Source organism: Ectopseudomonas composti, assembly GCF_001567565.1.
GTDB lineage: Bacteria > Pseudomonadota > Gammaproteobacteria > Pseudomonadales > Pseudomonadaceae > Aquipseudomonas > Aquipseudomonas composti_A.
The window spans coordinates 1-55,907 of the sequence record NZ_LSSW01000021.1 but is presented as its reverse complement, the minus strand read 5'-3'; the positions used below and the strand labels follow the sequence as shown (position 1 = coordinate 55,907).

Genomic DNA, 55,907 nt, shown 5'->3' with positions numbered 1-55,907 from the left:
GCCGTGCGCAAGAAGTACCACCAGTTCGAGAGCGAGTTCACCGGCGTGGATACCCGCGTGCAGGTCAACCAGGTGCCGGGCGGGATGATTTCCAACCTGGCCAACCAGCTCAAGGAACAGGGCGCGCTGAACCGCATGAACGAAGTGCTGGAAGAGATTCCGCGCGTGCGTGCCGACCTCGGCTTCCCGCCGCTGGTGACCCCGACTTCGCAGATCGTCGGCACCCAGGCGTTCTTCAACGTGCTGGCCGGCGAGCGCTACAAGACCATCACCAACGAGGTGAAGCTGTACCTGCAAGGCCGCTACGGCAAGGCGCCGGGCAAGGTCGACGAGCAACTGCGCAAGCAGGCCATCGGCAGCGAGGAAGTCATCGACGTGCGCCCGGCCGACCTGCTCAAGCCTGAGCTGGCGCGCCTGCGTGAAGAGATCGGCAGCCTGGCCAAGTCCGAAGAGGACGTACTGACCTTCGCCATGTTCCCCGATATCGGGCGCAAGTTCCTCGAAGAGCGCGCCGCTGGCACCCTCAAGCCGGAAGAGCTGCTGCCCATGCCCAATGGTCAGGGCGCGGCGGCACCGGTGGGTGGCGAAGGTGTACCGACCGAGTTCGTGGTCGACGTGCATGGCGAAAGCTACCGCGTGGACATCACCGGTGTCGGTGTCAAGGGCGACGGCAAGCGCCACTTCTACCTGTCCATCGACGGCATGCCGGAAGAAGTGGTGTTCGAACCGCTCAACGATTTCGTGGCGGGTGCTGGCGGCAAGCGCAAGCAGGCCGGTGCGCCGGGCGACGTGTCCACCACCATGCCGGGCAACATCGTCGATGTACTGGTCAAGGAAGGTGACACGGTCAAGGCCGGTCAGGCGGTACTTATCACTGAAGCAATGAAGATGGAAACCGAAGTGCAGGCGCCGATTGCCGGCAAGGTCAAGGCCGTTCACGTGGCCAAGGGCGACCGCGTCAATCCGGGCGAAGTACTGGTGGAAATCGAAGGTTAACCTCTATGGAGCCCGGCCTGTTGGATGGGCAAGTTTGACGGGGGTGTAACCCGGGCTCCTTTTTTATTCGCAGGCGTTTCGCATGAGGCGCCTCAGGGTTTGAGACCCAGGAGTCGCAAGGCTCCTTTTTTTCCTGCAGTTCTCTGGCCATGCCCCAGGTGCGCAAGCACAGCGCGGGCGATCAGCACCGCTGGCGCGGGGCATGGTCTTTTCCTTCAGCCGGCCGGAGCCTTGACTCCGGCCGGCGCGTTTCAGGTCTGTGGGAAGCGTGAGCGCGGCGTAGCCATTGGAATCTTGTCGCCATCGAGCGGCAGGAAGCTGCCCAGCTCGGCGTCGTAGGCCTTGATCTGGCTGGTTTCGATGTCATACACCCAGCCATGGATGAACAACTGACCGCGCGCCAGCTTGGCTGCCACCGATGGGTGGGTGCACAGGTGGTTGAGCTGCGCTACCACGTTCTCTTCGGTGAGCACGGCCAGGGTTTCCTTGTCGTCGCTGCAGTTGCAGTTCTCTGCCACCACGCTGCGGGCCACCTCGGCATGGCGCAACCAGGCTTTTACCGTGGGCATGGTTTCCAGCGACGCCGGGTTGAGTACGGCCTTCATCGCGCCGCAATCGGAGTGGCCGCAGACGACGATGTGTTGCACACCGAGGGCCATCACCGCGTATTCGATGGCGGTGGAAACGCCGCCCATCATCTGCCCGTAGGCTGGCACCACGTTACCGACGTTGCGGTTGACGAACAGGTCGCCAGGCGAGCTCTGGGTGATCAGTTCCGGCACCACGCGCGAGTCGGCGCAGGTGATGAACATGGCGCGTGGGTTCTGGGCGGTGGCGAGCTTCTTGAACAGCTCTTCCTGCTGCGGGAACACCTCGGTACGAAAGCGTTTGAAGCCGTCGACGATGCTGTGCAGCGCCTGTTCGGCAGTTTCGTTGCCCTCATGGGTCTGAAGCGGAATCACCTGGTGTTTGTAAGGCATGCCCTGAACCTCTTTGTTATCGAAAATACGCAGCTAAAACGACTGCCGCTGCGCTGCGCGAGTCACACCGCAAGTTTCTCCTGCGCCAGACGGTGCGACAACCGGCAGATTCTCTCAATTGAGGCACGATGTTAGCGGCCGGGCGCGCCGCCGAACGTCAGCCGCGATGGTGGCTGCGGAAGAAGTCGATCAGGCCCTGGGTGGACGCGTCCTCGGTGCCGCTGGTCGCGCTGCCGACCATGCGCGAATAGACGCCCTTGCCCAGTTCCTTGCCCAGTTCCACGCCCCACTGGTCGAAGGCGTTTATGCCCCAGATCACGCTCTGCACGAAGACCTTGTGCTCGTAGAGGGCGATCAGCGCGCCCAGGCGGCCGGGGCTGACCCGCTCCAGCACCAGGGTATTGCTCGGGCGGTTGCCGGGCACCACCTTGTGCGGCGCCAGGCGCTGCACTTCGTCTTCGCTCAGGCCCTGGGCGCGCAGCTCGGCTTCGGCCTCCGCGCGGCTCTTGCCGAGCATCAGCGCCTGGCTTTGCGACAGGCAGTTGGCGAACAGCCACTGGTGGTGGTCGGCCACCGGGTTGTAGCTGCTCACCGGGACGATGAAGTCTGCCGGGATCAGCTGCGTGCCCTGGTGCAGCAACTGGTGGTAGGCGTGCTGGCCGTTGCAGCCGACACCGCCCCAGATCACCGGCCCGCTGGCGATCTGCAGGGCGCTGCCATCCTGGCGTACGCGCTTGCCGTTGGACTCCATGTCCAGTTGCTGCAGGTGCTTGGTGATGTTTCGCAGGTAATGGTCGTACGGCAGGATGGCGTGGCTCTGCGCGCCCCAGAAATTGCCGTACCAGACGCCGAGCAGGGCCAGCAGCACCGGCATGTTGCGTTCGAACGGCGCCTGCTGGAAGTGCCGGTCCATGCGGTAGGCGCCGGTGAGCAGCTCCTTGAAGTTGGAGATACCAATGGACATGGCGATCGGCAGGCCGATGGCCGACCACAGCGAATAGCGCCCACCGACCCAGTCCCACATCGGCAGGATGTTTTCCTCGCGAATGCCGAAGGCGCACGCCGCTTCGACGTTGCTCGATACCGCCATGAAGTGCCGGTGCAGCTCGTCTTCGCTGCCACCCTGGGCCAGGTACCAGCCGCGCGCGGCCTGGGCGTTCTTCAGGGTTTCCAGGGTGCCGAAGGTTTTCGACGAGACGATGAACAGGGTGGTTTCGGCGCACAGCTTGGCGGCCAGCTCCTGGAACGAGCTGCCATCGATATTGGCCAGATAGTGGCAGCGCACGCCGCGCTGGGCGAAGGGCAGCAGCGCCTCGGAGACCAGTTGCGGGCCGAGAAAGGAGCCGCCGATGCCGATGTTGACCACGTCGGTGATCGGCTTGTCGCTATAGCCGCGCCACAGGCCATGGTGCACCCGGCCGACCAGCTCGCTCATGCGCTGCAGCGCGTGGTGTACCTCTGGCATCACGTCCACGCCGTCGACCAGCACGCGGTCGCCCAGGGGCCGGCGCAGCGCCGTGTGCAACGCCGGGCGGCGTTCCGAGGCGTTGACCTTAGCACCCTCGAACAGCGCTGCGATGGCCTGCGCCAGGCCGACGTCGCTGGCCAGGTCGACCAGCAGGCTGCGCGTGCGCTGGTCGATCAGGTTCTTCGAATAGTCGAGGAACAGGCCGCAGTCATCCAGGGAAAAACGGCTGAAACGCTGTGGGTCGTCGGCGAATGCCTGGCGCAGGCTGAAGCCGTCCAGCGCCTGACGATGTTCGCTCAGCGCCTGCCAGCTGGGCAGTTTGGTGACGTCCTGGGTGGGCGGGGTGTAAGGCATGGGGCAACCCTCTTCAGCGCGCTGCCAGGTGATGGCGATCCAGCTCATGCAGATAGGGCAGGTCAGGGCCGACCCGCGAGCAGGTCAGCGCAGCCGCCTCGATGGCCAGGCGCAGCATGTCGTTGACCTGCTCGCGGCTCAGCGTCGCCATTGCCTCGGGGGCGTCCAGATCGTGGCGGGCCAGGTAACTGAGCAGCGCGGCCTGGAAGGTATCGCCGGCGCCGACGGTGTCACGGGTGTACACCTCCACCGCCGGTGCCGACCAGTGCCCGTGGCGGCTGTGGACGCTGGCGCCCTTGCTGCCGTGGGTGAGAAACACCAGTTGGCAACGTTGGTTGAGCCAGCTTGCCGCGACCTGCTGCGGCTCGCGCTCGGGGTACAGCAGCTGCAGATCCTCTTCGCTGACCTTGATCAGATGCGCATAGCCGGCGAAGGCTTCGACCCGTTCGCGCCACAGCGCGACATCCGGCGCCGGGCCGAGGCGTACGTTGGGGTCGAGGCTGATCAGGCGTCTCTGATGTTCGCGCTGCACCAGCGCCAGCAGCGTGCTGGCCACCGGCTCCACCACCAGGGAAAAGGAGCCGACATGCACGCCACGCACCTGTGCATCCAGTGTCGGCAGGTGCTCGGCCTGCAGCAGGCGGTCGGCGCAGCCCTCGCCACGGAAGGAATACTGTGGCGAGCCGGCGGCATCCACGCCGACCATCGCCAGGGTGGTCGGCGCCTCGCTGGCGATCAGGTAGGCATCGCTCACGCCTTCGTCGTGCAGTACCTGACGCAGGCGCTGGCCGAGGTGGTCCGAGGAAATCCCGGTGAACAGCGCCGAGTTGGCGCCCATGCGGCGCAAGCCCAGCGCCACGTTGAACGGCGAGCCACCGGCGATGGCCTTGAACACCAGCTCATTGCCACGTGCGCCATCACCCTGGATGAACACGTCGAACAGCGCTTCGCCACAGACCAGGTACATGTTCCTCTCCCTAATGAATCAAGGCGTGATCACGCCGGTTTGCTATTGGCCAGCAGGCTGACCTGCTCGCGGTAGCGTTGATAGACCTGTTCGTACTGCGCCGTGCGTGCCGGGTCCGGCTGGGTTTGCGTGCCGACATCGAGGTGCACGCAACGCTCGCACAGTGCGGCCAGCTGCGCCTGGTGATCCGCTCCGGGCGTCTGGCACCAGGCCGCCTGGATCGCGGCGCCCAGCGCGGCGGCTTCGGTGTGCTGCGGGCAGACCAGCGGCGTGCCCATGATGTCGGCGATCACCTGGCGCCACACCGGGCTCTTCGCCGCGCCGCCGATCAGGCGGATGGTCTGGCTCTGCAGGCCGCTGGCGCGCAGCAGGTCGAGACCGTAGCGCAAGCCGAAGCTGGTGCCCTCGACTACCGCCCGGCACAGGTTGGCGCGGGTCAGGTTGTCGCTGTCCATGCCCAGCAGGCTGGCGCGCGAACTGGGCAGCGCCGGCACCCGCTCGCCGTTGAAGAACGGCAGCATCAGCAGGCCCTCGGCGCCGATCGGCGACTGCTCGACCAGCGCGCCGAAGGCCTGGATGTCCAGCTCCAGCAGTTGCTGGATCAGTCCGGTGGCGCTGGTCAGGTTCATGGTGCAGATCAACGGCAGCCAGCCACCGCTTGATGAGCAGAAGGTCGCCACCTGCGGGTGCGGGCTGATCATCGGCTGCTCGCTGTAGGCGTACAGCGTGCCGGAGGTGCCCAGGCTCATGGTGATCGCCCCGGGGCGGATGTTGCCGGTGCCGATGGCGCCCATCATGTTGTCGCCGCCGCCGCTGGCCACCACGGCCTGCGGGTTCAGGCCCAGTTGCCGGGCGATCTGCGGGCGGATGTGGCCCACTGGCTGGTGCGCCTCCAGCAGGTGCGGCAGCGCGCGCTGCAGGCGCCCGCTGGGGTCGATGAAATCCAGCAGCGCGCCGTCCCAGCGGCGTGTGCGCACGTCGAAATAGCCCGTGCCGGAGGCGTCGCCGTACTCGCTGCAAGCGCGCCCGGTGAGCCAGTAGTTGAGGTAGTCGTGCGGCAACAGGATATGCGCGATGCGCTCGAACAGCTCGGGGTGCTGCTCACGCGTCCACAGCAGCTTGGACACCGTGTAACCGGGGGCGATGGCCACGCCCAGGCGCTGCAGCGAACCGGCTTCGCCGCCGAGATGATCGAGCAGGCGCTGGTTCTCCGGTGTTGACTCGGTATCGCACCAGAGCTTGGCCGGGCGCAGCACTGCGCCCTGCTCGTCGAGCAGGACCAGCCCATGCTGCTGGCCGGAGACGCCGATGCCAAGAATCTGCTCGCCGCGAACGCCAGCGGCCGCCAGCGCCTGGCGTGTGGCCTGCTCGAAGGCTTCCAGCCACTGCTGCGGCTGCTGCTCGCGGCGGCCGTTGGCCGCGCTTTGCAGCGTATGGCTGGCGCTGCCGGCGCCGAGCACCTGGCCGCTGTCGGCGTCGAGTACCAGGGCCTTGGTGCCCTGGGTGCCGCAATCGATACCGAGGTACATGCTCAGAGCTCCCGCATGCGCGCGATCAGCAGCGCTTCCAGGGCGAGCTGATCGGCATGGAACTGGCGAATACCCTCGGCGAGTTTCTCCGTGGCCATGGGGTCTTCGTTCATCTGCCAGCGAAACTGCGCTTCGTCGAGCGCGCTCGGCGCTGGCTCGCGACGGCCGTCATCGGCCAGTGCCCGCTGTAGCTCCGCACTGGATTGTTCCAGTTCGGCGAGCAGGGCAGGGCTGATGGTCAGGCGGTCGCAGCCGGCCAGGGCGAGCACTTCACCGATGTTGCGAAAGCTCGCCGCCATCACCACGGTGGCGTAGTCATGCTGCTTGAAGAAGCGATAGACCTGGCGCACCGACAATACGCCGGGATCGTTCTCGGCGTCGAAGCTGGCGTCCGGGCTGTGCCGCTGGTGCCAGTCGAGAATGCGCCCGACGAAGGGCGATACCAGATAGATGCCGGCCTCGGCGCAGGCACGGGCCTGGGCCAGGTTGAAGATCAGCGTGAGGTTGCAGCGAATACCTTCGCGCTCCAGTTGCCGCGCCGCCTGGATACCTTCCCAGGTGGCGGCGATCTTCACCAGGACGCGGTCGCCGGGGATGCCCAGTTGCAGGTAGCGCTGATGCAGCGCGCGCGCCCGTGCCACGGTGGCGGCGCTATCGAAGGACAGCGCCGCCGGCACTTCGGTGGAGACCTTGCCCCGGATGGTCGCGAGAATCTCCACGCCCATGCTGACCACCAGCCGGTCGCAGGCTTCGGCGATGATCGTCGGGGTCGCGGTGGCGCTGGCCATTGCCTGGCGCAGCGCGTTGTCCACCTGCTGGCGGTATTGTCCGGCTCGCAGCGCCTTGAGGATGATCGACGGGTTGGTGGTGGCATCCTCGGGCCGGAAGCGCTCGATGGCGGCGCGGTCGCCCGTATCGGCGACCACCACGCTGTACTGCCTGAGTTGGGCGAGCAGGCTGGGCATGTGCATCTCCGGGGCTCAGGCGTGCAGCAGGTTGTGCAGGGTCTGGCTGACACCGTGCTCGCGCAGGCTGGCCAGGCAGCGTTCGAAGGCGGCGACGAACTCGGCCGAACGCCGCGGGGCGCTGCCGAAGATCGTCTCCTCGCCGAGTATCCGCGCGGTGATCTGCGCATCGTCGGCCACCAGTGCCTGGCAGTGCGCGGCACGCGGGTCGGGAATCTTGTAGCGAGCGCCGCTCTCGTCCACGCCCTTGAGGTACAGCGCCCAGGCCGCGACCACCAGCGCCACGCGATCCAGCGGCTTGCCGTCTTCGATCAGGCGATGCAGGGTCGGCACGATGAACTTGGGAAACTTCGACGAGCCGTCGGAGCAGACGCGCTCCAGCTGGTCGGCGATGGCCTGGTTGGAGAAGCGCTCGATCAGCGTGTCCTTGTAGGTGCTCAGGTCGATACCCGGCACCGGTGCCAGCTGCGGCGTGACGTCGAGGTCCATGAACGCGCGCACGTACTGGCGCAGCAGCGGGTCGTTCATGGTCTCGTGGACGAAGCGATAGCCCTTGAGAAAGCCCAGGTAGGTCAGCGCCAGGTGGCTGCCGTTGAGCAGCTTGATCTTCATCTCTTCGTAGGGCGTGACGTCGTCGGTGAACTGCACGCCGACCTCCTGCCAGGCCGGCCGGCCGCTGACGAACTTGTCTTCCAGCACCCATTGCACGAAGGGCTCGCAGACCACCGGCCAAGCGTCTTCGACGCCGTGCTGCTCAGCCAGTTGCTGGCGGTGGGCGGCGCTGGTCATCGGCGTGATGCGGTCGACCATGGCGTTGGGGAAGCTGACGTGCTGGTCGATCCAGCTGGCCAGCTCAGGGTCGGCCAGCCGGGCGAAGGCCAGCAGCGCCTTGCGCGTGACATCGCCGTTGTGCGGCAGGTTATCGCAGGACATCAGGGTGAAGGCTGGCGTGCCGGCGGCGCGACGTTTGGCCAGGGCGGCGCAGAGAAAGCCGAACACGCTTTGCGGCGACTCGGGGTGGCGCAGGTCGTGGGCGATGGCCGGCAGCTCGGCGAGAAATTCTCCCGTGCTGTCGTCGATGCAGTAGCCGCCTTCGGTGATGGTCAGCGAGACGATGCGAATCGCCGGATCGGCCAGTTTGTCGATCAGCGCCTGCGGCGACTCCTCGGCCAGCAGCATGTCGCTGATCGCGCCGATCACCCGCACGGGCAGGTTCGGTGTGTCGCCCAGTTCGACCAGGGTGTAGAGGTAATCCTGGCTGGCCAGGGCGTCGCGCATGGCGCGGTCCTCGGCGCGTACGCCGACCCCGCAGATGCCCCAGTCGAGCGCCAGGCCCTGGTTCATCAGGGCGTCGGTATAGACCGCCTGGTGGGCGCGATGAAAGCCGCCGACACCGATATGGGCGATGCCGGTGCGGATCGTGTCCGCGGAGTAGCTGGGCAGCGCGACAGCGCCGCCAAGCCGGGAAAGCTGCTGGCGATTGAGTTTCATCTGGAACATCCCGTGGTGGAGCGGCGTCAGGCGGCCTGCTGCAGTGGTTTGGCGACGGCCTGGCCATCGGCGTCGAAGAGGTGGCAGTGCGCCGGGTCGAAATCCAGCGACAGGGCCGCGCCGTAACGCGGCGCGAAGTCGCCGCGCACGCGCACCGTGAGCATCTCGCCCGAGCTGCAACGCACGTGGCAGAAGGTGTCGCTGCCCAGGCGCTCGCTGACATCGGCGCTCACCTGCAGGCGCCCGGCGCCGGCGTTGACCACGTTGAGATGCTCCGGGCGCACGCCCAGGGTCACGCTGCTGCCGACGCCGAGGCCGGCGGCGGACAATGGCAGTTGCAGCTGCGTGCCGCATTCCAGTTGCACACTGCAGCTGTCGGCCTCGACCTTGCTCAGGGTGCCGCGCAAGAAGCCCATCTTCGGCGTACCGAGAAAGCCGGCGACGAACAGGTTGGCCGGGTGGTGATACAGCTCCAGTGGCGAGCCGACCTGCTCGACGCGCCCGCCATTGAGCACCACCACCTTGTCGGCCAGGGTCATGGCTTCGACCTGGTCGTGGGTCACGTAGATCATGGTGGCCTGCAGGTCCTTGTGCAGGCGCGCCAGCTCCAGACGGGTCTGCACGCGCAGGGCGGCATCGAGGTTGGACAACGGCTCGTCGAACAGGAAGATCTTCGGGTTACGCACGATGGCGCGGCCAATGGCCACGCGCTGGCGCTGACCACCGGAGAGCTGCTTGGGCTTGCGTTCGAGCAGCGCGTCGAGTTGCAGGATGCGCGCGGCGTTGGCCACCTTGGTCTCGATCTCCTGCTTGCCCACCCGCGCCAGGTCGAGGGCGAACGACAGGTTCTTGCGCACGGTCATGTGCGGGTACAGCGCGTAGGTCTGGAACACCATGGCCAGGTCACGCTTGGCCGGCGCCATGTCGGTGATGTCCTGGCCGTCGAGCTCGATATGGCCGCTGCTGACTTCCTCGAGGCCGGCGATCAGCCGCAGCAGGGTGGACTTGCCACAGCCCGAGGGGCCGACGAAGACCACGAATTCGCGGTCGCGGATGTCCAGGTCGACGCCCTTGATGATCGCCGTGCCGTCGAAGCCTTTTTGCAGATTGCGGATCTTCAGATCAGCCATGTTGAAGGTCTCCCGTTATTTCACCGCGCCGAAGGACAGGCCGCGTACAAGTTGTTTTTGGCTGATCCAGCCGAAGATCAGGATGGGCGCGCAGGCCAGGGTCGAAACGGCGGAAAGCTTGGCCCAGAACAGGCCCTCGGGGCTGGAGTAGGAGGCCACCAGGGCGGTCAGCGGGGCGGCGGCGGAACTGGTCAGGTTGAGCGACCAGAACGCCTCGTTCCAGCACAGGATCAGCGACAGCAACATGGTCGAGGCCAGGCCGCCACGGGCGATCGGCAGCAGCACGCGGACGATCTCCTGCCAGGTGGTGGCGCCGTCCAGACGCGCCGCTTCGAGGATGTCCACGGGGATGTCCTTGAAGTAGGTGTAAACCATCCACACGATGATCGGCAGGTTGATCAGGGTGTAGATGATGATCAGCGCCAGGCGCGAATCGAGCAGGCCGAACTGCTTGGCCAGCAGATAGATCGGCACCAGCACGCCGACCGGCGGCAGCATCTTGGTCGACAGCATCCACAGCAGCGTGGCCTTGGTGCGCTTGGTCTCGAAGAAGGCCATGGAGTAGGCCGCCGGCACCGCCAGGAGCATGCACAGCAGCGTCGCGGAGACGGAGATCAGCACCGAGTTCCAGGCGAAGGCGAAGTAGTCGCTGCGCTCGTTGATGTGCAGGTAGTTCTCCAGGGTCGGGGTGAAGATGAACTGCGGCGGCGTGGCGAAGGCGTCGATCTCGGTTTTCAGGCTGGTCAGCACCATCCAGAAAATCGGGAAGAAGATCAGCGCGGCGATGGCCCAGGCCAGGGCACCGACCAGCACGCTTTGCAGGCGACGGGATTGCTTGAGGGTCAGCATGCTTCGCTCCTACTGCCGGTCGGTCAGGTTCTTGCCGATCATGCGGATCAGCACGATGGCGGCGATGTTGGCGATGACCACCGCGATCAGCCCGCCCGCAGACGCCATGCCGACGTCGAACTGCAGCAGGGCCTGGTTGTAGATCAGGTAGGCGAGGTTGGTCGACTCGTAGCCGGGGCCACCACTGGTGGTGGTGTAGATCTCGGCGAACACCGAGAGCAGGAAGATGGTCTCGATCATCACCACCACCGCAATCGGCCGCGCCAGGTGCGGCAGGGTCAGGTGCCAGAAAATGGCGATGGGGCCGGCGCCGTCGAGGCGCGCGGCTTCCTTCTGCTCCTGATCCAGCGACTGCATGGCGGTCATCAGGATCAGGATGGCGAACGGCAGCCACTGCCAGGACACGATCATGATGATCGAGAACAGCGGATAGTGCGCCAGCCAGTCCACCGGCTGGGCGCCGAAGAATTGCCAGATGGCGGCGAGAATCCCCGATACCGGGTGGAAGATCAGGTTCTTCCACAGCAGCGCGCTGACCGTGGGCATGATGAAGAACGGCGAGATCAGCAGCACCCGCACGATGCCGCGGCCGAAGAACTCGCTGGCCTCCAGCAGGGCGGAGATCAGCACGCCGAGCACCACGCTGATCAGCAGCACGCTGCCCACCAGCAGCACGGTATTGCCCGCGCCGGAGAGGAAGGCGGCATCGGTGACGAAGTACTCGAAGTTCTCCAGGCCGACGAAATCGTTCTCGCCGGGATACAGCAGGTTGTAGCGGATCAGCGAGAAATAGACGGTCATGCCCAGCGGCACGATCATCCAGATCAGCAGCAGAAGCACCGACGGGCTGACCAGGAACCAGCCGGGCGCCAGACGCCGTGGCTTGCGCCCGCCAAGCGTGCTGACCTGCGTTGCGGGTGAGTCGATGGCCGGAGAGTTCATCATGCCTCCGAGGGCGGTGTCGTGGTGACAGAGACGCGGTGTGTAGGCGTAGGGTGAACAGCGCTCTTTTTGTCCGCCTATGGCGACATCGAGCGGTGGACAAGCTTCGCGTTGTCCACCCTGCAGATGGCTACTTCGGATACCCGGCGCGTTTCATTTCCCGTGCGGTGCTCTGCTGCGCAGCCTGCAGGGCTTGCTCCGGCTGCATCTGCCCGGTCAGCGCGGCGGCGAACAGCTTGCCGACACTGGTGCCGATGGCCTGGAACTCGGGAATGGTCACCAGTTGGATTCCCACGTAGGGCACGGGCTTGGCGCTGGGGTTGGCCGGATCGGCCTTCTTCAGCGAATCCAGGGTGACCTTGGCGAACGGCGCGGCCTGCATGTAGGCATCGCTGTAGGTCGAGTTACGAGTGCCTGGCGGCACGTTGGCCACGCCATCGGTGTCGGCCACCAGCTTGGCGTAGGCCTGCGAGGTGGCCCAGGCGCTGAAGGTCTTGGCGGCGTCCTTGGACTTGGAACTGGTGGGAATCGCCAGCGCCCAGGAATACAGCCAGGAGGCGCCCTTGTCGGTGACCTGGGTCGGCGCGAAGGTGAAGCCCACTGCGTCGGCGACCTTGCTCTGGGACTTGTCGGTAACGAACGAGCCGGCCACGCTGGCATCGACCCACAGCGCGCACTTGCCGCTGTTGAACAGCGCCAGGTTCTCGTTGAAGCCGTTGCTGGAGGCGCCGGGCGGGCCGTACTTGTTCATGTTGTCGACGTAGAAGTTCAGCGCGTTCTTCCACTCGCTGCCGGTGAATTCCGGTTGCCACTGTTCGTCGAACCAGCGCGCACCGTAGGCATTGGCCAGGGTGGTGATCAGCGCCATGTTCTCGCCCCAGCCGGCCTTGCCGCGCAGGCACAGGCCGTAGACGCCCTTGTCCGGCTGATGCAGCTTGCTGGCGAATTCGGCCATCTGCTCCCAGGTCGGTTGTTCGGGCATCGTCAGGCCGGCCTGCTCGAACAGGTCCTTGCGGTAATAGGTGATCGAGGCTTCGGCATAGAACGGCAGGGCGTACAGCGTGCCCTTGGCGGACAGGCCTTCGCGTACCGAGGGGAAGACGTCGTCGAGGTCGTAGTCGGCGGGCAGGTCGGTCATCGGCTCCAGCCAGCCTTTCTCGCCCCACAGCGCTGCTTCGTACATGCCGATGGTGAGCACGTCGAACTGGCCGCCCTGGGTGGCGATATCGGTGGTCAGGCGCTGGCGCAGCACGTTCTCCTCGAGCACCACCCACTTGAGTTTGATGTCCGGGTTCTGCTGTTCGAAGGTTTTCGACAGCCGCTGCATGCGGATCATGTCGCTGTTGTTGACCGTGGCGATGGTCAGGGTTTCGGCTCCCTGGGCGACTACGGTGAGGGACAGGCAAGAGGCTGCAACGAGTGCTTTGATCGAGTTGTTCATGCTTGTGAACTCCTCTCCCGCGCCGGCACGGCTACGGAAGAACGTTATTGTTTTTGTTTCGCTCGGGCCGGATTACACCCCCGCAGGCCCGCGCGGACAAATCCTTGAGTGCACAGTGATCGATACTTTTTTGCACTGTCAGGGCAAATGAAAACCAGCCTCGCTATCGAGGAATCTGCCTGGAATCAGGGTTGAGGAGGGTATTGCTGCAGAGCGGCATGGCCGATTCAGTACAGGTTTTGTTCGGTCAGGCGCTGCACCGCGAGCTTGCGATAGCCCGAGGGCGTCATGCCCTTGAGCTGCTGGAAGCGGCGGTTGAAGTTGGAAATGTTGCTGAAGCCGGACTCGAAGCATACGTCGGTCACCGGCTTGTCGCTCTTGCTCAGCAGCTCGCAGGATTTGCTCACGCGCAGGCGATTGACGAACTCGACGAAACCACGCCCGGTGGCCTGCTTGAAGAAGCGCGAGAAGTAGCTGGTGGTCATGCCCAGGTGTTCGGCGACCTCTTCCTGGGTGATGCCCTGAGCGTAGTGCTGGAAGATGTAGTCCACCGCCCGGTTGATGCGTTCGACATGCTGTTCGTCGCCCAGCTCCGACGAGGTCACGGCCGAGAGCAACTGGTAGTCCTCGCTGCCGGCCAGCAGCTCCATGAGGATGAAGAAGTGGCCCAGACGGGTGATGCCCCGGCTGCTGGCGATCTTGCCCATCAGCACGGCGGCTTCACGAATCAACTGTGGGTCGCGGAACTCGATGCCGAACTGCGCGCGGGCCAGCAAGGGTTGCAGGGTCTTGAGCTCGGCGAACACGGCGGTGCCGCTTTCCAGCACTTCGTCGGTGAAATTGACCAGCATGTCGCGGGTCTCCACCACCTCGCCTTCCTCGACCTGGCTGATCCAGTTGTGGGGCAGTCCAGGGCCGGTGAGGAACAGGGTATGGGGGGAGAAGTTGCCGATGTAGTCGCCGATGAACACCTTGCCGGAGCTGGCGACGATCAGGTGCAGCTCGTATTCCTTGTGGAAGTGCCAGCGCACCAGCGGCGAGGGAAAGCCATGCTGACGGTAGATCAGCGAATGACCTTCATGGTCGTCCATCAGCTCGTAGGATGGGTCGGCTACGCGAGATGTGCGGGTCATGGGCAGTGCCGGTCAAAGCCTCGGTTGCTCACGTTTTAACATATCGCGACCTGCTGCCAAGTCAGAGCAGGCTCAATTGCGCACCTGGCGGGCAGAACTGCGAACAGTCCAGCATCACGCTGCCGCGTCGATCCAGGCCGAACCTGCGCCGCGCCAGGCGAAAGCGCTGCTCCAGCAGATCGGCGAACTGGCCCTCGCCACGCATGCGGCTGCCGAAACGGCTGTCGTAGTTCCGGCCGCCACGGCTCTGGCGAATCAGGCTCATCACGTGGGCGGCGCGATCCGGAAAGTGCACCTGCAGCCACTCTTCGAACAGCTCGGCGATTTCCAGCGGCAGGCGCAGCAGCACGTAGCCGGCGGAACGGGCGCCTGCATCGCGGGCGGCTTCGAGCAGCGCTTCCAGCTCCATGTCGTTGATCATGGGAATCATCGGGGCACAGATGGCGCTGACCGGTACGCCCGCCTCGTGCAGCGTGCGCATGGCCCTCAGGCGCGCCGCTGGCGCGGCGGTGCGTGGTTCCATGATGCGTTTGAGCTCGTCATCCAGGGTGGTCAGGCTGAAGGCGACGCTGACCAGATTGTGGCTGGCCAGCTCGCTGAGCAGGTCGAGGTCACGCAGGATCAGCGAGCCCTTGGTGATGATGTGCAGCGGGTGCTTGTAGCGCAGCAGGATTTCCAGAGCCTGGCGGGTCAGGCGCTGTTCGCGCTCGATGGGTTGGTAGGCGTCGGTGTTGATGCCCAGGGCGATGGGTTGCGGCACGTAGCCGGGCTTCTGCAGTTGTTCTTCGAGGCGCTCGGCCAGATTGGTCTTGGCGATCAGGCGGGTTTCGAAGTCGATGCCGGGCGACATGTCCCAGTAGGCATGGCTTGGCCGGGCGAAGCAGTAGATGCAGCCATGCTCGCAGCCACGGTACGGGTTCACCGAGCGGTCGAAGCCGACGTCCGGCGAGTTGTTGCGGGTGATCGCCGTCTTCGCCTTCTCCTGGCGCACTTCGGTGGCGCGGCTGGGCGGCGTTTCGTCCTGATACCAGCCGTCGTCTTCCCGCTGCGAACGGGTGGGCGCATAGCGGTTATGCGGGTTGCTGGCGGTGCCACGGCCACGTGGCGGCAGGCTGATGGACATGCTCGGACTCCAAAATATACTGTATAAAAATACAGTTATTTGAGAGCCGAGCAAGTCCCTTCTATCGCTGCGTCGATCAGGCCGCCGCGATCTGTGGCGCTTCCTCGCGCTTGGCGTAACGCTGCGCCAGCACCGCGCAGACCATCAGCTGGATCTGGTGGAACAGCATCAGCGGCAGGATCAGCACGCCGATGGTGCTACCGGCGAACAGCACCTGGGCCATCGGCACGCCGGTGGCCAGGCTCTTCTTCGAACCGCAGAAGAGGATGGTGATGCGGTCTTCCTGGTTGAAACCCAGCCATTTGCCCAGCAGGTGGGTCATCAGCAGGGCCAGGGCCAGCAGCACGCAGCAGGCGGCGATCACCATCAGCAGGGTGGTCAGCGGCACCTGCTGCCACAGGCCGCCAATGACCGCAGCGCTGAAGGCGGTGTAGACCACCAGCAGGATCGAGCTCTGGTCGACGTATTTCAGCCAGCTCTTGTTCTTGGTGACCCAGCCACCGATCCAGCGTTGGGCGATCTGGCCGAGCACGAACGGCAGCAGCAGTTGCAGGCTGATCTTGCCGATGGCGTCCAGCGTCGAGCCGTTGTCGCCGTGCACGCCCATCAGCAAGGCCACCAGCAGCGGGGTGAGGAAGATGCCGAGCAGGCTGGAAGCTGCCGCGCTGCAGATCGCCGCCGGGATATTGCCGCGCGCCAGCGAGGTGAAGGCGATGGCCGACTGCACGGTGGCCGGCAGCGCGCAGAGGTAGAGCATGCCCATGAACAGCTCAGTGCCCAGCAGCGGCTCCAGGGCAGGGCGCAGCGCCAGGCCAAGCAGCGGAAAGAGGATGAAGGTGCAGGCGAACACCAGCAGATGCAGGCGCCAGTGCCCGGCGCCGGCGAGAATCGCCTGGCGCGACAGCTTGGCACCGTGCATGAAGAACAGCAGGGCGATGGCCAGGTTGGTGATCCACTCGAAGATCGTGGCGACCTGGCCACTGGCAGGCAGCAGCGTGGCGGCGAGCACCACGGCGAGCAGGGTCAGGGTGAAATTGTCGGGCAGCAGGCGGCGCAGGAACATGGCGAATCTCGGACTTGCGATACAGGAGGGCGCCAGACTATCGTCGTCGAAAATTTCCGGCTAACGCCAAAGAGCCAGCAAGTGTCGCCAAACAGACATCCCGCCGCCATGCATCGCCGCCTGCCCGAGCTGCCGAGCCTGCCCCGGCCGCTCTATGGCCGCACCGAATCGTTGACCAATCGCGCCCTGACCTTCCGCCATACGCACCCCTGGGTGCAGCTGTCCTACGCCATCGCCGGGGTGCTCGAGGTGCAGACCGCGGGTGCCCGCTTCGTCGCCCCGCCGCAGCGCGCGGTGTGGGTGCCGGCGGGTGTCGAGCACCAGGTTTTCAGCTCGCCACGTACCGAGATGCGCAGCCTGTATATCGACGGCAGCGCCGTGCCCTGGGGATCGGCCGACTGCCGCGTGTTGGCGGTCAGCCCGCTGCTGCGCGAGCTGATTCGTGGTTTCAGTGCGCTGCCCGCGGAGTATGACGAGCAGGGCGCGCCGGGCCGGCTGGCCGCGGTGCTGCTGGACGAGCTGCGCGCGGCACCGGAGGTGGCGCTGGTGCTGCCGCTGCCGCAGGACGCGCGGCTGCGCGAGGTATGCAAGGGGCTGGAGAATGCGCAGCTGCGCCAGCTTGGCCTGGGCGAATGGGGTGAGCGCCTGGGCGTTTCGGAGAAAACCCTGAGCCGTCTGTTCCTGCGCGAGACGGGATTGAGCTTCCGCGTGTGGCGCCAGCGCCAACGCCTGCTCGATGCGCTGACCCCGCTGGAGCAGGGCGAGCGCGTCACCGATGTGGCGCTGGCCTGCGGGTATGACTCTTTATCGGCTTTTATCGCTGCCTTTCGCCGCCAGTTCGGTGCAACACCTGGGGAATTCTTTCGCGAGTAGCTTCTGCTTGCAGGGTTATCGCACGCCGGCTCACTTCGCGGACAAGTCCGCTCCCACGGATCAGCCATCACCACCTGTGGGAGCGGCCTTGTCCGCGAATCTTTCCAGTAATGGGCAGCCAGTGGTGGGGACGAAAGGCGCGCTGGTTTCAGTGAAGAACCACCGGCAGCGCCTTGCCGCCTTCCTGCTGCCAGGTGCCGACCAGCGAGCCATCCGGTTGCAGGTGCAGGTCGAAGGTGGCCGGCGTGTCGCCGCCTTCTTTAAGGCGCAGGTGGCCGTCGTGCAAATCCCGACCACCCAGCTCGATGCGCGTGGCGTACTTGTCGTAGAAGTAGGCGCTGGATTGCGGGCGGCTATTCTCGCTGGTGCCGACGACCAGGGTGATGGGATAGCGGCCGTCGATTTTGCCCCAGTACACGCCGCCGGCCTTCAGATCGCCCGGATGGCGACAGTCGCTGCGTTGCTCCAGCAGTAGGCAGCGCCCGTAGGGGCTGAGGTCTTCGGTCAGCTCTGTATAGGGCACGCTGTTGGCGAAGTCGCCGAGGTCATCCAGAGCTTGTGCTACGTGTGGGGCGCAATTTTCGCCGGTCAGCGTCAGTTGTTGTTTGTCGAGTTGCAGGCGGTCGTAGCGGAGGTCGGCTTTGCTACGACTGGGCAAACACTGACGATACATATCCCGTTGTTCGTCGCTGCGTTCGTCGTGGTCATCAGGGGAGAGCGATAACAACTCGTCGGTATGTCCGCCGGGTACCGGAATACCGGTCAGATAGTCTTCGATGCGCTTGCTTCGTTCCCTGCCGATGCGTTCGCCCAGGCGCTGCAGGCCGGCCGACGTGAAGAGCTGGCTCAGGCCAATGGGCTGGCCGCTGGCCAGGTCGAACAGGTAAGTGACCTGACCCATGCTGGTATAGGCCCCGGTGTACTCGCCGCTGATGGTCAGGGACAGAAAGCCAGGTTGTTCGGCGTCGATCCGGTAATCCAAGCTGTTGGTGCCCCAGATCTCACCTTCCTTCGGCCAGATACGTTCGAAAGGCGAACGCTCGAAGCGCCCCGGCAACCCTTCCAGTTCCATGGCATGCAAGTAGGTGTTGATGCGCCGGACAGCCAGGCTGTCGCCTTGCAGCACGGGGAAGCGATAGTTCGCCCAGTCGCTACGCTTGGCTTCCAGGTTTTCGACACGCAGCTCGGCGGCTACCGGCAATGCGGCGCTGAGCAGTAACAGGGGCAGAAAACGCATATGGCCCTCCATGGCCAGAAATGAAGCTACTCGCTGGGCTTCTTCAGCTTCGGATTGGGGAAGAACTGCACCGCCTGCACGTTCGGGTCGGCCGCCTTGGGCTTCAGGCCGCTGACGTTGACCCGTGTCGGCAGTTCCTTGGGCACCGAGTTGCCGTTGGCATCGAGGGTGTCGGCGTAACCGCACTTGACGCATTCGCGGTGCGGCACACCGTCGACGTTCCACATCTTGATGCTGTCGGTCTCGCTGCACGCCGGGCACACGGCGCCGGCGATAAAGCGTTTCGGCGTGCTGTTCACAGGCGTATCGCTCATGCGGCCTCCTGGCTCAGGCCAAGATGGCGCAGCAGGGCGTCGATGCTCGGCTCGCGGCCACGGAAGTCGACGAACAGCACCATCGGCGCCTGCGAGCCACCACGGGCCAGGATCGCCTCGCGGAAGGCGCGGCCGGTATCGGCGTTGAACACACCTTCTTCCTCGAACTTGGAGAAGGCGTCGGCGCTGAGCACTTCGGCCCACTTGTAGCTGTAGTAGCCGGCCGCATAGCCGCCGGCGAAGATGTGTGCGAAACCGTTGGCGAAGCGGTTGTAAGCCGGCGGGCGTAGCACCGAGACCTCGCTGCGGATCGCCTCGATCACGTCCTGCACGCTGCGGCCGTCGCCGTGGGTGGCGTGCAGCTCGAAGTCGAACAGCGAGAACTCCAGCTGGCGCACCATCATCAGCCCGGACTGGAAGTTCTTCGCCGCCAGCATCTTGTCCAGCATGGCCTGCGGCAGCGCCTCGCCACTTTCATAGTGACCGGAGATCAGCGCCAGGCCTTCCGGCTCCCAGCACCAGTTCTCCATGAACTGGCTGGGCAGCTCGACCGCATCCCAGGCCACGCCGTTGATACCCGAGGCGCCGGCATGCTCGACGCGGGTCAGCAGGTGGTGCAGGCCATGGCCGAATTCGTGGAACAGGGTGGTGACCTCGTCGTGGGTCAGCAGCGCCGGCTTGCCGCCGACCGGTGGGGTGAAGTTGCACACCAGGTTGGCCACCGGGGCGATCAGTTGGCCGTCGGCAGTACGGCGCTTGTCGCGGGCGCCGTCCATCCAGGCGCCGCCGCGCTTGTTGGCGCGGGCGTAGAGGTCGAAGAAGAAGCGGCCGACGTGCTGGCCGTTCTCCTGAATCTCGAACAGGCGCACGTCCGGGTGCCAGGTGTCGAAGCCTTTGAGCTCGCGAATCTCGATGCCGTAGAGCTTTTGCACGATGGCGAACAGGCCGGTCAGCACCTTGTCCACCGGGAACCAGGCGCGCACTTCTTCCTGGGAGATGCTGTAGCGCTGCTGGCGCAGGCGCTCGCTGTAGTAGCCGACGTCCCAGCTCTGCAGGTCATCCAGGCCCTGTTCGGCGGCGAAGGCCTTCAGCTCGGCCAGGTCCTGTTCGGCGAAGGGCTTGCTGCGCACCGCCAGGTCACGCAGGAAGCTCAGCACCTGATCGGTGGATTCGGCCATCTTGCTGGCCAGGCTCAGTTCGCTGTAGTGGGCAAAGCCGAGCAGGCGCGCCAGCTCCTGGCGCAGGTCGAGAATCTCGGCCATCAGCGGGCCGTTGTCGTTCTGTCCGGCATTCGGCCCCTGGTCGGAGGCACGGGTGCAGTAGGCGGCGTACACCTCTTCGCGCAGGGCGCGGTCGTCGGCGTAGGTCATCACCGCGTAGTAGCTGGGGAATTCCAGGGTGATCAGCCAGCCGTCCAGGCGCTTGGCCTGGGCCGCCTGCTGCATCTGCGCCTTGGCCGAGTCGGTCAGGCCGTTCAGGCGCGCTTCGTCGGTGATGTGCTTGGTCCAGGCCTGGGTGGCGTCGAGCAGCTGGTTGGAGAATTTGCTGGTCAGCTCGGACAGGCGCATCTGGATCTCGCCGTAGCGCTTCTGCTGCTCGGCTGGCAGGTCGATGCCGGACAGGCGGAAATCACGCAGGGCGTGCTCGAGGATGGTCTTCTGCGCCACATCGAAGCCTTCGGCCGCCGGGCTTTTGGCCAGCGCATCGTAGGCCTCGAACAAGGGTTTGTTCTGGCCCATCTCGGTCCAGTATTCCGACAATTTGGGCAGGCAGGCCTCGTAGGCCGCGCGCAGCTCAGGGCTGTTGCACACTGCGTTGAGGTGGCTCACCGGGCTCCAGGCACGGCCCAGGCGCGCGCCCAGCTCGTCCAGCGCCAGTACCAGGCCATCCCAGCTCGGGTTGGCCTGCTGCTGTTCGAGCAGCTTGGCGATGGCGGCACGGCTGTCGGCGAGAATCTGGTCGACGGCAGGCTCGACGTGTTGCGGTTTGATCTGCGAGTAGGGCGGCAGGTCGAAGTCTTGCAGCAGGGGATTGTTCGCGGTCACGACGAGGCACCTGTGGCGAAGGAAGGAGGGCGACAGCCGGCAAATACCGGGGCGATTGCAGTCGATATGGGGGCCATCTTAATTACAATCAAGCTTTCCCGCAGCCCAGGAGCCTCTATCGTGGCGATTCGCAAATACCAGCAACACTTCCCGCAACTGGGCGCGCGCGTCTTCGTCGACGCCAGCGCCGTGGTCATCGGCGATGTCGAGCTGGGCGAGGACAGCTCGGTGTGGCCTCTGACCGTGATCCGTGGCGACATGCACCGCATCCGCATCGGTGCGCGCACCAGCGTGCAGGATGGCAGCGTGCTGCACATCACTCACGCCGGGCCGTTCAACCCGGACGGCTTCCCGCTGACCATCGGTGACGAAGTGACCATCGGGCACAAGGTCACCCTGCACGGCTGCACCCTGGGCAACCGCATCCTGGTCGGCATGGGCAGCATCGTCATGGACGGCGCAGTGGTCGAAGACGACGTGATCATCGGTGCCGGCTCCCTGGTGCCGCCGGGCAAGCGCCTGGAAAGCGGCTACCTGTACGTCGGCAGCCCGGTGAAGCAGGCGCGAGCGCTGACCGACAAGGAGCGCAACTTCTTCAGCTACACCGCCGGCAACTACGTGAAACTCAAGGATCAGCACCTGGTCGAGGGCTACGACCAATGAGCTCCGAGCTGATCATCCGCCCCATCGAGGCGGCCGATTTCGACCAGGTCTGGCCGATCATCGAAGGCGTGGTGCAGGCGCAGGAAACCTACGCCTATACCCCCGACATGGACCGCGAAACCGCCTGGAAAACCTGGGTCGAACTGCCGCGCGCCACCTTCGTCGCCGAGCAGGACCGGCAGATTCTCGGCACCTACTACATCAAGGCCAATGCCGCAGGCCCCGGCGACCATGTGTGCAACTGCGGCTACATGACCGCTCCCGCGGCGCGGGGCAAGGGCGTGGCCAGCCGGCTCTGCGCCCATTCCCTGGAAGTGGCGCGCGAACTGGGTTTCAGCGCCATGCAGTTCAACAGTGTGGTGGCCACCAACACAGTGGCTGTGGCGTTGTGGCAGAAACACGGCTTCGAGATCGTCGGCACCCTGCCCAAGGCCTACCGCCATGCGCGACTGGGGCTGGTCGATTGCCATGTGATGTTTCGCAGTCTGCTGGACTGAGAAGCATGCGCCAGCAAGGCGGATAAGTAGCCTGGCCTCTGCATCGACTGCAGCACGTATACAGGCTGTCGCACTTTCTTCTGTCGCCAGGGGCGTTATTCTCCGACCACCTCCAAACGGACTGTGTCGACGACAAGGATCGCCCTATGACCGAACCCAATCCCTTCGCCCCGGAGCCGCTCGCGCCGACATTGGCCTCACGGCAGTTGCCGGTCTTGCCGCTGCATCTGGTGGGCGTGGTGCTGTTGATGAGCCTGATCAGCATCGCGGTCACGCTGGTCGGGTGGCTGATCAGTGATGTCGACACCGATGCCATGTTCTGGCTGCGCTACGTCGCCAGCTACTGGATGACCCATTTGCTGATGGCCGGGCTGTGCGTCTACTGGCTGGCCAATGCCTATATGGAACGCCATCGCCTGGCGAGCTACCGGCAGCCGGCGGGGTTGCTGATCGGTTATGGCCTGGTCTACCTGCTGTTGTCCTGGGCACTGGGCTTTGCCTCTGGGCAACTCTACGCATGGCTGTATCAGCAACTGGATGTCTACGGCGTCGTGCGCCTGCTGTTTGGTCTCGGCTGGTGGGGTGTCGGTTTACTGATCTTCTGCCTCGAGGCGCTGCTACCGCTCTGGCTGCTGCTGCACCTGTTCCGACACCAGGCCGACGTAGTCGCTGACGACTTGCAGGTGTCGGGGACGACACTGGCCTGGTGCTTCGCGCTGGCTGTCGTAGTGGCTTCCCTGCAACTGGCCGGGATGACCACCCAGTTACTGAGCGGGATGGCCTATGGGTATGAGCTTCAGGGCTGGGAGGGACTGGTCAACCTGGTGAATGCCGGGCTGTTTCTGCTGGTCGCGTTCTTCACCGCTCGTGCAGCACTGCCAGCGCAGGTGCGAGGATTCAATGGCGGACGGCTGGCAGCAGCGGTGGCGATCACCCTGTCATTGTGGATAGGCAGTGCACTGATTTGCGGCATTGTGCTGCTGGCGCTGCTTTGGTTTGGACTGGGGAGCAGTCTCGTATTGATGCTGTTCTTCAGCCTGCTGCAACTGGCGCTGCTCTGGCCATTCAGCCGTCTCGGCCTGCGTTGGGGCTATCGGGCGCAGGCTGCCTGAGCGTGAAGCCGGTGACAAAGGCGGGTATCCTTCGCCACCGTTCCGATTGCGAATAGGCGCTCGCCATGCATCACTCCACCATTCTCTTCGACCTCGACGGCACCCTGACCGACCCGCGTGAGGGCATTACCCGTTCGGTGCAGTACGCGCTGGCCAAGCTGGGTATCGACGAGCCGGATCTGGCTGCGCTGGAGCATTTCATCGGCCCGCCGCTGCTGCAGTGCTTCATGGCCACCTATTCGCTGGATGAGGCCACTGGCTGGCAGGCGGTCAATCACTACCGTGAGCGCTTTCGGGTGACGGGCCTCTATGAGAACCGCGTGTTCGAAGGCGTGGAGGCACTGCTCGAGGCGTTGGTGGCGCAGGGGCGCACGCTGTATATCGCTACCAGCAAGCCGACGCTGTTCGCCGAGGAGATTGCCCGGCACTTCGGTTTCGCCCGTTACTTCAAGCGCATCTATGGCAGCGAGCTGGACGGCACGCGTACCAACAAGGTGGAGCTGCTGGCGTATCTGCTGGAGTCGGAACGCCTGGTGCCCGGCTCGGCGCTGATGATCGGCGACCGCAAGCATGACCTGATCGGCGCGCGCAGCAACGGCTTGCAGGCGGTGGCGGTGGGGTACGGATTTGGCAGTCGCGAGGAGTTGCTCGGCGAGGCGCCGGACTTTCATTTCGAGACGCTGGAAGACATGCGCCGGGCGTTCCTGCCCGGCGTCTAGGCCTGTGTATCAATCGTTGCGCTGATAGACGATCTTCTGGGTACCGCCGTCGCAACTGCCGACGACCATGCTTTGATCCTGAACTTCGTCGTTCGGCACGATTTCCAGGGTATAGCTGGGCACGTTGTTGGCCTGGATCTTCACTTCGATTTCCTGCTTGAGTTCTTCGCAGGGCTTGGTCGCGGCCAGTGCGCTGCCTGCAAGCAGCATCAGGGCCAGAGCGGGAATCAGTCGTTGCATCGCTTGTACCTCCGGTGTTGGGCGAAACCTGAGTAGGTTGGACTGGCAAATGGCCGCTCAGTTCTGGCTCTTTTGCAGCAGGCCTTGCAGCTCGCTCAGGCGCTCGTCTGCCGGCAACCGACCAAGCGCGGCAACGGCCGCGTAGAAGGCCGGCCAGTTGCGCTGAGCACGCTCGAACAAGGCGGCGAAGGCCGGCACCCATTGATCGTAGAGGCCGAAGGGCAGCAGCTTGGCATTGTTCAGCGGGCTGTCGATCCAGGCGTCATAGCGCCCCTGGCCGCCCCACTCGCGCTGGCGCATGGCGCGGTAGTCGCGGCGCAGGCGCTCGAACTCGGCCTGTTTGGCGATGCGCATGTCTGCTTCCGGGAGGTCGCTGGCGTAGAGCTGGCGCAGACGTTCGCGACTGGCCAGCACCAGTTCGATGAACTGCTGGCGCTGGCGATCATCCGTGGCCGGGGGCTTTTCCCCGCGGCTCGCGTGCCACTGACGCAAGCCTTCGCGCTCGACGAAGGTGGCGAAGGATTCGTTGAAGGCCGTGTCATCCGGCAGGTAGTACTGCTGGTGCGCCAGCTCGTGGAAGATCACCGCGATGAAGCGCTCGTCGTTCCAGCGCAGCATGGTGTTCAGCAGTGGGTCGTCAAACCAGCCCAGGGTGGAATAGGCCTCGACGCCGCCGATGTAGGTGTCCAGTCCCTGCTGGCGCAGCAGCGCGGCCGCACCGCGGGCGCGGCCCTGCTGATAGTAGCCGCGGTAGGCGACGCAACCGGCGATGGGGAAACAGTGCAGCTCGGGGTCGAGGGAGAACTCCGGCGTGGCGAAGACATTCCACACCACGAAGGGTCGCTTCAGGTCGGCGTACAGGCGATAGCTGCGGTTCTCAGGCAGGTGCAGTCGTGCACTGGCGAAATCCCGTGCCTGCTGGCTCAGCGTCAGGCGCCTGGCCAGGTCGGGATCGGTAGTGGGGGCTTCGAGCAGTTGCTCCACCGGTTGGCGCGCCTGCAACAGTTGCCACTGGCCCTGGCCAAGATGGGCGTAGTAGTCGAGGGTCGAGCAGCCGCCCAGCAGCAGGGCGAGCAGGGGAACCGCGAAGCGGCGCAGCAGGTCTTTAGGGGAGGCGTTGGGCATGGCGTCACGCTAGCTGATTGCACGGGTTGTCTCCAGCCCCGGCGGCTCGAATACGCCCGCTTCGCCTCGGTTTTACCCGCCTCCCGGTGTAGGCTGGTGTCTGAACCCCATTGTGGAGGCCGCCATGCGTGCCCTGCTTCTCGCTCCTGCCCTGATGATGCTCGGGGCCTGTGCATCATCTGTTCCTCAACCTGACCCGCAGCAGGCCTGGGTCGAGCTGTATTCCAGCGCCGACACCCTGCTGATGGCCCAACGTCTGGATGGCAAGCGCTGGCCCGATGGCCGTTACTTTCAGGTGACGCCGGGCAAGCATGAACTGGAGACCCGCTTTCAGTTCGAGGTGCGTAGCGGCGGGTCGATAGGCATGCAGAGCGAGCCGTTGCGCATGACCTGCGAGATTCGCCTGCGCTATGACGACTTCGCCGCCGGCCAGCGCTACCGCGTCGAGGCACGCCAGCTGCTGATGAAGGCGCAGGCCTGGCTGTACGACGATCAGCGCAATGTGTTGGCACGTGGTGAGGTGCTGCGCTGCGGGACGGGGATCTAGATCGGATCTGCTCGGCGTCCCCGGCTGCTGCCGGGGGCGACGCGCAGGCAGGTTCAGGCTTCGAGTATGCCTTCCAGGGTGATCGTGGCGTTCAGCACCTTGGACACCGGGCAGCCGGTCTTGGCCGCTTCCACGGCTTTTTCGAATGCGGTGCGCTCGGCGCCAGGGATCTTCGCCCGCAGCGTCAGGTGCACGGCGCTGATCTCGAAGCCGCCCTCCACCTTGTCCAGGGTCACTTGCGCGGTGGTTTCGATGCTCTCGGCGATCATGCCGGCGTCGCCCAGCTCCTTGGACAGGGCCATGGAGAAACAGCCCGCATGCGCGGCGCCGATCAGCTCTTCGGGGTTGGTGCCGGGCTTGTCTTCGAAACGGGTGTTGAAACCGTAGGGCGAGTCCTTGAGGGCGCCGCTCTGGGTCGAGATGGTGCCCTTGCCGTCCTTGATGCCGCCCTGCCAGTGGGCCGAAGCTGTCTTCTTCATGTGCGTCTCCCATCGAATGAACGAGGCCGCCGGTCTGGCGACCTGTTCTGATTCAGAGGGCGGTCACGCGCACAAGTTCGAATTCAACCGCGTTGCAGCTCGGCGAGGATGTCGAAGGCATGCAAGCGGTCGCTGAAGTCGTACATGTCGCAAGTGAAGATCAGCTCGTCCGCTTCGGTCTGTTCCAGCAACTGTTCCAGGCGTTGGCGCACGGTCTGTGGCCCGCCGATCGCCGCCAGGCCGAGGAATTCGCTGACAGCCTGACGCTCATGTGGCAGCCACAGGCCTTCCATGCTCGCTACTGGTTTGCGTTGCACCAGGCTCTGGCCACGGATCAGCGACAGGATGCGCTGGAACGCCGAGGTGGCCAGGTACTGCGCCTGCTCGTCGCTGTCCGCTGCCAGCAGCGGCACACCGAGCATCACGTAGGGCTTGTCCAGCACCTGCGAGGGGCGGAAGTGATTGCGGTAGATGCGGATTGCCTCGTGCATGAAGCGCGGCGCGAAGTGCGAGGCGAAGGCATAGGGCAAGCCTTTGCTGCCGGCCAGCTGGGCGCTGAACAGGCTGGAGCCGAGTAGCCAGAGCGGCACATTGGTGCCGGTGCCGGGCATGGCGATCACCCGCTGCCCTTGCTGGCGCGGGCCGAGGTAGGCCTGCAGCTCTTCCACGTCACTGGGGAAGTCGTCGGCGCTGCCATCACGGCTGCGGCGCAGGGCATGGGCGGTGAACTGGTCGGCACCGGGCGCACGGCCCAGGCCCAGCTCGATACGGCCAGGGTAGAGCGTGGCGAGGGTGCCGAACTGCTCGGCGATCACCAGCGGCGCATGGTTGGGCAGCATCACGCCGCCTGCTCCGAGGCGGATCTTCGAGGTGCCGGCGGCCAGGTAGCCGATCAGCACGGAAGTGGCGGAGCTGGCGATGCCGTCCATGTTGTGGTGCTCGGCCACCCAGAAACGTTCGAAACCCAAGCTCTCGACGTGGCGCGCCAGCGCCAGCGAGTTGTGCAGGGCCTGGGCGGCGTCGCCATCGTCGCGAATCGGTGCCAGGTCGAGGGTGGAGAGCTTGATGGAGGCCAGTCGGCTCATGGAGAGTCTCCTCGTTGCGTGGCTGGCTACTCTAACCCTTCGGGTCGAGGCCGCGCACGCCAGGCGCAGACATAGTCATCATCGATGTGGCTGATGCGCTGGCGGCAGACCCCTTTGCCCAACCCGGTTGCGTCGCCGCATCGTTGTACAAAGCGCTTGGGATCTGGCGTCCGCTGCCGGGCTGGTGGTGTCTCACGTCTGCACCTCCGGGGTCGGCTTTCCCTCGTCCTGGGGGCTGCGCAGGCCGTCGAAGCAGTCCTCACCGCTGAGCAGGCGCTGCAATTCCTGCGGGGAGCGCGGGCGGCTGAACCAGAACCCCTGGGCGTAGTGACAGCCTTCGCTGGTAAGGAAGTCGAGCTGCGCCTGTTTTTCCACACCTTCGGCGACCACTGCCAGGCCCAGGCTATGACCGAGGCCGATGATCGCCCGGCTGATGGCCAGCGATTCGGTGTCCTGCGGGGCGCCGGCGATGAAGCTCTTGTCCACCTTGATGATGTGCAGGGGGAAGCGCTTGAGATAGCCGAGCGACGAGTAGCCGGTGCCGAAATCATCGAGCGCCAGCTGGATGCCGAAGCTGGCCAGCTCGCGCAGGCAGGCCAGGTTTTGCGCGCTGTCCTCCATCAATTGGCTTTCGGTGATCTCCAGCACCAGGCTGGAGGGTGGCAAGCCGGTTCGCTGGAGGATGTCGGCGACGCGCGCGGCGAAATCACTCTGCTGCAACTGGCGGCTCGACAGATTCACCGAGCAGCGCAGGTGCGGCTGCCCGGTGCGCTGCCAGATGCGTACCTGGCTGCAGGCCTGCTGCAGCACCCAGTCACCCACCGCGAGAATTTCACCGGACTCTTCGAGGCAGGGAATGAATTCCAGCGGTGCGACCACGCGGCCCTCGTGCTGCCAGCGCAGCAGGGCTTCCACGCCGATCAGTTGCGGCTGGTTGCCGTCGAGCTGGCAGATCGGCTGGTACGCCAGGTGCAGTTCGTGTCGCATGCCGGCCTGGGCCAGGGCATTTTGCAACTCCAGCTGGCGCTGCGCCTGTTGCTGCAGTTCGTTGCTGTAGCGGGCGAATTGAGCCTTGCCCGCACTCTTGGCCCGGTACAGTGCGAGGTCGGCGGCCTGCAGCGGATCCAGCGGCTGGCCGCTCTCCTGCAGAGCGGCGATGCCGATGCTGGCGCTGATGGCCAGCGTCTGCTCCTGCAGTTTGAGCGGCACGTGCAGGTTGTCCAGCATGCGCTGGGCGACGCGCTCGGCGTCCCCCATGCAGGCCAGGTCATCGAGCAGGGCGACGAACTCGTCACCACCGAAACGCGCCAGGTGATCGCCGGGGCGCAGGCAGTGGCTGAGGCGTTCGGCCACCTCCACCAGAACCCGGTCGCCGGTCTGGTGGCCGAGGCTGTCATTGATCAGCTTGAAGCGATCCAGATCGATGAACAGCAGGGCAGCCTCACGTGCCCCCGGACGTTGCTGGCGTTGCATGGCCTGTTGCAGCAGCTCGCCGAGCCGCGCGCGGTTGGCCAGGCCGGTGAGCGGATCGTGACGTGCGGCATGATGCAGTTGCTCCTCGGCTGCACGACGCTGGCTGATGTCGCTCTGCGAGCCCGCCATGCGGCGCAGGCCGCCACTGCAGATTTCCACCACGCCACGCACCAGCACCCACAGGTAACTGCCGTCCTGACGGCGAATGCGATATTCGTGGTTGAGGAAGGGCGTGAGCCCGCGCAGGTGGTTGTCGATGGCCTGACGCAGGCCGGGCAGGTCGTCGCCGTGTACGCGGCTGAACCAGCTCTGGCTGGTGGGCGAGAGGCTGTCGCGGTCGAGGTCGAGCATGCGAATCCAGCGCTCGGAGAGGTACAGCTGGTCCTGCTCCAGCTGCCATTCCCAGAGTCCATCGTTGGCGCCGCGCATGGCGCGGGCATAGCGCGCCTCGCTGTCCTGCAGCGCCTTGCGTTGGGCGGCGCCGTAGCTGTCCAGGGCCAGGCCAATGTCGAAGAACACCTTCTTGATCAGGCTGGAGAAGCAGTCGCTGGCTACGGAAGACCCGAGCAGCTCGCCAAGCAGTCGGTCCAGGTACAGGCGGTAGGCGCCCAGATACCACTTCAGGTCGACGCCGGTGTGTTGATGCACCCAGCCGATGCGCAGGCGTTCCAATACGTACGCTTCGTCCAGCGGGCTTTGCCACAGGCCCCGGTAGTAGTCGGCCTGGCGCTGCTTGAGGCGTTCGGTCGTGGCCGGATCGCCGAGGATTGCGGCCGGGGCCGGGTAGTCGGCCAGTTGCTGGTAGAGCGTGTCGACGAAATGCTGATTGGCGTGTTCGGCCCGTTGCGCGCAACGCGACAAGCGCTCGTTGTCGGTTTGTCTCCAGCCGAGAAAGCGCAGGCGCTGGTGCAGCTCATCCGGGTCTGGCGCGATATGTTGCAGCAGGTCTTGGAATTCTTGTTCGTTGCCCATTTCAGCCTCGTGCTTTTCCTCAGCGCAAAAAAAAGCGCCGCCGACCGCACTTCCTCGAAGGAAGGCAGCCAGCGGCGCTCTGTCTTGCAGGCCCTGTGTCCTGCCCGGCAAAGCCGGTCTCCGCATGGGGCGGAACCTACTGTGGCTAGCTTTTACCGCATTGCCCCAGAGCGGACAACTCTTCGCGCAGCTGGCTCAGGCGTTTACGCAACTGGGCCAATTGCACGGACTTGAATGCATGGCGGGTGCCCTCCAGAACTGCGATGGCGTCGTCCAGATGGCTTTGTACGTCGCCGAGGCTGCCCGCCGGCAGGCGTTGTAACCAGCCACACAGCGGCTTTTGCTGGCAGCCGTCGAGACTGTCGATGACCTGACAGAGTGGCGCCTGTTGGCGCACAAGCCTTGCGATGCGCTGACTGGACGCGGCGTCCGGCAGGCTGAGCAGTAAGTGAGTCTGAGACATGACCGTCGCGCTATATGGCAAGTGGCTATCTAATGCTACGGCGCCGCCGCTGGTGGTTTATTGATCAGGATCAGTCCGGCTCGTGCTCGTACCCAGGCTGTACCAGCCGGCTTCAGCCAATACCGTGCAGCACGGCCTGCGGCGGGCTGGCGAGTCCCCGGTTGTCTGGAGCAGGCCCTGGCCCGAGCCTCACACACGCCGTTACGAGCGATTGGCCAACAAGGCGTGCATATTCGGCCTGAGGGGTTAGACTTCCCTCCCGGACGTTGCTCATAAGGCGCGCTCGCTCAAAACAACAGAAAAAGGAGATTTCCCATGAAAGGCACATCCTTGGCATGGGTCCTGTCCGCCGCACTCGCGGGCACTGCCCTGAGTGGCATGGCACAGGCCGAAGAAAAATTCGTCACCATCGGCACCGGCGGCCAGACAGGTGTGTATTACGTCGCCGGCCAGTCCATCTGCCGCTTCCTCAACCGTGGCACCGCCGAGCACGGCATCAAGTGCAACGCTCCGGCCAGTGGCGGCGGCGTGGCCAACGTGAATGGCATTCGCAGCGGCGAATTCAACTTCGGCATCATGCAGTCCGACCATCAGTACAAGGCGCTCAACGGTCTTGCACCGTTCGAGGCCGAAGGGGCGATGAGCGACATCCGCGCCGTCTTCTCCCTGCAGAGCGAAGTGTTCACCATCCTCGCCCGTCGCGATGCCAACATCAAAAGCTTCGATGACCTCAAGGGCAAGCGTGTCAACGTCGGCAATCCGGGTTCCGGCCAGCGTGACACCCTGGAAGAGATCATGGCCGTCAAAGGCTGGGATCGTTCCGCCTTCGCTCTGGCTGCCGAGTTGAAGCCGGCCGAACAGGCCAGCGCTCTGGGCGACAACAATATCGACGCCATGACCTACTTCGTCGGTCATCCCAATGGTGCGATCCAGGAAGCCACCACTACCACCGACGCCGTTCTGGTTCCGGTGACTGGCCCCGAAATCGACAAGCTGCTGTCCGAGAAGACCTACTACACCAAGGCCGACATCCCAGGCGGCCTGTATCGGGGTAACGACCAGCCGACCCCGTCCATCGGCGGCAAAGCCGTGCTGTCCACCAGCGCCAAGGCCGACCCGGAAGTGGTCTACCAACTGGTCAAGTCGGTGTTCGACAATATCGATCGCTTCAAGCGTCTGCACCCTGCCTTCGCTGACCTGAAGGAAGAGGACATGATCAAGGTCGGTCTGACCGCCCCGCTGCATGAAGGCGCCGAGCGTTACTACAAAGAACGCGGCTGGCTGTAAGCCGGCATCCGGCGATAGGCGAAACCGCGGCTCTGGCCGCGGTTTTCTTTTGCCCCGAGGGTTGCCTCAGCGCTGTCCGTCGAGCAGGTCGATGGCCAGCGTCTGCAGGCGTTTCAGCAGGGCTTGCTGAGCGGCAGAAGGCGTCTCGTCGCAACGCCGCAACAGGTACAGGGGCACGGGGATGAAGGGCTCCAGCGGGCGGGCCTGAACGTCTCCGCGATTGCCTGACAAGGCCGTGAACGGGTCGACCAGGGCCAGCCCCTGCCCGGCAGCCACCAGCATGCGGGCCAACTGGTAGGTCTGTACCGAAATGTCGATGCGGGCTGGTGGGTCCAGCTCCTGGATGTGCCCGCGTAGCAGGCCGCCCAAGGCGTCTCGTGTGTCCAGGCCGATCAGGCTCAGCCCCGCCATGTTCTGCAGGCGAATGGGCGTCGCGCATTCCTGGTTACTCCACCAACCCGGTGGGGCGATGGCCATCATCTTTCCCTGTGTCAGCACTTCAGTGTGCAGGTCCGGGTGCTCCACGCGTTGCAGCGTTAGACCCAGATCGGCCTCGCGCAGCAACAGGGCCTGGATGATTTCGCTGGTGTGCTGGGTCGCGAGGTCGCATCGGGTGTGCGGAAAATCGGCGCGCCAGCCGCATACCACGTCAGGCAGCAGGGTTTGCGCCAGAGTGGGTGTGCAGATCAGACGCAGCGCGCGTTCCTCACCGCGGCGCAGGCTATCGGACAGGCGCCGCAGATCCTGCAGTTCGGCAGCGAGGCGTTCGGTCTGTTGCTGCAGTATTCGCGCTTCGGCGGTAGGCAGCAGCTTGCCGCGTACACGGCTGAACAGGGCAAACCCCAGCTGCTGTTCGGCATGCTGAAGAATCTTGCTGGCAGCCGGCTGGGAGATGTGCAGCAGCTCTGCCGCTGCCGTGAGACTCCCGGTCTGCAGGACTGCCTGAAATAGTTCGACGTGGCGTAGGCGCATGAGCAATCCGTGTTCCCGCGTAGTCGAGGGAACATAACCTAGGGTTATGGGCTGCCGCCATCTTTTCATTGGCCGCTCGTTTCGGCCCTCCATACCCTGACTTCATTCAGATGCGGGGGATGGATCATGCGGGTCGCGGTTATCGGTGGTGGGGTGATAGGGCTGAGCATGGCCTACGCGCTGCTCCGTCAAGGGTATCGGGTGGATCTGATCGAGCAGCGTGAGGAAGTGGCGCTGGAGACCAGTTTCGCCAACGGTGGTCAGCTCAGTTATCGCTATGTCTCACCCTTGGCCGATGCCGGTGTGCCGCTGCAGGCGCTGTCGTGGATGCTGCAGGGGAATGCCCCGCTGCGTTTTCGCCCCAGCCTGAGCCCGCACCAGTGGCAATGGTGCTTGCGCTTTCTGCTGGCTTGCCGCCGCTCGGTGAACCAGCGCAATGGCGCGCACCTGCTGCGCCTGGCCTTGTACAGCCAGTCGGTATTGCAGGGTTGGCGCGAGCAGGAGGCGCTGGATGATTTCTCCTGGCGCGCCAATGGCAAGTTGGTGATCTACCGCAACGCTGCGAGCTGGAACAAGGCGCGCAGCGCAGTCGGTGAATCGGCGCATCAACGCCTGCTCGACGCTGATCAATGCCTTGAGCTGGAGCCTGCCCTCGAAGGGCTGGCCGGCCGATTCCAGGGCGGTGTCTTCGCGGCCGGTGACGAGGTCGGTGACTGTCATCAGTTTTGCCGACAACTGCTGCGCAAGCTGCGCAGCAATCCGTCGTTCCGCCTGCATGCCGGGCGGCGGGTCACTGCGCTACCCCTTGAGCACGGCAGGGTCAGGGCCGTGGCGCTGCATGACGGGGAGCTGGAGGTCGATCATGTGGTGGTCGCGGCAGGTGTCGGCAGCGTGGCATTGCTCCGCCCGCTGGGGGTGCGACTGCCGATATACCCGCTCAAGGGCTACAGCCTCACCTTGCCGCTGGCCGACCGCGCAGCGGGCCCGGAGACCAATGTCACCGATTACGACCACAAGGTGGTCTACGCCCGCCTGGGCGAGCGTTTGCGGGTTGCTGCAATGGTCGATATCGGCGGTTGGGATGCCACGCCAGACCCTGATCGGCTGGCTGAATTGAGACAGCTTGCCCAGGCCAGCTTTCCTCGCGCGGGCGATTACGCGGCTGCCGAGACCTGGGCGGGAATGCGCCCGGCGACACCGGAGGGCACGCCACTGTTGGGCGCCAGCGGCATCGGCAATCTCTGGCTGAACGTCGGCCATGGCAGCCTGGGCTTCACCCTGGCATGCGGCAGCGCCGAGGTGCTGGCGCAACTGATAGGCCAGCAACAACCGGCGATCGCTCTCGATGGTATGCAGTTGGCATCCTGAGAACCCCCGAACACTCACAACAGCAGGAGTTTGCCATGTCCGTGCAACGTATTCAGACCAACGACCGCCTTTCTGGCGCGACGATCTTCTCCGATCTGGTGTTCCTCTCTGGCCAGGTGCCGAGCGACCGCAGCCAGGATGTAGCTGGGCAGACCGCCCAGGTGCTGGAAAAGATCGACGCGCTGCTGACCGAGGCGGGATCGGATCGAAGTCACATGCTCAGCGCGCAGATCTGGCTGAAAGACATCGAGAAGGACTTTGCTGCCATGAATGCGGTCTGGAGTGATTGGCTGCCAGCCGGCTGCGCGCCTGCCCGGGCCACGGTCGAGGCACGCCTGGCTTCTGCCGATGTCCTGGTCGAGATCATGGTCATTGCAGTACGTAAGGCGGCTTGACGGCCGCAATGGTTGTACCGATGGCGCTGGTGATGACAGCCCATCCACCGTTCGAAAAAACAACAACACGAGGACGTTGATATGCAGCAGCATCGAATCATGGGTTTCCTGGCATGTGTCATGGGCAGCACCTTGCTGAGCAGTCCCCTGGTCGCTCAGGAGCGCTACGTGACCATTGGCACCGGTGGGCAGACGGGCGTTTATTACACGGCCGGACAGTCGATCTGTCGGTTCCTCAATCGCAGTGGCGCCGAGCACGGCATCAAGTGCAACGCGCCATCTTCCGCTGGCAGCGTCAGCAACATTGCCTCGATCAAGAGCGGCGACTACGACTTCGGGTTCATTCAGTCCGATCATCAGAACAAGGCGCTCTCGGGCCAGGCGCCTTTCGACCAGGATGGCGCTGTCGAAGATCTGCGCGTGGTCTTCTCCCTGCAGAGCGAAATCCTCACCGTGGTCGCCCGTGCAGACAGCGGTATCGAGACCTTCGCCGACCTCAAGGGCAAGCGCGTGAATATCGGCGTGCCGGGCTCTGGCAGTCGCGATACCTTCGATGAGGTGATCCAGGCCAGCGGCTGGAGCAAGTCCGACTTCTCTCTCGCCGCTGAACTCAAGCCTGCCGAGATGGCGGCTGCACTGGGGGACAACAACCTGGATGCCATCACCTATGTGGTCGGCCATCCGAGTGGTGCCATCCAGGAAGCCATGGCTACCGTCGAGACCCGCCTGATCCCGGTCAGCGGCCCTGATATCGACAAGCTCCTGGCACAGGCCAGCTACTTCACCAAGGCGGATATCCCGGCTGGTGTCTATCCTGGTGTTGAGCAGCCCGTCCCATCCATCGGCGGTAAAGCGGTTCTGGCCACTTCGGCCAAGACCGATCCCGAGGTCGTCTACCAGTTGGTCAAGTCGGTATTCGATAACCTGGAGCGCTTCAAACGCCTGCATCCGGCGTTTGCCGACCTGCAGGCCGAGGACATGATCAAAGCGGGGCTAACGGCTCCGATGCATGAAGGGGCACTACGTTTCTACAAGGAAAAAGGCTGGCTCTAGCCGGGGTGGAGAGTCTCAGGCTGGGCTCTAAACTCTTCGATAGCGGGCGCAGTTGAGCTGGTATAGGTAAACTGCGTGCTCAGAGATCCTTTCAAAGGGTCAAAAACCGAGCCCCTCCGTCAACGAGGGGCTCGCCGTTTTTATCAGAATGACAACGTAGGTGTCCTACCCTATGGCCGAAAAAAAACTGTCCACCGAAGAACTGATTGCCCAGGATGTCGGCGCGCGTACGCCCGTCGGTCCGATGGCTCAGGTGATCACCGGGCTTGCCTTGCTCTGGTCGCTGTTCCAGTTGTGGATCGCCTCGCCACTGCCGTTCATCTTCGGTGTCGGCGTACTCAACGATACCCAGACCCGCGCCATCCACCTGGCGTTCGCCTTGCTGCTGGCCTTTCTCGCCTACCCGGCGTTCAAGAGGTCGCCGCGTGATCGGGTGCCGCTGCTGGATATCGCCCTTGGCCTGGTCGCCGCTGCCAGTGCCGCCTATCTGTTCATCTTCTACCAGCAGTTGGCCCTGCGCCCTGGCAGCCTGACCACGGGCGACCTGGTGACCGCCTGCATCGGTATCCCCCTGCTGCTGGAAGCCACGCGCCGTGCGCTGGGCCCACCCCTGGCGATCATTGCCCTGGTGTTTCTGGTCTACAGCCTGGCCGGCCCATACATGCCCGGCCTGCTCGCGCACCGCGGGGTCAGCTTTACCGCGCTGGCCAACCACCAGTGGATCACCACCGAAGGCGTGTTCGGTATCGCCCTCGGCGTATCCACCAGTTTCGTGTTCCTCTTCGTGTTGTTCGGTGCGCTGCTCGAGCGTGCCGGTGCCGGACACTATTTCATCCAGCTGGCGTTCAGCCTGCTCGGCCACTTCCGCGGCGGCCCGGCCAAGGCGGCGGTGCTGGCTTCAGGCCTGACCGGGATGATTTCCGGTTCGTCGATCGCCAACGTGGTGACCACCGGTACCTTCACCATTCCAATGATGAAACGCACCGGCTTCTCCGCGGAGAAGGCCGGTGCGGTCGAAGTGGCCTCGTCGGTCAATGGCCAGATCATGCCGCCGGTAATGGGGGCTGCGGCCTTCCTGATGGTCGAGTACATCGGCATGCCCTATGTCGAGATCATCAAGCACGCCTTCCTGCCTGCCGCGATTTCCTACATCGCGCTGCTCTACATCGTGCATCTGGAGTCGCTCAAGCTCGGCCTGCAGCCCATCGGCGGCCATCAGCCCAAGCCGTGGCTGCGCCGCCTGACCGGCTTCGCCTTTGGCGCGGCGCTGATCAGCGGCCTGTCGCTGGCGGTCTACTACGGTCTTGGCTGGCTCAAGCCGGCGCTCGGCGACTACGCCCTGCCGGTGATTGGCGCTCTGCTCGCGGTGGTTTACCTGGCGCTGTTGAAAGTCGCTGCCAGTGTGCCCGTGCTGCCGGCCGAAGACCCCAATGCACCGCTGGAAGAGTTGCCGCAGACCCGCGCGGTACTGCTCTCCGGCCTGCACTTTTTGCTGCCGGTAGTGGTGCTGGTCTGGTGCCTGATGATCGAGCGCCTGTCGCCCGGCCTGTCGGCCTTCTGGGGCAGCGTGATGCTGATCATCATCCTGCTCACCCAGCGCCCGCTGCTGAGCTGGATGCGCCGCGACGGCAGCCATGACCACGGCACCTTCGTCGATGGCGTGGTCGACCTGCGCGAAGGCCTGATTGCCGGTGCCCGCAACATGATCGGTATCGGCATCGCCACTGCCGCCGCCGGCATCATCGTCGGCGCCGTGTCGCAGACCGGCGTGGGCCTGGTGCTGGCCGATCTGGTCGAGTTGCTGTCGATGGGCAACCTGCTGCTGATGCTCATGCTGGTGGCGGTGTTCAGCCTGATCCTCGGCATGGGCCTGCCGACCACGGCCAACTACATCGTGGTGTCCAGCCTGCTGGCGCCGGTGGTGGTGGCGCTGGGGCAGCAGAGCGGCCTGATCGTGCCGCTGATCGCGGTGCATCTGTTCGTCTTCTACTTCGGCATCATGGCCGACGTGACCCCGCCCGTGGGCCTGGCCTCGTTCGCCGCCGCGGCGGTGTCCAAGGGTGATCCGATCAAGACCGGCCTGGTGGCGTTCTTCTACAGCCTGCGTACTGCGGCGTTGCCTTTCCTGTTCATCTTCAACACCGATCTGCTGCTGATCGACGTGGACTTCTGGCATGGCGTGCTGATCTTCATCGTCGCGACCATCGCCATGCTGATCTTCGCCGCCGGCACCCAGGGCTTCTTCCTGGTGCGCAGCCGCTGGTACGAGAGCGTGTTGCTGCTGCTGGTCGCCTTCAGCCTGTTCCGCCCCGGCTTCTGGATGGACATGGTGCACGACCCGTATCAGGACATTCCGCCAGCCCAGCTGGCCCAGGCGCTCGATGGCGTCGAGGATGGCAGCTCGCTGCGCCTGCGTATTCGCGGTGAGGATGCAGTCGGTGATCCGCGTGACTTCAGCCTGCTGCTGCCGGTGCCCGATGGTGCCACCGGCGAGGAACGCCTGCAGAAACTGGGGCTGAACCTGTATGAGGAAGACGGCAAGGTGCTGGTCGACAGCGTTACCTTCGGCAGCATGGCGGCCGATGCCGGGCTGGAGTTCGACCAGCAGATCCTCAAGGTGCGCGCGCCGACCGACCGCTGGGTCAAGGAGCTGATGTGGATTCCGGCCTTCGTGCTGTTCGGTCTGATCGTGCTCCTGCAGCGTCGTCGCCAGGTGCCGCAGGCGGCATAACCGGGTCGACGCGACACCAACAAGGCAGCTTCGGCTGCCTTGTTCGTTTATGGCCGATGGCCGGGTTGATAGACTCGCCGGCCTGACCATTCGGACAACAAGGACTCAGCCCGTCATGTCGACGCCGCGCGTGCATTACCCCTGGTACAAGAAGGAGGACACCGACGCCTTCTTCGCTCTGTTCCAGAACAACATCGCCAACTTCGTGATCATCGCCATCAGCATGCTGGGTATGGGCTTTCCTGCCGAGATCGTGTTCGCTCAGGTGTTGCCGGGTGCGGCGGTGGCGGTGATGGCCGGCAACTTCTACTACGCCTGGAGCGCCGCACGGCTGGCGCACAAGGAAAACCGCGCGGACGTCACCGCGTTGTCCTACGGCATCAGCACGCCGGTGATGTTCGTCTTTCTGTTCGGCGTGCTGCTACCGGCCAAGACCCTCACCGGCGACGCCGAGCTGGCCTGGAAGGTGGCGGTGGCCGCCTGCTTCATCAGTGGCCTGATCGAGGCCGCCATCAGCCTGGTCGGCAACTGGGTGCAGCGTCATCTGCCGCGTGCTGCCATGCTTGGCGCGGTGGCCGGGGTGGCGCTGACCTTCATTGCCGGGGAAATGCTGTTCAAGACCCTGGAAGTCCCAGTGATCGGCCTGCTGGTACTGGCCATCACCATCGTCGGCCTGGTGGCGCGGGTGAGCATGCCGTTCCGCCTGCCGGCCTCGCTGTTCGCCATCGTCGTCGGTACGGCGCTGGCCTACCTGATCGGCGCCGCTGACGGCGGCAAGTTCAGCGACGCCTTCACCCATCTGGGTTTCTACCCGCTGCTGCCCAATATGGCCTGGTACGAAGGTCTGGGCCTGCTGTTCACCAGCCTGCTGGCGCTGATGACGGTGATCCTGCCGATCACCCTGTACAACGCCATCGAGACCATGAACAACGTCGAGGCCATGAGCGCCGCCGGTGACAGCTACAGCGTGCGCGAGTGCCAGGCCGTGGACGGTCTCGGCACTTCGCTCGGTGCGCTGTTCGGCGGTGTGTTCCCGACCACCGTGTACATCGCCACCGTCGGTTCGAAGTGGATGGGCGCCGGACGCGGTTACAGCCTGCTCAATGGCGCGGTGTATGGCCTGGCGACCATGTTCGGTCTGATCGCCTTCATCGCCGCGCTGATTCCGGTGTCGGTGGTGGCGCCGATTCTGGTGTTCGTCGGCATGTCGATGATCGCCACGGCGTTCAACAGCAACCACGCCCGTTACTACCCGGCGGTGGCGCTGGCGATGCTGCCGTACTTCGCCAATTACCTGATGACCCGCTTCAACCGCGGCGCACCCGAAGTGGTCGAGGGTATTTCCAGTGCCATCGGCGCGCTGGGGCAGGGCGCCATGTTCAGTGCCATCCTGCTCGGCGCCATGTGCGTGGCGGTGATCGATCGCCAGTTCCGCCAGGCCACCACCTTCGCCCTGGTGGCGGCGGCCATGGCTTTCTTCGGCCTGATGCACGCGCCCAAGCTGGCCTGGTACGCCGCGCCGGACTTCGTCCACGGCTATCTGCTGATGGCGCTGTTCTTCGCCTGGTACGCCTGGCGCGGTGTGCAGCCGGCCGAGCCAGAGCGCGTGACAAGCGCCGACTGAGTCATTCGCCACCTTCGAGCTTGAGGGCGCCGGTCTCGCCGCCCTCCAGCACCACGTAGGCGCTGGCGCAGAACAGCGAGTTGAGCCGTTTCATGTCGGCGATCAGCTCCAGGTGCAGGGAGCTGGTTTCGATGCTCTGCACCACCTGCCGTTGCAGCCGGCCGATATGGGCATGCGCCAGGCGCCTTTCCTGGGCGCGGAAGCGGCGCTTCTCCCGCAGCAGCTGGCTGGCACTGGCGTGATCGGCACTGAGGAACACGTTGAGCCCCAGGCGCAGGTTGGCCATCAGTTGCCCATGCAGGCTGGTCAGTTCCTCCAGCCCCTTTTCGGAGAAGGCCCGGCGTTGCGCGGTCTTCTCGTTCTGGATTTTGCCGAGCATGCGTTCGATCAGGTCGCCGGCCTGTTCCAGGTTCACGGCCAGTTCGAGAATCTCCGCCCAGCGCCGACTTTCGTGCTCGCTCAGCGCTTCTCGCGGGATCTGCGCGAGATAGAGTTTGACCGCGCGACAGAGACTGGCGACATCGTCATTGAGGCTGCGCAGCTCCTTGTTCAGCGCCGGCTGGTTCTGTTCCAGCACCGGCAGCAGGCGGCCGAGCATGGCTTCGATCTTGTCGCCCACGCGCAGGGTTTCGCGTACCGCGTTGGACAGCGCCAGGCTCGGCGTGGCCAGTGCTGTCGGGTCGAGATGGCGCGGCCGGGCAACGCCGCTGTCGTCGGCCCGATCCGGCAGCAGCCAGTTGCAGAAACGCGCCATCAGCCCGACGCTGGGCAACATCAGCAGCGCGCGCAGGGTGTTGTAGAGCAGGTGGAAAGCGATCACCAACTCTGCCGGGCGCCAGTTCAGGCTGTCCAGCCAATGGGCCAGGGGCTGCAGTACGGGCAGCACCAGCAGCAGTCCGATCAGCTTGTAGATCAGGCTGCCCAGCGCCACGCGACGCCCGGCCGGGTTCTGCAGGCTGCTGGTGAGAAAGGCCAGCAGGCCGCTGCCGATATTGGCGCCGATCACCAGGCCGATGGCCACGGGCAGGCTGATCAGCCCGGCGCCGGCCAGGGTCGCGGTGAGCAGCACAGCCGCCAGGCTGGAGTAGGTGAGCAGGGCGAACATCGCGCCAACCAGTGCGTCGAGCAGCAGGTCGCCGGTCAGCGAGGCGAACAGCACGCGTATCCCGCGCGCTTCGGTGATCGGCGTAGCCGCAGCGACGATCAGTTCCAGTGCCAGCAGCATCAGGCCGAGGCCGATGGCCACGCGGCCAAGCTGGCCGGCACGGGTCTGCCGCCGCGAGAGGAAGAAGATCACCCCGAGAAAGATCAGCAGCGGGCTCAGCCAGCTCAGGTCGAGGGTCAGCACGCGTGCCATCAGGGCGGTGCCGACATCCGCGCCGAGCATGATCGCCAGGCCGGGCGCCAGGGCCATCAGGCCCTGGGCGACGAAGGAGGTGACCAGCAGGGCTGTGGCGTTGCTGCTCTGCACCAGCGCCGTGACGCCGATGCCGGCGACGAACGCCAGCGGCCGGCGGCCGATGTTGTGGCTGAGCACCTTGCGCAGTTGTGAACCAAACACGCGCAGGATGCCGGTACGTACGATGTGTGTGCCCCAGACCAACAGGGCAATGGCTGACAGCAAATGCAGCAGGGTCAGCATAAATCGGCCCCCTGAAAGACGGCCGATTAGAGGTTATGGTTTCGGCCTGTATAGATGAGCATCGGCCGAAATCGCCCATAAAGCCAGTCAGCCGTCGCGCAACACTTTGAGTTCGGCATCGTCGGCAGAGAAACCGCGCTCGAGTTTGAACTTGAGGCTGAGGTCGGTACGCGAGTCGGCGAACTTGAGCGCTTCGGCCAGGTTGATGCGGCCGGCTTCGAGCAGGGCGAACAGGTGCTGGTCGAAAGTCTGCAGGCCTTGTTCGGCCGCCCGCGCCGTGGCTTCGCGCAACTCCTCCAGTTCGTCGCGCTGAATCAGGTCACGGATGTAGGGCGTACCGAGCATCAGCTCCACTGCCGCCACGCGCTTCTGCGCGATGCCGGGCACCAGACGCTGGCCGATCACCGCCAGCAGGTTGTGCGCGACATCGGCCAGCACCTGCTTGCGCGCCTCGTCGGGGAAGAAGCGGGCGATGCGTTCGATGGCGTGGCTGCTGCTGGTGGCGTGCAGGGTGGCGATGCACAGGTGGCCGGTCTCGGCGTAGTGCAGTGCGTGCTGCATGGTGGCGGCGTCGCGGATCTCGCCAAGCATGATCACGTCCGGCGCCTCGCGCAGCACATTGCGCAGGGCGTCGTCGAAGCTGTGGGTATCGAGGCCGACTTCGCGTTGATCGATGATCGAGCGCTGGTGGCTGTGGAGGAACTCGATGGGGTCTTCGATGCAGACGATATGGCCGCTCTTGTGGCGGTTGCGAAAATCCAGCATCGCCGCCAGCGTGGTGGACTTACCCGAGCCCGCCGCGCCGGTGACCAGAATCAGCCCGCGATCCTGCATGGCCAGTTTCTCCAGCAGCTTGGGCAGGCCGAGTGCCTCGAAACCGGGAATCTGGCTTTTGATCAGGCGCACCACCATGGCCACTTCACCCCGCTGGTAGTAGACGTTGACCCGATAGCGTCCGGCGCCTTGCAGGCTGACCGCCAGGTTCATCTCCAGATCGCGTTCGAACTCGGCGATCTGTTTCTGGGTCATCAACTGATAGGCCAGTTGCTGCACTTCGCCGGCCTTCAGGATGCGCTGGCCCGCCGCTTGGCTATGGCCTTCGACCTTCATGTGCGGCGGCGCACCGACACTGAAGAACAGGTCCGATCCGGCATGCTGGTGCATCAGCTGCAGGTAGGGGAATACGTCGGGTTGCTCGGCGTTGGTTTCGTTCATCGGCTTGCCGCAGGTCATTCGTGTTGCAGCAAGGATAGACGGCGTCCTGCAGCGCCAGTTGTTCCGTATCAAGAGAACGGCATGAATTGTCGCCCTATAACCGGGTTGCGCTGGACAGCCTTGCTCACGAAGGCGAGAGTCAATGATCAGGAGCGCGAAGGCGGATGCAGGCCAGGTACTGGAGATCGATGGTGGGATTTTGGGGGGCGGCTCTGCTGAGTCTGCTGTTGTGCGCATCGGCGCGCGCACAGGTGCTGCATCTGGCTACTGGTGACGACTACGCGCCCTTTACCGGCAAGGCCCTGCCCGGGCAGGGCATGCTCACCCAGGTGGTGCGCGCGGCACTGGCCGAGCAAGGCACGGCGATCACGCTCGATTGGCTGCCCTGGAATCGCGGTTATCTGAAGGCCAAACGCGGCGACTACGATGCCACCTTTCCCTACGTCCGGTCCGCCGAGCGTGAGGCGGAGTTTCTCTACTCTGCGCCCATCTATATGGCCGAGCAGTACATCTTCAGCCGGGCCGGTGATCACGTCGAACTCGATGATCTGCCGGCCATGAGCGGCCGCCGGCTCTGCTACCCACTGGGCTGGCAGCCACCTGCAGCGATCCAGCAATTGCTCGACCAGGGCGTGTTGCGTCGCCATTCTCCGCTGGGGCTGCATGAATGTGCGCGGTTGTTGCTGCTCAAACGAGACGACCTGTTCGTCGCCGACCGCAACCTGGGGGACAGCGCCCTGCGCAGTGCCGGCGCCGACATGCAGCGTTTTCATCGGTCGCAGGCGCCATTGCAGAGCAATACGCTGCACCTGATCGTCTCGCGGCAACATCCACATGCTGCCGAGTTGATCGAGGGCTTCGACCGCGGGCTCGAAGCGCTCAAGGCGAGTGGGGAGTATCAGCGTCTGATCGAGCGCTACGCGCAATAACAGCTCAGGCCAGCAAGGCCATGATCGCCACTAGGCTGCCCGCTGCCAGCAGCGTCTGCAGGGTAATGATGCCGGCCATCAGCTGACTGTCGCCGCCGAGCTGGCGGGTCAGTACATAGGCCGTGGGGGCGGTGGGCAGGGCGAAGAACAGCACCAGCACCGCGCTTTCCATCGCCGGAAGCGCCAATGCCCAGGCCACGCCCCAGGCCAGCAGCGGCATCGCCAGCAGCCGCAGTACGCTGTTCCAGCCCAGCGCGGGAATCTCCCCACCCAGTTGCTCGGGCTTCAGTGCCGCGCCGACGCAGAGCAGGCCAAGCGGCAGGCTGGCGGCGGCGAGCAGGCTGAGCAGGCGGTCCGTGCCACCCGGCAGGCCGATGCCCGTGAGGTTGAACAGGGCGCCGCCGACACAGGCAAGAATCAGCGGGTTCTTGATGATCGGCAGCAGCAGGCTACGCGCGCTGACGCCGCGCTCGGCAGTCAGCGACCAGACCGACAGCACGTTCACCGTCGGCACCATCAGGGCCAGCATCAGCGCGGCCAGCGTCAGGCCCTGCTGGCCGAACAGGCTGCCCACTGCGGCCAGGCCCAGGTAGGTGTTGAAACGCAGGATGCCCTGGCTGAAGGCGCCGAAGCGTCCGGCCGGCCAGCCCCGCAGGCGGCGTACCAGCAGCAGGACGACCCAGGCGATGCCCAGCGCCAGCAGCACGGCCAGGGCCAGGCGCGGCAGGGCCGGGTTGTTCAGCGGTGCGCGGGCCAGGCTGGAGAACAGCAGCGCAGGGAACAGGATGAAATAGTTGAGGCGCTCGGCACCCGGCCAGAAGGCCTCGCTCGGGAACTCACGCAGGCGCAGCCAGTAGCCGGCGACTATCATGGCGAACAGCGGCCACAGGGCCAGCAACAGGTCTATCACGGGAACCCCCGATGGTGGTGAGCGCCTATCTTGGTCAGCGGCGCGGGGCAATGCAAGGCGGAGGCAGAATGAAGATCGAACATCAGGGCGGTTGCCAGTGTGGTGCGCTGCGTTACCGCATCGAGGCGCCGCTGACGGATAGTGCGCATTGCCATTGCACGATCTGTCGGCGCAGCAGCGGCGGCATCCTCACCACCTGGGTCACGGTGCCGCGCCAGGCGTTTCAGTGGTTGCGCGGCACACCGAAGGCTTTCGCCTCATCGAGCAGTTGCACGCGCTATTTCTGTGGCGACTGCGGCGCTCACCTGGCGCTGTTTACTTCGCTCAGCCCGGAGACCCTGGACGTGACCGTGGCCACGCTGGATAAGCCTGAACAGGCGCCGGCGAATCGGCATATCTGGGTGGAGAGCCGCTTGCCCTGGCTGACGGTCGATCCGCAGTTGCCGGAAGAGAACGAAGAGATCATTGCGTAGGGCCTTGCCCCGTAGCCCGGATGCAATCCGGGGCTGGCTGGCACGACTTTCCAGATTGCATCCGGGCGACCCCGCTCTCGAATCTAGGGCAACTCCAGTCCACCACTGGCCTTGTGCAGGGCACGCAGGTGTTCGCCCAGTGCGACCAGATTGGCCTCGTTGGCTTCCAGCTCGGCCAGGCGCTCGGGTTGCAGCAGGTTGCGCACCTCGCCATCGAGCTCGTCGCTGAGCTGGCGCAGTTGCTGCTGGCGCTCGCGGCTGCGGTTTTCCAGGCCTTGCCATTCGCTGCCTTGCGGCAGGCCGTAGCCGCCGTCGAGCAATTCTGCCGGGCGACTGAGGAAGCCGCTGTTGGCGAGGATCTGTTCCAGCGCGGCGCCGGCCTTGTTCAGGCTCGGATCGCCGGCGGCGCGGCCGGTGAGGTAGCGCCGCTTGAGTTCGTCCTGGGCCAGCAGCAGTTGCCGGCGCAGCGCGGCCTGCTCCAGCAGCAACAGCGCGGCACTGGCGCGCAGGTCGGCCTGGGCGAACCAGGTGCGCCGGGTTTCGGCAGACTGCTCCAGCCAGGTCTCGACGCTGTCCTGGGTTATCGGCAGGCGCTCGCGCAGGACGCGGAACATCGCCTGGTAACGTTCGCGGAAGGAGTCGAAGCGATAACCCAGGCGCAGTGCTTCACGCGGATCTTCGAGCACCTGAGTGTCGGCCAGGCCGCGGGCATCCATCAGCTCCAGCAGGCCATTGGGCAGGATGCTGTCGAGCGCCTGCAGGCGTGGGTTGCCAGTGCCGCTGCGCAGCAGCTTGAGGGTTTCCACCGCACAGTTGTTGGAAACGAAGTAGTAGTCGCCGTCATAGCTCCAGTGCTGTTCGGCAGCGCGTACCACCAGTTGCTCGACCTCGTCGCGCGAAAGGCGCAGCGGTACCGATGCCAGGCTGCGCAGCTCGACCTTGGTGTATTCGTCGATCACCTGCTCCAGCGGCAGGACGAACAGGCGTGAGGGATAGACGCCAGTCAGGCCATCCCAGCTCGAGAGTTGCAGGTCGCCGACGAAGGCGCGGTAGGACAACACCAGGTGGTGATCGAGGTCCAGGCGGCAGTCCGGGCCACGCGGCCGGCCCGGCGCGCAGACCACCAGGCGCAGCATGCTGTGGCCCCAGCGGCTCATCCAGGCATCGTTGGCTTCGGCGAGCAGGTAGTCGACTTCATACACACGCTCGGGGTCGAGCCGTCCCAATGGCTGCTGGGCGAAGTCGCGCCCGGCGTTGAGGTAGGGGTAGTCGTTTGCGCACGGCTCGCTCGGCGGCGTCCAGTCGAAGTGCTCGCGGAAATAGCGGGCCAGTGAAGGGCGTCGGCAGGCGTAGCTGGGATCGAGCAGGAAATACTCGAGATTGACCGCGACGAATTCCAGCGCATTGGTCAGCTCGTAGTTGTCCGGGCTGCGCGCGACCTGGCCATTGTCCAGATCGCGTGCTCCACGCTGGCCGACACGCTGCTGCCAGCCGGCCAGATCGAGCAGACGGGGATCGTCGCTGAGGGTGAAGCGGCGTTCGGTCTGGCCGCGGCAATCATCCGGCAGCCCGACCAGGTCCGTCGAACCGGAGCGTTGCTGGCAGAGAGAGATGTGTCGACGCTGGGCCGCAGGCCACAGGCGTGCGCGGTCGTACAGGTGGGTCAGCTCGTGCACCAGAGTGGCCAGCAGTTCCTGGCGTTCGCTGCCGTGTGGGCGAGCGGTGCGATTCTTTGCCGCCGAGCCATCGACCAGTTTCGGCAGGAGTTCGGCATTGAGCTCGATACCACTGAAACGCCCGACCTGGCCGTAGACCTCCGAGGGCAGCCCGGCACGCCAGCTGACTTTTACGTGGCGATCCAGTCGTTGGACGAAGCGCGGAGGCAATGCCGCCATAGCCTCGTTCAGCAGGGTCTGGCTCGCCTGGCGTTCGGCGGCATCGAGGCCGGCGGTTTCCAGGTCCAGGCGCAGCTGCGCCTGGGCGCCGCCTGCAGCTATCGCCAGCAGCGCGAAGCAGCACCAGGCGGCGAGGTGGATCACAGCGCGAGAATGGCTTCGGCCAGTTGCAGGTCGCTGGCAGCCTGCGCTTGCGGCAGCTGCTGGCGGATGGTCTGCAGCGCAGCCTCCAGTTGCGCGCCGCGAATCTCGCCGGCACTGGCGACGAAGCTGGCGGCATCGTCACGGGCTTGCACCACGGCTTTCATATCGCGCAGCGAAGTGGTGGTGTCGGAGGTGAAATTGATACTGCGATCCAGGGCGCGCACCACGATGTTGCTGGTGGCGACCACGGTTTGCGCCTGGGCGATACCGCTGAACAGGGCGCAGGCGGCGACGGTGATGACGAATGAACGACGCATGATAAGAAGCTCCGAGGACTGCAGAACGGACGATTTGACGTGCACAGGCCGGCGCGGTTCCCCGCGACCAGGCAGGTAGGCGAAGTTTACGGGGCTAGGCAGCGCCGGTCAGCAGCGAGCTGATCGAGAGACGTGTGCAGAGTTTTCACAGGCTGAGGATAGCCTGGGCCAGTGCGAGGTCATCGGCTTTGGCCAGCTCGGGGTCATGGTTGCGAATCTGCAGCAGTGCTGCTTCTAGCCGTGCGCTACGGATCGCTCCATCGCTGGCTACGAAGCTGGCAGCATCGTCGTGGGCGGCGCGTAGCTGTTTCATGTCGCGCAGCGAACTGGTCGCGTCAGAGGTGGCCTGGGCGGTGCCGGCCAAGGCTCCGCCCAGGGTATCGGTGGTCGCGACCAGGCTGCTGGCGCAGGCAGTACCGGCCAGCCCCAGCGAAAGGAGAGCTGCAATCAGGGATTTGTTCAGGTGCATGTGGGTAACTCCGGTAGGGCGGGGCGCTGTTCTGCCCGCATCCGCAGCTTAGCCCAACAGCGTTCCCCGCTCCATTGCTGGCTCAGCGCCAGAATGGCTTGGCCAGTTCCTGTTCACGCTGAGTGGTGCTGATGCCGGCGTCAGCCAGCTGCTGCTCATTGAGCAAAGCAAGTTGCCGGCGGGTACGGTAGTTGCGCTGCCAGTGACGCAGCATCGAGTAGAGGCCGAGCCAGTGCAGAGATGTGCGGCGGGCAGATTGCGTGAGCGGTTCGTGAGTGCGGTCCATGGCGTTCTCCTGTCTAGAGACAAGGTGGCAGCTCATGGTCTCGCAAGCGTTCGTGAACGAGCAGATACAACCAGGGGCAATTGTGTGGGGGCAGTGGGGATTTTATGGCAACTGTACTGCTCGTCAGGGCGACGACTGTTGCAGATAAAACGAAAGCTCCACCGCAGCAGAGGCGGTGGAGCTCTCAGAAGATCCCAATTCTGGGATGGAGCAAAGCGGCTATCAGCGCCAGAACGGCTTCTGCAGTTCGACGAAACGCTGGTTCTCGCTGATACCGGCATCGGCCAGCAGGCGGGCATCCAGTCGAGCCAGTTGACGACGGCTGACGATGCGGCGCTGCCACAGAGTAAGGGTAGCGATAACGCGGAGTGGCCAGGCGGACTTGTCACTGGCAACGCTGTGGGTTTGGAGCAGGGCGGAACTGAGGGTACGTTCCATGGTGGTCATCCTTCCGCTTGTGGCGGGGTGTGTTTGCTGTCGATGGGCAAATTATCCCGAGGGCAGCAGTGGCCCAGTAGTCACAGCTGAAAGAAATTGTTGTGCTATTAGATAGGTTGCTTTGTAACTGTGCTACCTGAAAATCGATTAACTGTACTTGTGATAAGTGATAATCCTGGGTGCAACCGACTTATGCGAGATTTTTAACTGGGTGCAACCCAAAAATACTGGTCTTTCAAGCAGTACAGTTACAAATTGATTTGCCATGCTTGTTGACCTGAATGTCAGTTTTTTTGCCGATGGCAGCAACAAAAAACCCGGCACATGACCGGGTTTCCTGTCGAACTGGTCAGGCTTAGTCGACCGCCTTGACCATATCCTCGATGACCTTCTTGGCATCGCCGAAGACCATCATGGTCTTGTCCATGTAGAACAGTTCGTTGTCCAGGCCGGCGTAGCCGCTGGCCATCGAGCGCTTGTTGACGATCACGGTCTTGGCCTTGTAGGCCTCGAGGATCGGCATGCCGGCGATCGGCGACTTCGGATCGTTCTTCGCGGCCGGGTTGACCACGTCGTTGGCACCGAGCACCAGCACCACGTCGGTCTGGCCGAACTCGGAGTTGATGTCTTCCATCTCGAACACCTGCTCGTACGGCACCTCGGCCTCGGCCAGCAGTACGTTCATGTGGCCCGGCATGCGGCCGGCGACGGGGTGGATCGCGTACTTCACGGTCACGCCACGGTGGGTCAGCTTCTCGGCCAGCTCCATCAGTGCGTGCTGGGCACGGGCTACCGCCAGACCGTATCCGGGCACGATGACCACGGTGTCGGCGTTGGTCAGCAGGAAGGCCGCATCGTCGGAAGAACCGGATTTGACGCTGCGCTGCTCCTGGCTGCCGGCAGAGGCGCCAGCATCCGCATCGGCACCGAAGCCGCCGAGGATGACGTTGAAGAACGAGCGATTCATCGCCTTGCACATGATGTAGGAGAGGATGGCGCCCGAAGAACCCACCAGCGAGCCGGCGACGATCAGCATCGAGTTGTTCAGCGAGAAGCCGATACCCGCCGCTGCCCAGCCCGAGTAGGAGTTGAGCATCGACACCACTACCGGCATGTCGGCACCGCCGATGGGGATGATGATCAGCACGCCGATGACGAAGGCCAGTGCCACCAGGATGGCGAAGGCGCGGATATCACCGGTGAAGGTGAAGTACAGGCCCAGGGCCAGAATCGCCAGGCCGATCACCAGGTTGACCATGTGCTGGCCCTTGAAGACCACCGGGGCACCCTGGAACAGGCGGAACTTGTACTTGCCCGACAGCTTGCCGAAGGCGATCACCGAACCGGAGAAGGTGATGGCGCCGATGGCCGCACCGAGGAACAGCTCCAGACGGTTGCCGGACGGAATCGCATCACCCAGGGCGGCGACGATGCCCAGCGACTGCGGCTCGACCACAGCGGCAATGGCGATGAAGACAGCGGCCAGGCCGATCATGCTGTGCATGAAGGCGACCAGTTCCGGCATCTTGGTCATTTCGACGCGCTTGGCCATGATGGTGCCGACGCTACCGCCGACCAGCAGGCCGCCGATGACGAAGCCGATGCCTTGCACGGCCAGTTCGGCGCCCAGCTTGTGGATCAGGCCGACGGTGGTCAGGACGGCGATGGCCATGCCGATCATGCCGAACAGGTTGCCGCGACGCGAGGTGGTCGGGTGCGACAGACCCTTGAGCGCCTGGATGAAGCACACCGAGGCGACGAGGTAGAGAACAGTGATCAGGTTCATGCTCATGGTCAGTGCTTCTCCGCCTGCGCTTTCGGCGCCTTCTTCTTGAACATTTCCAGCATGCGTCGGGTGACCAAAAAGCCACCGAACACGTTCACTGCGGCCAGGGCCACGGCCAGGGTGCCCATGGCCTTGCCCAGCGGGGTAACCGTGAGCGCGGCAGCGAGCATGGCGCCGACGATCACGATGGCGGAAATGGCGTTGGTCACGGCCATCAGCGGGGTGTGCAGGGCCGGGGTGACGTTCCACACCACGTGGTAGCCAACATAGATGGCCAGCACGAAGATGATCAGGTTGTAGATGCCGTCGGAAATCAGATCCATGTCCTTGCTCCTTAGCCGTTCTTGCGCACGACTTCGCCGGCTTTGCACATCAGGCAGGCCGCGACGATGTCGTCTTCGAGGTTGAGCTGGAACTGGCCTTCCTTGTCGATCACGAGCTTGAGGAAGTCCAGCAGGTTGCGTGCGTACAGGGCGGAGGCGTCTGCCGGTACCAGTGCGGCCAGGTTGGTGTGGCCGACGAAGGTAATGCCGTGCTTGACCACCACTTGGCCAGCTTCGGTCAGCGGGCAGTTGCCGCCCTGAGCCGCAGCCAGGTCGATGACCACCGAACCCGGTTTCATTTCCAGCACGGTCGCTTCATGCAGCAGCGTCGGCGCCTTGCGGCCCGGGATCAGAGCGGTGGTGATGACGATGTCGGCCTGTTTGGCGCGCTCGTGTACCGCCTTGGCCTGACGCTCCATCCACGAGGCGGGCATCGGTCGGGCATAACCGCCGACGCCTTGGGCGCACTCGCGTTCCTCATCGGTCTCGAACGGCACGTCAACGAACTTGGCGCCGAGCGATTCGATCTGCTCCTTCACCGCAGGGCGCACGTCGGAGGCTTCGATCACTGCACCCAGGCGCTTGGCCGTGGCAATGGCCTGCAGGCCGGCGACGCCTGCACCGAGAATCAGCACGCGAGCGGCCTTAACGGTGCCGGCAGCGGTCATCAGCATCGGCATGAAGCGCGGGTAGTGGTTGGCGGCAAGCATCACGGCCTTGTATCCGGCGATGTTGGCCTGCGAACTCAGCACGTCCAGGCTCTGCGCGCGGGAGGTGCGTGGCGCGGCCTCCAGGGCGAAGGCAGTAATGCCACGGGCGTTCATGCGCGCAATGGTGTCGTTGCAGAAGGGGTTGAGCATGCCCACCAGTACGGCGCCGGCCTTCATCTGCGCCAGTTCGGCGTCAGTTGGCGCGACCACCTTCAGCACCAGATCGGCAGCGAAAGCGCTCGATTCGTTGCCAATAGCGGCGCCAGCGGCTTCATAGGCGCTGTCCGGGATGCTGGCGCTGATGCCTGCACCGGTCTGGACGGTCACCTGGTGGCCCTGGCCAACCAGTTTCTTGACGGTCTCGGGCGTCGCGGCAACCCGCGTCTCCCCAGCATGGGTTTCGAGAGGAACACCAATGTGCACTTCTAATCTCCTGCGTGATCTTTTTTGTGAACCGGTGCACTGCGCTGGCGCGCCGGCGATTGGGGATCAGCACAACACTCGCCGTAAGGTGGCGGGCGCGGCGATTGTGCAATCGAACGCAGACCCTTACAAGAAGTTATGGAGTAAAAAAAATGCATTACTACAAGTAATGGGTCTATGAGGGATTTTTATACTGCGCGCAGGCCGCGCCGTTTCTGGAGCGAAGGCAGAATTCACAGGCCTTTGCGCGGTATTTATCATTCATCAGGCGAATGACCGTTGGTCGCATCGACTGCGGTGTGGGAAGTAGCGAACGGCAGCGTTCGAAATAGTTGAATGCCCCGAAAGTACTGGTGTGGCGCGGATTGATTCGGCGATGGCGTTGTAGTGTGACTGTGTCGGTGCTACTCGTTCTGGTTGTGGTCTTTCATGCCTTCATCTGTGTGCATTTCGGCGGTACTGGCATCCGGGCGATAGGCGGCTGCTTGCTGCAGGAGCCAGTCGCGAAAGGCCTTGAGTGCCGAGGATTCGGCCTTACGCTCGGGCACCATCAGGTAGTAGGCGCGGTCGTTGTTGGGTACGGCGAGATCGATCGCGATGACCAGGCTTCCCTCCTGCAGCTCGCGTTGAATCAGGAAGGGTGGGATCAGCGCGACGCCCATTTCATGCCTGGCCGCTTGAGCGAGCATGGAAAACAGCTCCAGGCGTGGGCCAGTCATATCGCGCGGGACACTCATGCCTTGGGCCGCGAACCATTGGCGCCAGGCATAGGGGCGGGTGGTCTGCTGCAGCAAAGGGAGCGTGGCGATGCGCGCTGCATCGACTGGGGCGCCGTCCAGCAGCGCCGGGCTGCACACCGGAAGCAAATGCTCATGCATCAGGAAATGCGCCTGCGTACCTGACCACTCGGCATCGCCGTAATAGATGGCGGCGTCGAAGTGGGTGTCGGCGAACAGAAAGGGGCGCGTGCGGTTGGTCAGGTGTACCGTCACTTCCGGGTGCAGTTGCTGGAAGGTTCGCAAGCGCGGTAGCAGCCACTGCGTGCCGAAGGTTGGTACCACTGCCAATTCGATACTGCTGCTGCCTTGATTGCCCATCAGCGCCAGGGTGTCACGTTCCACGGCGTCGAGTTGTGCAGCTACCTTGCGGCTGTAGGCGACACCGGCCTCGGTCAGGATCACGCCGCGTCGCGAGCGGCGGAACAGCTCGACGTTGAGGAAGCTTTCCAGTCCACCGATCTGCCGGCAGACCGCGCTTTGCGTCAGGTTCAGCTCATCCGCCGCCTTGGTGAAGCTCTGGTGGCGAGCTGCGGACTCGAAGGCGACCAGGGCCGTGGTGCTGGGGATCTTGCGGCGCATCTGTGCGAAAGCCTCATTCATAAATGTTGAAAGCAGTTGCTAAAGCTATCTCGAAGTGAGCAAAAAGCACAGGTCTGTGCAAATTCTGCGTTTGCCCTGTTTGCCGCGCAGGCCTAGGATCAGGTCATTCCGGGTCGGCTGGACCGACCGCTTACTTAACTGCTTCGAGGTTTCTCGCGATGGCCAAGGCAAGCTTCAACTGGATCGACCCGCTGCTGCTGGATCAGCAACTGACCGAAGAAGAGCGCATGGTGCGCGACAGCGCCCAGCAGTTCGCTGACGACAAGCTGGCGCCTCGCGTGCTGGAGGCCTTCCGTCATGAGCAGACCGATCCGAAGATCTTCCGCGAGATGGGCGAGACTGGCCTGCTCGGCGCCACCATTCCCGAAGCCTATGGCGGCAGCGGCCTGAATTACGTGTGCTATGGCCTTATCGCGCGCGAGGTGGAGCGTATCGACTCCGGCTACCGTTCGATGATGAGCGTACAGTCGTCGCTGGTGATGGTGCCGATCAACGAGTTCGGCAACGAGGCGACCAAGCAGAAGTACCTGCCCAAGCTGGCCAGTGGTGAGTACATCGGCTGCTTTGGTCTGACCGAGCCGAACCATGGTTCCGATCCCGGCGCCATGGTGACGCGCGCCAGGAAGGTGGAGGGCGGCTATCGCCTGAGTGGCAGCAAGATGTGGATCACCAACAGCCCGATCGCCGATGTGTTCGTGGTCTGGGCCAAGGACGATGCCGGTGAGATTCGCGGCTTCGTGCTGGAGAAGGGGTGGGAGGGTCTGTCTGCGCCTGCCATCCACGGCAAGGTCGGTCTGCGTGCTTCGATCACCGGCGAGATCGTCATGGACAACGTGTTCTGCCCCGAAGAGAACGCCTTTCCTGATGTGCGCGGCCTGCGTGGCCCGTTCACCTGTCTTAACTCCGCTCGCTATGGCATCAGCTGGGGGGCGTTGGGCGCTGCCGAGTTCTGCTGGCACACGGCGCGCCAATATGTGCTCGACCGCAACCAGTTCGGTCGCCCGCTGGCGGCCAATCAGCTGATTCAGAAGAAGCTGGCCGACATGCAGACCGAGATCACCCTGGCCCTGCAAGGTTGCTTGCGCCTGGGGCGGATGAAGGACGAAGGCACTGCAGCCGTGGAAATCACCTCGATCATGAAGCGCAACAGTTGCGGCAAGGCCTTGGACATCGCCCGTCTGGCGCGTGACATGTTGGGCGGCAACGGCATCAGCGACGAGTTCGGTATCGCTCGTCACCTGGTCAACCTCGAGGTGGTCAACACCTATGAAGGTACTCATGACGTGCATGCGCTGATCCTCGGCCGCGCACAGACCGGTATCCAGGCGTTCTTCTAAGGGCGCCCTTGTTCAACCATCCGGGGTGCGCGTGACGTGCCCCGTGGAGAAACACCATGTCTGGTGCCCTTTCCCATATTCGCGTTCTCGATCTTTCCCGCGTGCTCGCCGGCCCCTGGTGCGGACAGATCCTTGGTGACCTCGGTGCCGAGGTGATCAAGGTGGAGCGACCAGGTTCCGGGGACGACACCCGACATTGGGGGCCTCCTTATATAAAGGATGCCGAGGGCGGTGATTCGCGCGAGGCCGCGTACTTTCAGAGCGCCAACCGCAACAAGCAGTCGCTGACGCTGGATTTCACCCAGCCCGAAGGGCAGCGGCTGGTCCGTGAGCTGGTCGCGCAGTGTGATGTGCTGCTGGAAAACTTCAAGGTGGGCGGCCTGGCAGCTTATGGCCTCGATTATGAATCGCTCAAGGCGATCAATCCGCGCCTTATCTATTGTTCCATCACCGGCTTCGGCCAAACCGGCCCTTACGCCAAGCGGGCTGGTTACGACTTCATGATCCAGGGGCTTGGCGGCCTGATGAGTCTGACCGGGCGCCCGGAGGGTGAGGAGGGCGCCGGGCCAATGAAGGTTGGCGTGGCGCTGACCGACATTCTCACCGGGCTCTATGCGACCGTGGGTGTTCTGGCTGCGCTGAATCAGCGTGAGCAATCCGGTATTGGCCAGCATATAGATGTGGCGTTGCTGGATGTGCAGGTTGCCTGCCTGGCCAATCAGGCCATGAACTACCTGACCACGGGCGCAGCTCCCAAACGCCTGGGTAATGCCCATCCCAATATCGTGCCCTACCAGGATTTCCCCAGTGCCGACGGCAACTTCATCCTGGCGGTTGGCAACGATGGGCAGTTCCGCAAGTTCTGCGAGGTCGCAGGTGTTGCGCATCTTGCCGACGACTTGCGTTTCGCGACCAACAAGGCTCGTGTCGCGCATCGCGTCGAGCTGATCCCGTTGTTGCGTCAGGCTACGGTATTCAAGACCACCGCTCAGTGGATCGAATTGCTGGAAACGGCTGGGGTGCCCTGCGGACCGATCAACGATCTGTCACAAGTGTTCGCCGACCCTCAGGTGCAAGCACGAGGTTTGCGCCTCGATCTGCCCAACGCCCTGGGCAGCACCACGCCGCAGGTCGCCAGCCCGCTGCGTCTCTCTGCTACGCCGGTGGCGTACCGCTCAGCTCCGCCTTTGCTGGGGCAGCACACCGACGACTTGTTGGAGAGGCTGCTGGGCATGACTGAGGCGCAGGTTGCCGAGCTGCGAAAGGCTGGAGTGATCTAGGCAAAACCGTCTTCTATATAGAGGGCGGAAGGTATCTGGATATATATGTGATTTTTTTGCTGGTCAGGGGTTTACAGCGCGTCGTGCTCATGTAGAATGCGCGCCTCGCTGAGACGAACCCAGGTTCGACGAAGCGCTAAGTTGTTGAGATAGAAAGAAAATTTCTTCAAAAACAACTTGACGAAGTAAAGAGGTGCTGTAGAATGCGCGCCTCACCGAAGCGGAAGAGATGAAGCTGAGGTTGCT

General features: G+C 64.3%; 52 protein-coding genes (1 of these 52 running past the window's edge). 17 read left to right on the top strand and 35 right to left on the bottom strand.

From position 1 onward, the window contains the following. Positions 1–996: the 3' portion of a sodium-extruding oxaloacetate decarboxylase subunit alpha gene (oadA, locus tag PCLY_RS07585; RefSeq protein WP_061238688.1), read on the top strand. It extends 816 nt beyond the left edge of the window; the window shows 996 of its 1,812 coding nt (coding positions 817–1,812); its start codon lies beyond the left edge, outside the window; the stop codon is at positions 994–996. A 251-nt stretch (positions 997–1,247) separates the two neighbouring features. On the opposite strand, the gene PCLY_RS07580 is transcribed toward oadA, so the two are convergent. From PCLY_RS07580 to PCLY_RS07520, 13 genes are all read right to left on the bottom strand, one after another. Then, positions 1,248–1,976, bottom strand: coding sequence for a carbonic anhydrase (locus PCLY_RS07580; protein WP_061238687.1), 729 nt, complete (start codon positions 1,974–1,976; stop codon positions 1,248–1,250). Positions 1,977–2,133: 157 nt separating this feature from the next. Beyond that, entirely contained in the window at positions 2,134–3,798 is a 1,665-nt protein-coding gene (gene pgi / locus PCLY_RS07575; protein WP_061238988.1) for a glucose-6-phosphate isomerase, read from the bottom strand. A gap of 13 nt (positions 3,799–3,811) precedes the next feature. Then, the gene (locus PCLY_RS07570) at positions 3,812–4,765 is read right to left on the bottom strand and encodes a carbohydrate kinase family protein (protein ID WP_061238686.1); all 954 of its coding nucleotides are present in this window, start codon (positions 4,763–4,765) and stop codon (positions 3,812–3,814) included. Between the two features lie 29 nt (positions 4,766–4,794). Next, positions 4,795–6,294 carry a xylulokinase gene (xylB, locus tag PCLY_RS07565; protein ID WP_061238685.1) on the bottom strand — a complete coding sequence of 500 codons (1,500 nt, stop codon included), beginning with the start codon at positions 6,292–6,294 and terminating at the stop codon, positions 4,795–4,797. A 2-nt stretch (positions 6,295–6,296) separates the two neighbouring features. Further along, positions 6,297–7,259: a transaldolase gene (gene tal, locus PCLY_RS07560; protein ID WP_061238684.1), complete on the bottom strand. Its 963-nt coding sequence runs from the start codon at positions 7,257–7,259 to the stop codon at positions 6,297–6,299. Between the two features lie 15 nt (positions 7,260–7,274). Continuing rightward, positions 7,275–8,750: a mannitol dehydrogenase family protein gene (locus PCLY_RS07555; RefSeq protein WP_061238683.1), complete on the bottom strand. Its 1,476-nt coding sequence runs from the start codon at positions 8,748–8,750 to the stop codon at positions 7,275–7,277. 26 nt (positions 8,751–8,776) lie between these two features. Then, positions 8,777–9,880: an ABC transporter ATP-binding protein gene (locus PCLY_RS07550; RefSeq protein ID WP_061238682.1), complete on the bottom strand. Its 1,104-nt coding sequence runs from the start codon at positions 9,878–9,880 to the stop codon at positions 8,777–8,779. 15 nt (positions 9,881–9,895) lie between these two features. After that, positions 9,896–10,729 carry a carbohydrate ABC transporter permease gene (locus tag PCLY_RS07545; protein WP_061238681.1) on the bottom strand — a complete coding sequence of 278 codons (834 nt, stop codon included), beginning with the start codon at positions 10,727–10,729 and terminating at the stop codon, positions 9,896–9,898. A gap of 9 nt (positions 10,730–10,738) precedes the next feature. After that, positions 10,739–11,671, bottom strand: coding sequence for a carbohydrate ABC transporter permease (locus tag PCLY_RS07540; protein ID WP_061238680.1), 933 nt, complete (start codon positions 11,669–11,671; stop codon positions 10,739–10,741). A 130-nt stretch (positions 11,672–11,801) separates the two neighbouring features. Next, positions 11,802–13,112, bottom strand: a complete 1,311-nt coding sequence (locus PCLY_RS07535) for an ABC transporter substrate-binding protein (RefSeq protein ID WP_061238679.1) — start codon at positions 13,110–13,112, stop codon at positions 11,802–11,804. A gap of 227 nt (positions 13,113–13,339) precedes the next feature. Then, on the bottom strand, positions 13,340–14,245 hold the full coding sequence (locus tag PCLY_RS07530; RefSeq protein ID WP_061238678.1) for an AraC family transcriptional regulator: 906 nt from the start codon (positions 14,243–14,245) through the stop codon (positions 13,340–13,342). Positions 14,246–14,306: 61 nt separating this feature from the next. After that, positions 14,307–15,368 carry a PA0069 family radical SAM protein gene (locus tag PCLY_RS07525; RefSeq protein ID WP_061238677.1) on the bottom strand — a complete coding sequence of 354 codons (1,062 nt, stop codon included), beginning with the start codon at positions 15,366–15,368 and terminating at the stop codon, positions 14,307–14,309. A 76-nt stretch (positions 15,369–15,444) separates the two neighbouring features. Next, entirely contained in the window at positions 15,445–16,431 is a 987-nt protein-coding gene (locus tag PCLY_RS07520) for a bile acid:sodium symporter family protein (RefSeq protein WP_061238676.1), read from the bottom strand. Between the two features lie 108 nt (positions 16,432–16,539). Here PCLY_RS07520 and PCLY_RS07515 point away from each other — a divergent pair, with 108 nt between their 5' ends. After that, entirely contained in the window at positions 16,540–17,304 is a 765-nt protein-coding gene (locus PCLY_RS07515) for an AraC family transcriptional regulator (RefSeq protein ID WP_061238675.1), read from the top strand. A gap of 148 nt (positions 17,305–17,452) precedes the next feature. Here the strand turns inward: PCLY_RS07515 and PCLY_RS07510 are convergent, their stop codons facing one another. The 3 genes from PCLY_RS07510 to prlC are packed head-to-tail and all read right to left on the bottom strand — an operon-like array spanning position 17,453 to position 20,900. After that, on the bottom strand, positions 17,453–18,541 hold the full coding sequence (locus PCLY_RS07510) for a DUF3298 domain-containing protein (RefSeq protein WP_061238674.1): 1,089 nt from the start codon (positions 18,539–18,541) through the stop codon (positions 17,453–17,455). Between the two features lie 26 nt (positions 18,542–18,567). Further along, a complete protein-coding gene (locus tag PCLY_RS07505) occupies positions 18,568–18,855 on the bottom strand; it encodes a YheV family putative zinc ribbon protein (protein WP_061238673.1) in 288 nt (95 codons plus the stop codon). Then, positions 18,852–20,900 carry an oligopeptidase A gene (gene prlC, locus PCLY_RS07500; RefSeq protein ID WP_061238672.1) on the bottom strand — a complete coding sequence of 683 codons (2,049 nt, stop codon included), beginning with the start codon at positions 20,898–20,900 and terminating at the stop codon, positions 18,852–18,854. Before prlC ends, PCLY_RS07505 begins: the two co-directional genes overlap by 4 nt. A 120-nt stretch (positions 20,901–21,020) precedes the next feature. Here prlC and PCLY_RS07495 point away from each other — a divergent pair, with 120 nt between their 5' ends. From PCLY_RS07495 to PCLY_RS07480, 4 genes are all read left to right on the top strand, one after another. After that, the gene (locus tag PCLY_RS07495) at positions 21,021–21,563 is read left to right on the top strand and encodes a gamma carbonic anhydrase family protein (RefSeq protein WP_061238671.1); all 543 of its coding nucleotides are present in this window, start codon (positions 21,021–21,023) and stop codon (positions 21,561–21,563) included. Beyond that, positions 21,560–22,060, top strand: coding sequence for a GNAT family N-acetyltransferase (locus PCLY_RS07490; RefSeq protein WP_061238670.1), 501 nt, complete (start codon positions 21,560–21,562; stop codon positions 22,058–22,060). The genes PCLY_RS07495 and PCLY_RS07490 overlap by 4 nt, the downstream gene beginning before the upstream one ends. A gap of 146 nt (positions 22,061–22,206) precedes the next feature. Beyond that, positions 22,207–23,172 carry a hypothetical protein gene (locus tag PCLY_RS07485; RefSeq protein WP_061238669.1) on the top strand — a complete coding sequence of 322 codons (966 nt, stop codon included), beginning with the start codon at positions 22,207–22,209 and terminating at the stop codon, positions 23,170–23,172. A 65-nt stretch (positions 23,173–23,237) separates the two neighbouring features. Then, complete coding sequence (locus PCLY_RS07480) at positions 23,238–23,891, top strand: HAD family hydrolase (protein WP_061238668.1); 654 nt, start codon at positions 23,238–23,240, stop codon at positions 23,889–23,891. Between the two features lie 9 nt (positions 23,892–23,900). On the opposite strand, the gene PCLY_RS07475 is transcribed toward PCLY_RS07480, so the two are convergent. Together PCLY_RS07475 and PCLY_RS07470 are read right to left on the bottom strand one after the other, a co-directional pair. Further along, positions 23,901–24,131 (bottom strand): DUF1161 domain-containing protein, encoded by a 231-nt coding sequence (locus PCLY_RS07475; protein ID WP_061238667.1) that lies wholly within the window; start codon positions 24,129–24,131, stop codon positions 23,901–23,903. 57 nt (positions 24,132–24,188) lie between these two features. Then, positions 24,189–25,256, bottom strand: coding sequence for an aminopeptidase (locus PCLY_RS07470; RefSeq protein ID WP_061238666.1), 1,068 nt, complete (start codon positions 25,254–25,256; stop codon positions 24,189–24,191). Positions 25,257–25,380: 124 nt separating this feature from the next. Here PCLY_RS07470 and PCLY_RS07465 point away from each other — a divergent pair, with 124 nt between their 5' ends. After that, on the top strand, positions 25,381–25,803 hold the full coding sequence (locus PCLY_RS07465; RefSeq protein WP_061238665.1) for a PA0061/PA0062 family lipoprotein: 423 nt from the start codon (positions 25,381–25,383) through the stop codon (positions 25,801–25,803). Between the two features lie 53 nt (positions 25,804–25,856). Here the strand turns inward: PCLY_RS07465 and PCLY_RS07460 are convergent, their stop codons facing one another. The 4 genes from PCLY_RS07460 to PCLY_RS07445 all read right to left on the bottom strand — a co-directional run bounded on the left by PCLY_RS07460 (position 25,857) and on the right by PCLY_RS07445 (position 30,275). Then, entirely contained in the window at positions 25,857–26,282 is a 426-nt protein-coding gene (locus tag PCLY_RS07460) for an OsmC family protein (protein WP_061238664.1), read from the bottom strand. Between the two features lie 83 nt (positions 26,283–26,365). After that, complete coding sequence (locus tag PCLY_RS07455; RefSeq protein WP_061238663.1) at positions 26,366–27,367, bottom strand: LLM class flavin-dependent oxidoreductase; 1,002 nt, start codon at positions 27,365–27,367, stop codon at positions 26,366–26,368. A 192-nt stretch (positions 27,368–27,559) separates the two neighbouring features. Continuing rightward, complete coding sequence (locus PCLY_RS07450; protein ID WP_061238662.1) at positions 27,560–29,812, bottom strand: putative bifunctional diguanylate cyclase/phosphodiesterase; 2,253 nt, start codon at positions 29,810–29,812, stop codon at positions 27,560–27,562. 145 nt (positions 29,813–29,957) lie between these two features. Continuing rightward, on the bottom strand, positions 29,958–30,275 hold the full coding sequence (locus PCLY_RS07445; protein WP_061238661.1) for a hypothetical protein: 318 nt from the start codon (positions 30,273–30,275) through the stop codon (positions 29,958–29,960). A 315-nt stretch (positions 30,276–30,590) separates the two neighbouring features. On the opposite strand from PCLY_RS07445, the gene PCLY_RS07440 reads away from it, so the two are divergent. Then, the gene (locus tag PCLY_RS07440) at positions 30,591–31,562 is read left to right on the top strand and encodes a TAXI family TRAP transporter solute-binding subunit (RefSeq protein ID WP_061238660.1); all 972 of its coding nucleotides are present in this window, start codon (positions 30,591–30,593) and stop codon (positions 31,560–31,562) included. A 66-nt stretch (positions 31,563–31,628) separates the two neighbouring features. Here PCLY_RS07440 and PCLY_RS07435 read toward each other — a convergent pair whose 3' ends face one another. Continuing rightward, positions 31,629–32,534, bottom strand: a complete 906-nt coding sequence (locus PCLY_RS07435; protein WP_061238659.1) for a LysR family transcriptional regulator — start codon at positions 32,532–32,534, stop codon at positions 31,629–31,631. 126 nt (positions 32,535–32,660) lie between these two features. Between PCLY_RS07435 and PCLY_RS07430 the strand changes: the two genes are divergently transcribed. From PCLY_RS07430 to PCLY_RS07410, 5 genes are all read left to right on the top strand, one after another. Continuing rightward, entirely contained in the window at positions 32,661–33,902 is a 1,242-nt protein-coding gene (locus tag PCLY_RS07430) for a D-amino acid dehydrogenase (RefSeq protein ID WP_061238658.1), read from the top strand. A gap of 35 nt (positions 33,903–33,937) precedes the next feature. Then, positions 33,938–34,297 carry a RidA family protein gene (locus tag PCLY_RS07425; protein ID WP_061238657.1) on the top strand — a complete coding sequence of 120 codons (360 nt, stop codon included), beginning with the start codon at positions 33,938–33,940 and terminating at the stop codon, positions 34,295–34,297. 81 nt (positions 34,298–34,378) lie between these two features. Further along, positions 34,379–35,350: a TAXI family TRAP transporter solute-binding subunit gene (locus PCLY_RS07420; protein ID WP_061238656.1), complete on the top strand. Its 972-nt coding sequence runs from the start codon at positions 34,379–34,381 to the stop codon at positions 35,348–35,350. Positions 35,351–35,522: 172 nt separating this feature from the next. After that, positions 35,523–38,081 (top strand): TRAP transporter permease, encoded by a 2,559-nt coding sequence (locus tag PCLY_RS07415; RefSeq protein ID WP_061238655.1) that lies wholly within the window; start codon positions 35,523–35,525, stop codon positions 38,079–38,081. 115 nt (positions 38,082–38,196) lie between these two features. Next, positions 38,197–39,705 (top strand): hypothetical protein, encoded by a 1,509-nt coding sequence (locus PCLY_RS07410; protein WP_061238654.1) that lies wholly within the window; start codon positions 38,197–38,199, stop codon positions 39,703–39,705. A 1-nt stretch (position 39,706) separates the two neighbouring features. Here PCLY_RS07410 and PCLY_RS07405 read toward each other — a convergent pair whose 3' ends face one another. Both PCLY_RS07405 and PCLY_RS07400 read right to left on the bottom strand, forming a co-directional pair. Next, complete coding sequence (locus tag PCLY_RS07405) at positions 39,707–41,347, bottom strand: Na/Pi cotransporter family protein (RefSeq protein WP_061238653.1); 1,641 nt, start codon at positions 41,345–41,347, stop codon at positions 39,707–39,709. A gap of 87 nt (positions 41,348–41,434) precedes the next feature. Beyond that, positions 41,435–42,562, bottom strand: coding sequence for a PilT/PilU family type 4a pilus ATPase (locus PCLY_RS07400; RefSeq protein WP_061238987.1), 1,128 nt, complete (start codon positions 42,560–42,562; stop codon positions 41,435–41,437). Positions 42,563–42,750: 188 nt separating this feature from the next. On the opposite strand from PCLY_RS07400, the gene PCLY_RS07395 reads away from it, so the two are divergent. Further along, positions 42,751–43,491 (top strand): substrate-binding periplasmic protein, encoded by a 741-nt coding sequence (locus tag PCLY_RS07395; RefSeq protein ID WP_061238652.1) that lies wholly within the window; start codon positions 42,751–42,753, stop codon positions 43,489–43,491. A 4-nt stretch (positions 43,492–43,495) separates the two neighbouring features. Here the strand turns inward: PCLY_RS07395 and PCLY_RS07390 are convergent, their stop codons facing one another. Next, positions 43,496–44,401 carry an AEC family transporter gene (locus PCLY_RS07390; protein WP_061238651.1) on the bottom strand — a complete coding sequence of 302 codons (906 nt, stop codon included), beginning with the start codon at positions 44,399–44,401 and terminating at the stop codon, positions 43,496–43,498. 68 nt (positions 44,402–44,469) lie between these two features. Between PCLY_RS07390 and PCLY_RS07385 the strand changes: the two genes are divergently transcribed. Further along, on the top strand, positions 44,470–44,874 hold the full coding sequence (locus PCLY_RS07385; RefSeq protein WP_061238650.1) for a GFA family protein: 405 nt from the start codon (positions 44,470–44,472) through the stop codon (positions 44,872–44,874). Positions 44,875–44,957: 83 nt separating this feature from the next. On the opposite strand, the gene PCLY_RS07380 is transcribed toward PCLY_RS07385, so the two are convergent. The 9 genes from PCLY_RS07380 to PCLY_RS07340 all read right to left on the bottom strand — a co-directional run bounded on the left by PCLY_RS07380 (position 44,958) and on the right by PCLY_RS07340 (position 53,023). Continuing rightward, a complete protein-coding gene (locus tag PCLY_RS07380; protein WP_061238649.1) occupies positions 44,958–46,913 on the bottom strand; it encodes a DUF7844 domain-containing protein in 1,956 nt (651 codons plus the stop codon). After that, positions 46,910–47,230, bottom strand: coding sequence for a DUF2388 domain-containing protein (locus PCLY_RS07375; RefSeq protein WP_061238648.1), 321 nt, complete (start codon positions 47,228–47,230; stop codon positions 46,910–46,912). Before PCLY_RS07375 ends, PCLY_RS07380 begins: the two co-directional genes overlap by 4 nt. Before the next feature lie 145 nt (positions 47,231–47,375). Next, complete coding sequence (locus tag PCLY_RS07370; RefSeq protein WP_061238647.1) at positions 47,376–47,699, bottom strand: DUF2388 domain-containing protein; 324 nt, start codon at positions 47,697–47,699, stop codon at positions 47,376–47,378. A gap of 82 nt (positions 47,700–47,781) precedes the next feature. Next, complete coding sequence (locus tag PCLY_RS07365; protein WP_061238646.1) at positions 47,782–47,985, bottom strand: DUF1127 domain-containing protein; 204 nt, start codon at positions 47,983–47,985, stop codon at positions 47,782–47,784. Positions 47,986–48,207: 222 nt separating this feature from the next. Further along, entirely contained in the window at positions 48,208–48,423 is a 216-nt protein-coding gene (locus PCLY_RS07360) for a DUF1127 domain-containing protein (protein ID WP_061238645.1), read from the bottom strand. A 355-nt stretch (positions 48,424–48,778) separates the two neighbouring features. After that, the gene (locus tag PCLY_RS07355; RefSeq protein WP_061238644.1) at positions 48,779–50,215 is read right to left on the bottom strand and encodes an NAD(P)(+) transhydrogenase (Re/Si-specific) subunit beta; all 1,437 of its coding nucleotides are present in this window, start codon (positions 50,213–50,215) and stop codon (positions 48,779–48,781) included. 2 nt (positions 50,216–50,217) lie between these two features. Next, the gene (locus PCLY_RS07350) at positions 50,218–50,532 is read right to left on the bottom strand and encodes an NAD(P) transhydrogenase subunit alpha part 2 (RefSeq protein WP_016490057.1); all 315 of its coding nucleotides are present in this window, start codon (positions 50,530–50,532) and stop codon (positions 50,218–50,220) included. 11 nt (positions 50,533–50,543) lie between these two features. Further along, positions 50,544–51,665: a Re/Si-specific NAD(P)(+) transhydrogenase subunit alpha gene (locus PCLY_RS07345; RefSeq protein WP_061238643.1), complete on the bottom strand. Its 1,122-nt coding sequence runs from the start codon at positions 51,663–51,665 to the stop codon at positions 50,544–50,546. A 404-nt stretch (positions 51,666–52,069) separates the two neighbouring features. After that, positions 52,070–53,023: a LysR family transcriptional regulator gene (locus PCLY_RS07340; RefSeq protein ID WP_061238642.1), complete on the bottom strand. Its 954-nt coding sequence runs from the start codon at positions 53,021–53,023 to the stop codon at positions 52,070–52,072. Positions 53,024–53,202: 179 nt separating this feature from the next. Here PCLY_RS07340 and PCLY_RS07335 point away from each other — a divergent pair, with 179 nt between their 5' ends. Both PCLY_RS07335 and PCLY_RS07330 read left to right on the top strand, forming a co-directional pair. Further along, positions 53,203–54,381, top strand: coding sequence for an acyl-CoA dehydrogenase (locus PCLY_RS07335; protein ID WP_061238641.1), 1,179 nt, complete (start codon positions 53,203–53,205; stop codon positions 54,379–54,381). Between the two features lie 56 nt (positions 54,382–54,437). Next, a complete protein-coding gene (locus PCLY_RS07330; protein WP_061238640.1) occupies positions 54,438–55,661 on the top strand; it encodes a CaiB/BaiF CoA transferase family protein in 1,224 nt (407 codons plus the stop codon). Positions 55,662–55,907 lie beyond the last annotated feature (246 nt).

Bases quoted from the DNA above. Each gene is read 5' to 3' on its own strand.
- PCLY_RS07580 (WP_061238687.1), bottom strand. From the start codon at position 1,976: ATGCCTTACAAACACCAGGTGATTCCGCTTCAGACCCATGAGGGCAAC.
- pgi (WP_061238988.1), bottom strand. From the start codon at position 3,798: ATGCCTTACACCCCGCCCACCCAGGACGTCACCAAACTGCCCAGCTGG.
- PCLY_RS07570 (WP_061238686.1), bottom strand. From the start codon at position 4,765: ATGTACCTGGTCTGTGGCGAAGCGCTGTTCGACGTGTTCATCCAGGGT.
- xylB (WP_061238685.1), bottom strand. From the start codon at position 6,294: ATGTACCTCGGTATCGATTGCGGCACCCAGGGCACCAAGGCCCTGGTA.
- tal (WP_061238684.1), bottom strand. From the start codon at position 7,259: ATGCCCAGCCTGCTCGCCCAACTCAGGCAGTACAGCGTGGTGGTCGCC.
- PCLY_RS07555 (WP_061238683.1), bottom strand. From the start codon at position 8,750: ATGAAACTCAATCGCCAGCAGCTTTCCCGGCTTGGCGGCGCTGTCGCG.
- PCLY_RS07550 (WP_061238682.1), bottom strand. From the start codon at position 9,880: ATGGCTGATCTGAAGATCCGCAATCTGCAAAAAGGCTTCGACGGCACG.
- PCLY_RS07545 (WP_061238681.1), bottom strand. From the start codon at position 10,729: ATGCTGACCCTCAAGCAATCCCGTCGCCTGCAAAGCGTGCTGGTCGGT.
- PCLY_RS07540 (WP_061238680.1), bottom strand. From the start codon at position 11,671: ATGAACTCTCCGGCCATCGACTCACCCGCAACGCAGGTCAGCACGCTT.
- PCLY_RS07535 (WP_061238679.1), bottom strand. From the start codon at position 13,112: ATGAACAACTCGATCAAAGCACTCGTTGCAGCCTCTTGCCTGTCCCTC.
- PCLY_RS07530 (WP_061238678.1), bottom strand. From the start codon at position 14,245: ATGACCCGCACATCTCGCGTAGCCGACCCATCCTACGAGCTGATGGAC.
- PCLY_RS07525 (WP_061238677.1), bottom strand. From the start codon at position 15,368: ATGTCCATCAGCCTGCCGCCACGTGGCCGTGGCACCGCCAGCAACCCG.
- PCLY_RS07520 (WP_061238676.1), bottom strand. From the start codon at position 16,431: ATGTTCCTGCGCCGCCTGCTGCCCGACAATTTCACCCTGACCCTGCTC.
- PCLY_RS07515 (WP_061238675.1), top strand. From the start codon at position 16,540: ATGCATCGCCGCCTGCCCGAGCTGCCGAGCCTGCCCCGGCCGCTCTAT.
- PCLY_RS07510 (WP_061238674.1), bottom strand. From the start codon at position 18,541: ATGCGTTTTCTGCCCCTGTTACTGCTCAGCGCCGCATTGCCGGTAGCC.
- PCLY_RS07505 (WP_061238673.1), bottom strand. From the start codon at position 18,855: ATGAGCGATACGCCTGTGAACAGCACGCCGAAACGCTTTATCGCCGGC.
- PCLY_RS07490 (WP_061238670.1), top strand. From the start codon at position 21,560: ATGAGCTCCGAGCTGATCATCCGCCCCATCGAGGCGGCCGATTTCGAC.
- PCLY_RS07485 (WP_061238669.1), top strand. From the start codon at position 22,207: ATGACCGAACCCAATCCCTTCGCCCCGGAGCCGCTCGCGCCGACATTG.
- PCLY_RS07480 (WP_061238668.1), top strand. From the start codon at position 23,238: ATGCATCACTCCACCATTCTCTTCGACCTCGACGGCACCCTGACCGAC.
- PCLY_RS07475 (WP_061238667.1), bottom strand. From the start codon at position 24,131: ATGCAACGACTGATTCCCGCTCTGGCCCTGATGCTGCTTGCAGGCAGC.
- PCLY_RS07470 (WP_061238666.1), bottom strand. From the start codon at position 25,256: ATGCCCAACGCCTCCCCTAAAGACCTGCTGCGCCGCTTCGCGGTTCCC.
- PCLY_RS07465 (WP_061238665.1), top strand. From the start codon at position 25,381: ATGCGTGCCCTGCTTCTCGCTCCTGCCCTGATGATGCTCGGGGCCTGT.
- PCLY_RS07460 (WP_061238664.1), bottom strand. From the start codon at position 26,282: ATGAAGAAGACAGCTTCGGCCCACTGGCAGGGCGGCATCAAGGACGGC.
- PCLY_RS07455 (WP_061238663.1), bottom strand. From the start codon at position 27,367: ATGAGCCGACTGGCCTCCATCAAGCTCTCCACCCTCGACCTGGCACCG.
- PCLY_RS07450 (WP_061238662.1), bottom strand. From the start codon at position 29,812: ATGGGCAACGAACAAGAATTCCAAGACCTGCTGCAACATATCGCGCCA.
- PCLY_RS07445 (WP_061238661.1), bottom strand. From the start codon at position 30,275: ATGTCTCAGACTCACTTACTGCTCAGCCTGCCGGACGCCGCGTCCAGT.
- PCLY_RS07440 (WP_061238660.1), top strand. From the start codon at position 30,591: ATGAAAGGCACATCCTTGGCATGGGTCCTGTCCGCCGCACTCGCGGGC.
- PCLY_RS07435 (WP_061238659.1), bottom strand. From the start codon at position 32,534: ATGCGCCTACGCCACGTCGAACTATTTCAGGCAGTCCTGCAGACCGGG.
- PCLY_RS07430 (WP_061238658.1), top strand. From the start codon at position 32,661: ATGCGGGTCGCGGTTATCGGTGGTGGGGTGATAGGGCTGAGCATGGCC.
- PCLY_RS07425 (WP_061238657.1), top strand. From the start codon at position 33,938: ATGTCCGTGCAACGTATTCAGACCAACGACCGCCTTTCTGGCGCGACG.
- PCLY_RS07420 (WP_061238656.1), top strand. From the start codon at position 34,379: ATGCAGCAGCATCGAATCATGGGTTTCCTGGCATGTGTCATGGGCAGC.
- PCLY_RS07415 (WP_061238655.1), top strand. From the start codon at position 35,523: ATGGCCGAAAAAAAACTGTCCACCGAAGAACTGATTGCCCAGGATGTC.
- PCLY_RS07410 (WP_061238654.1), top strand. From the start codon at position 38,197: ATGTCGACGCCGCGCGTGCATTACCCCTGGTACAAGAAGGAGGACACC.
- PCLY_RS07405 (WP_061238653.1), bottom strand. From the start codon at position 41,347: ATGCTGACCCTGCTGCATTTGCTGTCAGCCATTGCCCTGTTGGTCTGG.
- PCLY_RS07400 (WP_061238987.1), bottom strand. From the start codon at position 42,562: ATGAACGAAACCAACGCCGAGCAACCCGACGTATTCCCCTACCTGCAG.
- PCLY_RS07395 (WP_061238652.1), top strand. From the start codon at position 42,751: ATGGTGGGATTTTGGGGGGCGGCTCTGCTGAGTCTGCTGTTGTGCGCA.
- PCLY_RS07385 (WP_061238650.1), top strand. From the start codon at position 44,470: ATGAAGATCGAACATCAGGGCGGTTGCCAGTGTGGTGCGCTGCGTTAC.
- PCLY_RS07375 (WP_061238648.1), bottom strand. From the start codon at position 47,230: ATGCGTCGTTCATTCGTCATCACCGTCGCCGCCTGCGCCCTGTTCAGC.
- PCLY_RS07370 (WP_061238647.1), bottom strand. From the start codon at position 47,699: ATGCACCTGAACAAATCCCTGATTGCAGCTCTCCTTTCGCTGGGGCTG.
- PCLY_RS07365 (WP_061238646.1), bottom strand. From the start codon at position 47,985: ATGGACCGCACTCACGAACCGCTCACGCAATCTGCCCGCCGCACATCT.
- PCLY_RS07360 (WP_061238645.1), bottom strand. From the start codon at position 48,423: ATGGAACGTACCCTCAGTTCCGCCCTGCTCCAAACCCACAGCGTTGCC.
- PCLY_RS07355 (WP_061238644.1), bottom strand. From the start codon at position 50,215: ATGAGCATGAACCTGATCACTGTTCTCTACCTCGTCGCCTCGGTGTGC.
- PCLY_RS07350 (WP_016490057.1), bottom strand. From the start codon at position 50,532: ATGGATCTGATTTCCGACGGCATCTACAACCTGATCATCTTCGTGCTG.
- PCLY_RS07340 (WP_061238642.1), bottom strand. From the start codon at position 53,023: ATGCGCCGCAAGATCCCCAGCACCACGGCCCTGGTCGCCTTCGAGTCC.
- PCLY_RS07335 (WP_061238641.1), top strand. From the start codon at position 53,203: ATGGCCAAGGCAAGCTTCAACTGGATCGACCCGCTGCTGCTGGATCAG.
- PCLY_RS07330 (WP_061238640.1), top strand. From the start codon at position 54,438: ATGTCTGGTGCCCTTTCCCATATTCGCGTTCTCGATCTTTCCCGCGTG.